The sequence below is a fragment of the Chromobacterium sp. Panama genome (assembly GCF_003052555.1).
Taxonomy (GTDB): domain Bacteria; phylum Pseudomonadota; class Gammaproteobacteria; order Burkholderiales; family Chromobacteriaceae; genus Chromobacterium.
In genome coordinates this window covers 1287422-1344255 of the sequence record NZ_QARX01000001.1, presented here as the reverse complement: position 1 = coordinate 1344255, position 56834 = coordinate 1287422, and the positions used below count along the sequence as shown (strand labels likewise).

50 protein-coding genes and 2 tRNA genes (1 of these 52 cut by a window edge) are annotated in these 56834 nt (G+C 67.8%); 30 read left to right on the top strand and 22 right to left on the bottom strand.

Annotated features, from left to right (window positions below):
- Positions 1-665, top strand: partial view of a MoaF C-terminal domain-containing protein gene (locus DB032_RS06265; protein ID WP_107798711.1) — the 3' portion only. Its footprint begins 160 nt before the window's first position; only the last 665 of its 825 coding nucleotides appear in the window; the start codon falls outside the window, past its left edge; it ends in the stop codon at positions 663-665.
- A 15-nt stretch (positions 666-680) separates the two neighbouring features.
- Here the strand turns inward: DB032_RS06265 and DB032_RS06260 are convergent, their stop codons facing one another.
- Positions 681-1475, bottom strand: coding sequence for an SDR family NAD(P)-dependent oxidoreductase (locus tag DB032_RS06260; RefSeq protein WP_107798710.1), 795 nt, complete (start codon positions 1473-1475; stop codon positions 681-683).
- Between the two features lie 206 nt (positions 1476-1681).
- On the opposite strand from DB032_RS06260, the gene hpaR reads away from it, so the two are divergent.
- Positions 1682-2122: a homoprotocatechuate degradation operon regulator HpaR gene (gene hpaR / locus DB032_RS06255; protein WP_107798709.1), complete on the top strand. Its 441-nt coding sequence runs from the start codon at positions 1682-1684 to the stop codon at positions 2120-2122.
- A 31-nt stretch (positions 2123-2153) separates the two neighbouring features.
- On the opposite strand, the gene DB032_RS06250 is transcribed toward hpaR, so the two are convergent.
- From DB032_RS06250 to DB032_RS06235, 4 genes are all read right to left on the bottom strand, one after another.
- Complete coding sequence (locus tag DB032_RS06250) at positions 2154-2741, bottom strand: DUF3156 family protein (RefSeq protein WP_107798708.1); 588 nt, start codon at positions 2739-2741, stop codon at positions 2154-2156.
- A complete protein-coding gene (locus tag DB032_RS06245; protein ID WP_107798707.1) occupies positions 2722-4224 on the bottom strand; it encodes an APC family permease in 1503 nt (500 codons plus the stop codon). The genes DB032_RS06250 and DB032_RS06245 overlap by 20 nt, the downstream gene beginning before the upstream one ends.
- A gap of 102 nt (positions 4225-4326) precedes the next feature.
- Complete coding sequence (locus DB032_RS06240; protein WP_107798706.1) at positions 4327-5658, bottom strand: aspartate aminotransferase family protein; 1332 nt, start codon at positions 5656-5658, stop codon at positions 4327-4329.
- Positions 5659-5695: 37 nt separating this feature from the next.
- Entirely contained in the window at positions 5696-7195 is a 1500-nt protein-coding gene (locus tag DB032_RS06235) for an aldehyde dehydrogenase family protein (protein WP_107798705.1), read from the bottom strand.
- Between the two features lie 236 nt (positions 7196-7431).
- Here DB032_RS06235 and DB032_RS06230 point away from each other — a divergent pair, with 236 nt between their 5' ends.
- The gene (locus DB032_RS06230; RefSeq protein ID WP_233246657.1) at positions 7432-8487 is read left to right on the top strand and encodes a helix-turn-helix domain-containing protein; all 1056 of its coding nucleotides are present in this window, start codon (positions 7432-7434) and stop codon (positions 8485-8487) included.
- Positions 8488-8495: 8 nt separating this feature from the next.
- Here the strand turns inward: DB032_RS06230 and hpaA are convergent, their stop codons facing one another.
- Complete coding sequence (hpaA, locus tag DB032_RS06225; RefSeq protein ID WP_107798703.1) at positions 8496-9398, bottom strand: 4-hydroxyphenylacetate catabolism regulatory protein HpaA; 903 nt, start codon at positions 9396-9398, stop codon at positions 8496-8498.
- Between the two features lie 254 nt (positions 9399-9652).
- Between hpaA and DB032_RS06220 the strand changes: the two genes are divergently transcribed.
- The 11 genes from DB032_RS06220 to DB032_RS06170 all read left to right on the top strand — a co-directional run bounded on the left by DB032_RS06220 (position 9653) and on the right by DB032_RS06170 (position 21231).
- Positions 9653-10324, top strand: a complete 672-nt coding sequence (locus DB032_RS06220; protein ID WP_107798702.1) for a fumarylacetoacetate hydrolase family protein — start codon at positions 9653-9655, stop codon at positions 10322-10324.
- Complete coding sequence (locus tag DB032_RS06215) at positions 10321-11103, top strand: fumarylacetoacetate hydrolase family protein (protein WP_107798701.1); 783 nt, start codon at positions 10321-10323, stop codon at positions 11101-11103. Before DB032_RS06220 ends, DB032_RS06215 begins: the two co-directional genes overlap by 4 nt.
- Complete coding sequence (gene hpaE / locus DB032_RS06210) at positions 11100-12569, top strand: 5-carboxymethyl-2-hydroxymuconate semialdehyde dehydrogenase (protein WP_107798700.1); 1470 nt, start codon at positions 11100-11102, stop codon at positions 12567-12569. Before DB032_RS06215 ends, hpaE begins: the two co-directional genes overlap by 4 nt.
- Before the next feature lie 107 nt (positions 12570-12676).
- Positions 12677-13561 carry a 3,4-dihydroxyphenylacetate 2,3-dioxygenase gene (gene hpaD, locus DB032_RS06205; RefSeq protein WP_107798699.1) on the top strand — a complete coding sequence of 295 codons (885 nt, stop codon included), beginning with the start codon at positions 12677-12679 and terminating at the stop codon, positions 13559-13561.
- Positions 13542-13931 (top strand): 5-carboxymethyl-2-hydroxymuconate Delta-isomerase, encoded by a 390-nt coding sequence (locus DB032_RS06200; RefSeq protein ID WP_107798698.1) that lies wholly within the window; start codon positions 13542-13544, stop codon positions 13929-13931. Before hpaD ends, DB032_RS06200 begins: the two co-directional genes overlap by 20 nt.
- A 48-nt stretch (positions 13932-13979) precedes the next feature.
- Positions 13980-14783, top strand: a complete 804-nt coding sequence (gene hpaH, locus DB032_RS06195) for a 2-oxo-hept-4-ene-1,7-dioate hydratase (RefSeq protein ID WP_107798697.1) — start codon at positions 13980-13982, stop codon at positions 14781-14783.
- A 19-nt stretch (positions 14784-14802) separates the two neighbouring features.
- Positions 14803-15606, top strand: coding sequence for a 4-hydroxy-2-oxoheptanedioate aldolase (hpaI, locus tag DB032_RS06190; protein ID WP_107798696.1), 804 nt, complete (start codon positions 14803-14805; stop codon positions 15604-15606).
- Between the two features lie 76 nt (positions 15607-15682).
- Positions 15683-17068 carry an MFS transporter gene (locus tag DB032_RS06185; protein WP_107798695.1) on the top strand — a complete coding sequence of 462 codons (1386 nt, stop codon included), beginning with the start codon at positions 15683-15685 and terminating at the stop codon, positions 17066-17068.
- A 144-nt stretch (positions 17069-17212) separates the two neighbouring features.
- The gene (locus DB032_RS06180; protein WP_107798694.1) at positions 17213-18382 is read left to right on the top strand and encodes a p-hydroxyphenylacetate 3-hydroxylase oxygenase component; all 1170 of its coding nucleotides are present in this window, start codon (positions 17213-17215) and stop codon (positions 18380-18382) included.
- Between the two features lie 204 nt (positions 18383-18586).
- On the top strand, positions 18587-19507 hold the full coding sequence (locus DB032_RS06175; protein WP_107798693.1) for a p-hydroxyphenylacetate 3-hydroxylase reductase component: 921 nt from the start codon (positions 18587-18589) through the stop codon (positions 19505-19507).
- Between the two features lie 140 nt (positions 19508-19647).
- A complete protein-coding gene (locus DB032_RS06170; RefSeq protein ID WP_107798692.1) occupies positions 19648-21231 on the top strand; it encodes a GMC family oxidoreductase in 1584 nt (527 codons plus the stop codon).
- A 108-nt stretch (positions 21232-21339) separates the two neighbouring features.
- Here the strand turns inward: DB032_RS06170 and DB032_RS06165 are convergent, their stop codons facing one another.
- From DB032_RS06165 to DB032_RS06145, 6 genes are all read right to left on the bottom strand, one after another.
- Positions 21340-22392 carry a DMT family transporter gene (locus DB032_RS06165; RefSeq protein ID WP_199225831.1) on the bottom strand — a complete coding sequence of 351 codons (1053 nt, stop codon included), beginning with the start codon at positions 22390-22392 and terminating at the stop codon, positions 21340-21342.
- A 140-nt stretch (positions 22393-22532) separates the two neighbouring features.
- Positions 22533-23048 carry a transporter gene (locus DB032_RS24740; RefSeq protein WP_199225830.1) on the bottom strand — a complete coding sequence of 172 codons (516 nt, stop codon included), beginning with the start codon at positions 23046-23048 and terminating at the stop codon, positions 22533-22535.
- Positions 22943-23443, bottom strand: coding sequence for a transporter (locus tag DB032_RS24735; RefSeq protein ID WP_199225829.1), 501 nt, complete (start codon positions 23441-23443; stop codon positions 22943-22945). The genes DB032_RS24740 and DB032_RS24735 overlap by 106 nt, the downstream gene beginning before the upstream one ends.
- Positions 23444-23505: 62 nt before the next feature.
- Complete coding sequence (locus DB032_RS06155) at positions 23506-24729, bottom strand: MFS transporter (protein ID WP_107798690.1); 1224 nt, start codon at positions 24727-24729, stop codon at positions 23506-23508.
- Positions 24730-24892: 163 nt separating this feature from the next.
- Entirely contained in the window at positions 24893-25870 is a 978-nt protein-coding gene (locus DB032_RS06150; RefSeq protein WP_107798689.1) for a helix-turn-helix domain-containing protein, read from the bottom strand.
- A gap of 155 nt (positions 25871-26025) precedes the next feature.
- Positions 26026-27012 (bottom strand): LacI family DNA-binding transcriptional regulator, encoded by a 987-nt coding sequence (locus DB032_RS06145; protein WP_107798688.1) that lies wholly within the window; start codon positions 27010-27012, stop codon positions 26026-26028.
- Between the two features lie 311 nt (positions 27013-27323).
- On the opposite strand from DB032_RS06145, the gene ptsP reads away from it, so the two are divergent.
- The 3 genes from ptsP (at position 27324) to DB032_RS06130 (ending at position 32537) form a co-directional block, all read left to right on the top strand.
- Entirely contained in the window at positions 27324-29840 is a 2517-nt protein-coding gene (gene ptsP, locus DB032_RS06140; RefSeq protein ID WP_107798687.1) for a phosphoenolpyruvate--protein phosphotransferase, read from the top strand.
- Positions 29837-30784, top strand: coding sequence for a 1-phosphofructokinase (pfkB, locus tag DB032_RS06135; RefSeq protein WP_107798686.1), 948 nt, complete (start codon positions 29837-29839; stop codon positions 30782-30784). The genes ptsP and pfkB overlap by 4 nt, the downstream gene beginning before the upstream one ends.
- A 73-nt stretch (positions 30785-30857) precedes the next feature.
- On the top strand, positions 30858-32537 hold the full coding sequence (locus DB032_RS06130) for a PTS fructose transporter subunit IIC (protein WP_107798685.1): 1680 nt from the start codon (positions 30858-30860) through the stop codon (positions 32535-32537).
- 255 nt (positions 32538-32792) lie between these two features.
- On the opposite strand, the gene DB032_RS06125 is transcribed toward DB032_RS06130, so the two are convergent.
- A complete protein-coding gene (locus DB032_RS06125) occupies positions 32793-34061 on the bottom strand; it encodes a hypothetical protein (RefSeq protein ID WP_107798684.1) in 1269 nt (422 codons plus the stop codon).
- 165 nt (positions 34062-34226) lie between these two features.
- On the opposite strand from DB032_RS06125, the gene DB032_RS06120 reads away from it, so the two are divergent.
- Positions 34227-34952, top strand: coding sequence for an ABC transporter substrate-binding protein (locus DB032_RS06120; RefSeq protein ID WP_107798683.1), 726 nt, complete (start codon positions 34227-34229; stop codon positions 34950-34952).
- A 73-nt stretch (positions 34953-35025) separates the two neighbouring features.
- Here DB032_RS06120 and DB032_RS06115 read toward each other — a convergent pair whose 3' ends face one another.
- From DB032_RS06115 to DB032_RS06105, 3 genes are all read right to left on the bottom strand, one after another.
- Entirely contained in the window at positions 35026-35823 is a 798-nt protein-coding gene (locus DB032_RS06115; RefSeq protein WP_146176587.1) for a hypothetical protein, read from the bottom strand.
- A gap of 34 nt (positions 35824-35857) precedes the next feature.
- Positions 35858-37000: a hypothetical protein gene (locus DB032_RS06110; protein WP_107798681.1), complete on the bottom strand. Its 1143-nt coding sequence runs from the start codon at positions 36998-37000 to the stop codon at positions 35858-35860.
- Positions 37001-37298: 298 nt separating this feature from the next.
- Positions 37299-37856, bottom strand: a complete 558-nt coding sequence (locus DB032_RS06105) for a GNAT family N-acetyltransferase (RefSeq protein ID WP_107798680.1) — start codon at positions 37854-37856, stop codon at positions 37299-37301.
- 145 nt (positions 37857-38001) lie between these two features.
- On the opposite strand from DB032_RS06105, the gene DB032_RS06100 reads away from it, so the two are divergent.
- The 7 genes from DB032_RS06100 (at position 38002) to DB032_RS06070 (ending at position 46131) form a co-directional block, all read left to right on the top strand.
- The gene (locus tag DB032_RS06100) at positions 38002-39045 is read left to right on the top strand and encodes a hypothetical protein (protein WP_107798679.1); all 1044 of its coding nucleotides are present in this window, start codon (positions 38002-38004) and stop codon (positions 39043-39045) included.
- Positions 39046-39389: 344 nt separating this feature from the next.
- Positions 39390-39806 carry a hypothetical protein gene (locus tag DB032_RS06095; RefSeq protein WP_107798678.1) on the top strand — a complete coding sequence of 139 codons (417 nt, stop codon included), beginning with the start codon at positions 39390-39392 and terminating at the stop codon, positions 39804-39806.
- Positions 39807-40063: 257 nt separating this feature from the next.
- Entirely contained in the window at positions 40064-41038 is a 975-nt protein-coding gene (locus DB032_RS06090) for an ABC transporter substrate-binding protein (RefSeq protein WP_107798677.1), read from the top strand.
- 18 nt (positions 41039-41056) lie between these two features.
- Positions 41057-41887, top strand: a complete 831-nt coding sequence (locus tag DB032_RS06085) for an ABC transporter permease (protein WP_107798676.1) — start codon at positions 41057-41059, stop codon at positions 41885-41887.
- Between the two features lie 246 nt (positions 41888-42133).
- Complete coding sequence (locus tag DB032_RS06080) at positions 42134-42925, top strand: ABC transporter ATP-binding protein (RefSeq protein WP_081545119.1); 792 nt, start codon at positions 42134-42136, stop codon at positions 42923-42925.
- A gap of 27 nt (positions 42926-42952) precedes the next feature.
- The gene (locus DB032_RS06075) at positions 42953-44791 is read left to right on the top strand and encodes an ATP-binding protein (RefSeq protein WP_107798675.1); all 1839 of its coding nucleotides are present in this window, start codon (positions 42953-42955) and stop codon (positions 44789-44791) included.
- Complete coding sequence (locus tag DB032_RS06070) at positions 44788-46131, top strand: sigma-54 dependent transcriptional regulator (RefSeq protein WP_107798674.1); 1344 nt, start codon at positions 44788-44790, stop codon at positions 46129-46131. The genes DB032_RS06075 and DB032_RS06070 overlap by 4 nt, the downstream gene beginning before the upstream one ends.
- 176 nt (positions 46132-46307) lie before the next feature.
- Here the strand turns inward: DB032_RS06070 and DB032_RS06065 are convergent, their stop codons facing one another.
- The 4 genes from DB032_RS06065 to DB032_RS06050 all read right to left on the bottom strand — a co-directional run bounded on the left by DB032_RS06065 (position 46308) and on the right by DB032_RS06050 (position 51900).
- Positions 46308-46970, bottom strand: a complete 663-nt coding sequence (locus DB032_RS06065; RefSeq protein WP_146176586.1) for a DUF6348 family protein — start codon at positions 46968-46970, stop codon at positions 46308-46310.
- Between the two features lie 53 nt (positions 46971-47023).
- On the bottom strand, positions 47024-48634 hold the full coding sequence (locus tag DB032_RS06060) for a methyl-accepting chemotaxis protein (RefSeq protein WP_107798672.1): 1611 nt from the start codon (positions 48632-48634) through the stop codon (positions 47024-47026).
- A gap of 89 nt (positions 48635-48723) precedes the next feature.
- A complete protein-coding gene (locus tag DB032_RS06055) occupies positions 48724-50493 on the bottom strand; it encodes an ABC transporter transmembrane domain-containing protein (protein WP_107798671.1) in 1770 nt (589 codons plus the stop codon).
- Between the two features lie 126 nt (positions 50494-50619).
- The gene (locus tag DB032_RS06050) at positions 50620-51900 is read right to left on the bottom strand and encodes an OmpP1/FadL family transporter (RefSeq protein WP_107798670.1); all 1281 of its coding nucleotides are present in this window, start codon (positions 51898-51900) and stop codon (positions 50620-50622) included.
- A gap of 245 nt (positions 51901-52145) precedes the next feature.
- Between DB032_RS06050 and DB032_RS06045 the strand changes: the two genes are divergently transcribed.
- The 3 genes from DB032_RS06045 (at position 52146) to DB032_RS06035 (ending at position 54053) form a co-directional block, all read left to right on the top strand.
- A complete protein-coding gene (locus DB032_RS06045; protein ID WP_107798669.1) occupies positions 52146-52703 on the top strand; it encodes a peptidylprolyl isomerase in 558 nt (185 codons plus the stop codon).
- Positions 52704-52768: 65 nt separating this feature from the next.
- Positions 52769-53260: a peptidylprolyl isomerase gene (locus tag DB032_RS06040; RefSeq protein ID WP_107798668.1), complete on the top strand. Its 492-nt coding sequence runs from the start codon at positions 52769-52771 to the stop codon at positions 53258-53260.
- Positions 53261-53336: 76 nt separating this feature from the next.
- Positions 53337-54053, top strand: a complete 717-nt coding sequence (locus DB032_RS06035) for a UDP-2,3-diacylglucosamine diphosphatase (protein ID WP_107798667.1) — start codon at positions 53337-53339, stop codon at positions 54051-54053.
- 84 nt (positions 54054-54137) lie between these two features.
- Here the strand turns inward: DB032_RS06035 and tilS are convergent, their stop codons facing one another.
- Together tilS and DB032_RS06025 are read right to left on the bottom strand one after the other, a co-directional pair.
- Positions 54138-55418: a tRNA lysidine(34) synthetase TilS gene (gene tilS / locus DB032_RS06030; protein ID WP_233246656.1), complete on the bottom strand. Its 1281-nt coding sequence runs from the start codon at positions 55416-55418 to the stop codon at positions 54138-54140.
- A 37-nt stretch (positions 55419-55455) separates the two neighbouring features.
- Positions 55456-56421 (bottom strand): acetyl-CoA carboxylase carboxyltransferase subunit alpha, encoded by a 966-nt coding sequence (locus DB032_RS06025; RefSeq protein ID WP_107798665.1) that lies wholly within the window; start codon positions 56419-56421, stop codon positions 55456-55458.
- A 218-nt stretch (positions 56422-56639) separates the two neighbouring features.
- Here DB032_RS06025 and DB032_RS06020 point away from each other — a divergent pair.
- Positions 56640-56715: transfer RNA gene (locus DB032_RS06020), tRNA-Val, on the top strand.
- A gap of 13 nt (positions 56716-56728) precedes the next feature.
- A tRNA-Asp gene (locus DB032_RS06015) sits at positions 56729-56805 on the top strand.
- The last annotated feature ends 29 nt before the right edge of the window (positions 56806-56834 follow it).

Here is a 56834-nt window from a genome sequence, read left to right as displayed (position 1 = left end):
GCGACGCCCGCGTCGTCCTTGAGCGTCCGGGGCGAGCCTCGGCGCTGGCGGAGATAGACGGCTTCCACGCCAGTTCCTTGCGCGCCGGCGTCTATTTCATCGATTTCCGTCACCAGGGCCCCGCCGCGCAGTCCCTCAGCCTGATCCTGGACCTGGCGCAGCGCCGCTTCACCCTGGTTCTGGGCCGGCTGCCCGACGCCGACGCCGCGCGGATCTGCGCCTTCGACCGGGTGGAACGCCAGATGGAGCTGACCGGCGTGGAAGTCGAATTCCTCCACGGCGCCGTCAACCAGCCCGCCGCCGCGGTCCCGCGGCACCCGCCCAGCCGCGAACTGATCGGCATGCGCAACCGCTACCGCTACAGCCCCACCGAGTGCTACGAGCACATTTACCTGAACGACGGCCTCTACGCCTGGCATTGTCTGGAAGGCGTGGAGCGCGGCCTGGCCGACGTCGACCGCTGCCACTACTACCAAGTGGCGGAGCGGCTGTATTTATTCGTCTGGCGCGAAAAAATCATCCCCACCCTGGGCGTGATCTTGATCGACCTGGAGCAAATGCGCACCGACGGCAAGATCTTCGGCTATCAGGACGAGGATTTCGGCGCCACCCGCAACTTCCGGGTGGGCGCGCAGGCCAGCGTCGTCAACCACACTCGCGGTTAAAGGTCCGCGCCGGCCTCATTCCCTTTCCAGCCGCGCGTAAGCCAGCGTCGGCACATCCACCGCCGTCGCGCCGCCGTCGGCCGTCAGGCAAGCGCCGCTGACCATCGCGGCCTCGTCGGACAATAGAAAGCGGCAGATCGCGGCAATCTCCTCCGGCGTCGCCGGCCGCCGCAAAGGCACGTCGGCGGTCACCCGCCGGTAGGCGGCCTCCAGATCTTCGCCATGGGCCGCCATCAGCGGCCGCATCTCCTCGTCCGCCATCGGCGTGCGCACCCAGCCCGGACACAGGGCGTTGACCCGCACCGCCGGCCCGTAGTCGCGCGCCAGCGACCGGGCCAGGCCCAGCAAGGCGTGCTTGGCCGTCACATAGCCGCAGGCCGCAGGCCCGGCCGCCAGACCGGCGATGGAGGCCAGCAACACCATGCTGCCGCCCTGCCGGATCAGGTCCGGCAGGCAGGCGCGGGCGCTGACGAAGGCGGTGTCCAGATTGGCGCGCATCGCGGCGCGCCAGGCCGCGTCGTCGGTGTCCAGCGCCGCGCCCATGCCCAGGCCGCCGGCGCAGGCGGCCAAGCCGTCCACCCTGCCCCAGCGCGCGCGGATGCGCGCCAGGAAATCCTCCCAGGCCGCGGCGTCGGCGGCGTCGCCGGCCAAGGCCAGACCGCCGGTTTCCTCCGCCAGCGCCAGCAAGGGGCCGGCCCGCCGTCCCACCAGGGCCAGCCGCGCGCCTTCGGCGGCGAAGCGGCGCGCGCAAGCGGCGCCGATGCCGGAGCCCGCGCCGGTGATCACTATGGTTTTATCGCGCAAAGACATCTCAGCCTCCTTGTCGTTCGCCGTCTAAACCCGACGGCATGATGCCGGAGCCCGCGCCGGTGATCACTATGGTTTTATCGCGCAAAGACATCTCAGCCTCCTTGTCGTTCGCCGTCTAAACCCGACGGCATTATGTTAATATATTCATTTAAAGTAAACAGGCCGCCCCCCCTTACCCTCCCGCGACTTTAAACCAAGGAGCCGCCATGGACCCTACGCAGCGTCCCTACCAATACCAACTGCCGCAACGCCTGCTGCGCGCGCGCGAAGCGGTGATGTCCTACTTCCGTCCGGTGCTGAGCCGTCACGGCCTGTCGGAACAGCAATGGCGCGTCCTGCGCCTGCTGGCGGAACGCGGAAACATGGAAGCCGGCGAGATCGCCCAGCGCGCCGGCATCCACCCGCCCAGCCTCAGCGGCATCCTGGCGCGCATGGAAAGGGACGATCTGGTTTACCGCCACCGCGCCCAAGCGGACAACCGTCGCTTGATCGTCACGCCGACGCAGCACGCCAAGACGCTGACCCAGCGCATCATTCCGCTGTCCAACGACTGTTACCGCCAGATCGAAGCCCATTTTTCCCAGGCCAAACTGCAAGCCTTGCTCGCCTTGCTGGATGAGCTGGAAAGCCTGCCCGCGCCGTCTTAGAACCTGTTCAAGAGCGGACCGCCCGCCAGACCTAGCCCCGCCCCGCCTCCGCCGCCAGCAAGACGCGGCGGCAGGCGGCCAGACTGGCCAGCACCGCCAGGCCCTGCACGCCGCGCAGGCCGATGTAGCGCCGCAAGGGCGGCAGCCGGCACGCCACCTCGCTGGCGCCGTAAGGCTCCAGACACAGCAACCAGCCGTCCTGGCCGCCGTGCAGCTCGCAACGCTTGAAGTCCAGCGGCGACAGCGCGGCGCGCACATCCGCGTCGGCGCGCAAGCGCTCCAGCAGCGGCGCCAGCGCCGCGGCGTCGCCGTCCAGCAAATCGACGACGATGCCGCGGCGACGCCAGAAGCCGCCGTGACGCAGGCGGATGCGCGCGCGGCCCGGCGCGCCCGGCACCGTCAGCCGGAACTCGCAAGCCACCATATAGGCCAGCCAGCCCGCCTCCACCCGCTCCCGCGCCGAAAAGCTCCACTCCCCGTGCGGAAAGCGAAAACGCCGCTCCGCCTCCTCTTCGGCCTGGCAATCCAGCTCCGGCCAGTCCAGGCTCAGCCGCGCCAGCGTCGCGCCCGGACGATAGCCGCCCGGCCTGCGCCAGGCCTCAACCAGCCGCGGCCACACGTTCCAGCTCCCGCCGCAAGACTTCGTCCTCGCCCTGGCACTGCGTGTCCAGAATCCGCTCCAGCGGCACCGGCCGGAACGGGTTGACCTTCTGCACCAGCAAGGTCCACAGCAGCGCGTACACCAGGGTCAGGCCCAGCATCCAGCCAAAGGGCAGGTAGATGTCGCGCGCCTGCATGCCGGGCGGGGTGATGAAACAGATCGCCAGCACGATGCCCAGCGCGGAGCCTATCTGCGGCAGCGGAAACCACGGCGAGCGGTAGGCGCGCGGGAAATCCGGCCGCGTCAGCCTCAGCCGCACCACGGACAGCGTCACCAGCAGATAGGCCACGCCCCAGGAACAGACCGCCGCCAGCACCAGGGGCATGATGCGGTCCAGATCGCCCTGGATCAACCAGGCGTGGACACAGGGGATGAGCACCGCCGCCGCGATGCCGCACCACGGCGTGTTGAAACGCGGATGCAGATAGGCGAAGCAGCGCGGCAAGGCGCCATCCTGGGCCATGCCGTACAGGATGCGCGGCAGCGCCGCCATCAGGGTGTTGATCGTCGCCGCGCCGGCCAGCAGCAGGCCGACGCCCAGCCAGATCTTGCCGAAGGGCCCCATCACCCGCTCGGCGAAGGCCGGCAACGCCATCGGCGTGTCCAGCAGCCGCGGGCCGTCCGCATGGGCCGGGTCCAGCGGCGTATTGGCCACCTGCCGCACCATGGCCGCGCCGTACAGCAGCATGGTGACGGCCACGCCGCTGAGCCCCATCTTCAAAGCCCGCGGAATGGCGCGCCCGGAGTCGCGCAGCTCCGGCGCCAGCGGCGTCACCAATTCCGCGCCGACGAACATGAACATCGCCATGCCCACCAGGCTGAGCAGCAGGCCCGGGTCGTCCAGACGCAGCGGCGCGCCGAACCAGCCGCCCAGATCCACCGCCGGCGCGCGCAGCAGGCCGGCCACGCCGAAGACGGTCAGCGTCGCCCACATGCCGAAGGTCAGCGCCACCTCGGCCTTGCCGAACAGGGTCACGCCCAGCGCGTTGAGCGCGCCGAAAACGATGACCAGGCCCACGCCCACCATCCAGGCGCTGCCGCTCTTTTCCAGCATGGTGTTGAGATGGTCGAAATTCACCAGCGCCATGATGCCGGACAGTATGGTCTCGGCGGTGCCGGCGAACACATGCACCAATAGATAGGCCGACAAGGTGCCGGCGATGGCCAGGCCGCGGCCCAGGCCGGCGCTGATGTAGTCGTACACCGCGCCGGAAGTCGGCAGCATCGCCGCCGCTTCGGCGAAAGTGGTGGCCTGCGCCTGCATCATCAAATAGGCGATCAGCATGGCCAGCGCGAAAGTGCCGCCGGCCATGCCGAAGCCGCTGGTGGCGGTCAGTATCACCGGGCTGGCCATCACCACGCCCACCGAGCTGGCCAGCGCCACCGGAAAGCCCACCACGCCGCGGCTCAGGCTGCGGCTCAAACGTTCGCTAACAGACATGGTTCTCCTCCCTCTTCCATCCGCCGCCGCGCCGGCCGCCGCTCTCTGTCTTCCTGGCGGCGTGCCGGCGCGGCCGGCTGTTCCCCGTTCGGGCCGGGCCGTTCAGGCCTCGGCCAGCCCGGCTTCCAAGGCCGACGCGATCACATCGGCGTGCTCGCGCTGCAAAACCAGCGGCGGCGACAGAATGATCTTGCTGCCCACCGGCCGCACCAGCGCGCCGGCCCGGCGCGCGATCTCCGCCACCTTGTCGGCGTAGCCGCTTTGCGGGTCTATCGGCTCCCGGCTGGCCTTGTCCTTGACCAGGTCCAGGGCCAGCATCAGGCCCTTGCCGCGCACCTCGCCCACCGCCGGATAACGCTCGGCCAGCGGCAGCAGCCGCTCCAGCAGGTAGGCGCCCGTTTCCGCCGCCTTAGCCGGCAAGTCTTCCTCCTGCACGATGCGCAGATTGGCGAGAGCGGCGGCGCAGGCCACCGGATGGCCGGCGTAGGTGTAGCCGTGCATGATGACGCCGCCGAAATCGCCGTTGGCGGCGAAGGCGTCCGCCACGCGCTGATTGACCACGGTGGCGCCCAGCGGCAGATAGCCGGAGGAGATGCCCTTGGCCAGGCACATCATGTCCGGCTTCACTCCCCACAGCCGGCTGCCGAACATGGAGCCGGAGCGGCCGAAGCCGGTGACCACCTCGTCGGCGATCAGCAGCACGCCGTGGCGGTCGCACACCTCGCGCACCCGCGGCCAATAACTGGCCGGTGGCACGATGACGCCGCCGGCGCCCTGTATCGGCTCGGCGATGAAAGCCGCCACCGTGTCCGGGCTCTGGAACAGGATCTCGCGCTCCAGCATCCGCGCGCAGATTTCGGCCAGCTCCTCAGGGTCGTCGGTGAAGGGGTTGCGGTAGGGCCACGGGGTCTCCACATGGAAGCAGCCGGGCAGCAGCGGTTCGTAATTGCGGCGGAACACCGTGTTGCCGTTGACCGATCCGCCGCCGAAGTGGGTGCCGTGATAACCCTGCTTCAAGGAGATGAACTTGACCCGGTCCGGCTGGCCCTTGAGCCGCCAGTATTGGCGCGCCAGCTTGAGCGCGGTTTCCACCGCGTCCGAGCCGCCGGAGCTGAACACCACCCGCGCCATGTCTTCCGGCCGCAGCATGTCGATCAGCAGCGCGGACAACTCCTCCGCCCGCGGATGGGAGATGCCGTCGAAAAGCTGGAAATACTCCAGCTCGTCCAGCTGCCGGGCGATGGCCTGCTTGATTTCGGCGCGATTGTGGCCGACGTTGACGTTCCACAGCCCGGCCACGCCGTCCACCAGCTTGACGCCCTGGTCGTCGAACACATGGCAGCCGTCGCCGCGCACGATGCGGATGGGCGGCCGCTCTTTCATTGCGTTGGGATGCAGCATCGGGTGCCAGAAACGGGCCTTGTCGTAGGACATGTCTTTCTCCTGAATCAAAGTGGAAGCGCGTCCGCGCTCAATGGGCGATGCAGACCGATTTGATCTCGGTGAAACTCTCCACCGCGCCCTTGCCGAACTCGCGGCCGAGGCCGGATTCCTTGTAGCCGCCGAAGGGCATGCCCGGGTCCAGCGGTATATGGCTGTTGACCCAGACCGTGCCGGCCTGCAAGCGCGGCACGATGTCCAGCGCCGCCGACAAATCATTGGTCCACACGCTGGCGGCCAGGCCGTAGCGCGTGTCGTTGGCCAGCGCCACCGCCTCGTCCACCTCGTCGAAGGGCATCAGCGCCAGCACCGGGCCGAAGACTTCCTCGCGCGCCACCGGATTGTCCGGCGCCAGGTCCGCCATCACCGTGGGTTGCACGAAATAGCCGGGCAAGTCGGCGGCGCCGCCGCCCGTCAGCACGCGGGCGCCGGCGGCGCGGCCGCGCTCGATCAGCCGGCACACCGCCTGCTGACGCCGCTGCGACACCAGCGGGTTGACCTGGGCGTCCAGATCCATGCCCGGCCCCAGCCGCATGCCGGCCACGGCGGCGGACAGCGCCTCGGCGAACAGATTGAACTTGCTGCGGTGCACGTACAGCCGCGAGGCGGCGGCGCAGACCTGGCCCTGATTGAGAAAGCCGCCCAGCAAAGCGCCCCGCACCGCCTGGTCGATGTCGGCATCGCCCAGCACCAGCATCGGGTTCTTGCCGCCCAGCTCCAGCGCCAGCCGGGTCATATTGTCCAGCGCGGCGTGGCCGACGGCCTTGCCCACCTCGGTGGAGCCGGTGAAGCTGACCTTGCCGATCAGCGGATGCCCGGCCAGCGCGCGGCCCGCCGCCTCGCCGCGCCCGGTCACCACATTGAACACGCCCGGCGGCACCCCGGCCTCCAGCGCCAGCTCCGCCAGGCGCAAGGCGCTCAGCGGCGTCTCGCTGGCCGGCTTCAACACCGCCGTGCAGCCGGCCGCCAAGGCCGGCACCGTTTTCCACAAGGCGATCATCAAAGGGAAGTTCCACGGCGCGATGCCGGCGGCCACGCCCACCGGCTCGCGCCGGGTGAAGGCGGTGAAGCGCGCGCCCGGCGGCGCCGGAATCGACACGTCCAGGGTTTCGCCGGTGATCTTGGTGGCCCAGCCCGCCATATAGCGCACGTATTCGATGGAGCCGCCCACCTCGATGGCCCGCGCCAGATGGATGGACTTGCCCTGGTTCAGCGTTTCCAGCTGCGCCAGCTCCTCGGCGTGCGCTTCCAGCACATCCGCCAGCCTCAGCAATACGCGTTCGCGCTCGGCCGGCCGCAGGCCGGACCAGACGCCGGATTCGAAGGCGCGCCGCGCGCTGCCCACCGCCGCGTCCACATCGGCGGCCTCGCCGTCCGCCACGCTGGCGATCACCGCGCCGCTGGCCGGATTGCGCACGTCCTTGCGCCGGCCGGACAAAGCCGCCCGCGGCTTGCCGTCTATCCACAGCCCGTGCTCCCGTTCCAGAAAGGCCCGCACCGAATCCAGCACCGGCACCAGGTTTTGATCCATCCTCGTCTCCTTTTCGATCAAGCTTGCCGCCGCGTAGGCGCGGCCGGCGATGGCCCAATATACCCAGCGCCGCCGCCGCGGCTGATCCCAAATCGGCAAAGCGCGACCCGGCCCTTCTCGTTGCGGCGCAGCATGTCTCCAGATGGAAACATGCAGTAAAAACAATGCTTAAGCGACGCAAAGAGCGCTGGACATTTCGATTTAAATAACATATTAATCATTATGAGATCCAGAGAATGGACCGAGAACAGGCGGACTCCACCCCCACCCACCGGAGAAAGCAGATGATTGCCGCAGCCCGTTGCTTTGACGACGCCCACCTGCACGCCGAGGCCCTGCCCGGCTGGGAGCAGCTATACAGCCAGATCAGCGGCGGCCGCTTCCGCAGCACCTTGAGCCGGGTGCGCACCGCGCGCCTGGATATTTTCCGCGAAAGCTTCAATCAGCGCGTGGTGCAGCAAGGCCGCGCGCCCGGCGGCATGATCCATTTCGCGCTGCCCATCCGCGCGCCGTCGCCGCTGAGCCTGCAGGGCGTCGCCGTGCCCGACGACGCCCTGATGGCGCTGCGCGGCGGCGAGGACTTCGTCCTCCATCTGCCGCCGGGCGCGGACTCCGTCCAGGTGTCGGTGCCTTACGAGGATCTGGCCGAACTGACGCCCGCGCTGTGCCGCCCGCTGCGCGAGGCCCGCGGCAAAACGCCGGTGTTCCCGGCCCGGCCGGCCGCGCTGGCGGCGCTGCGCGCGCTGCTGAACGGCGTGTTCGAACAGGCTTTATTGGACCCGGCGCTGCTGTCCTACGCCGGCAACCAGAAAGTGATCCAGCACCAGTTGCTCAGCCTGCTGCAAGACGCCTTGGCGGACGGCGCGCTGGGCGAGCGCCGCGGCAACCTGACCTTCGCCACCCATTGCGACATCGTCAGGCGCAGCCAGGCGCTGGCGCTGGCCAAGCCGGACGAGCCGGTGACGGTGCTGGAGCTGTGCAGCCGGCTGCGCGTCAGCCGCCGCACGCTGCAAAACAGCTTTCAACTGGTGGCGGACACCACGCCGGTCGATTATCTGCGTTCCATCCGCCTGAACGCGGTGCGCCGGATGCTGCTGAACCCGGCGCGGCCCGGCCACGGCGTGCGCGACGCCGCCGGCGCCTGGGGCTTTTACCACCTGGGCCATTTCGCCGCCGATTACCGCAAGCTGTTCGGCGAGGCCCCGTCGCACACCCGCGGCCGAGCCCTGGCCCATCTGGACGCGCCTCCCGGCGCGCGCGGACTGGAGCCGGTCAACGATCCAGCGGACTAGACGCGAGCTCAGGCCTGACGGCGCGCGCGGTAGTCGCTGGGCGAGCGCCCGGCCATGCGCTGGAAGAAACGGGAAAAATAGGCCGGGTCCTTGAAGCCCAAATCGTAGGCGATGGCGTGCACCGAAGCGGCGGAGTAGATCAGCAGGCGCTTGGCCTCCTGCAACAGCCTATCGTGCGCCAGCCGCTTGGACGGCAGGTCCGCCAGCCGGCGGCACACATCGTTGAGCCGCGCCTCGCTGACCCCCAGCTCGGCCGCGTAGCGGTCCAGGCTCCAGTGTTCGCGGTAATGCGCTTCTATCAAGCCGTTGAAGCGATGGTAGAGCCGCCACTCGTCACGCCGCGGCCCGCGGCGCGGTCCCGGCAGGCCGGACAGCCGCAGCACGTCCACCAGCACCAGCTGGGCCAGGGCTTGCCGCGCCAGCTCCGCGCCCGGCGCCGGCGCCTCGCTCTCCCGCTGCAACTGCGCCAGCCGCTCGGGCAGGCGCCGCGCCATATCGGCCCATTCCGCCGGCACTTCGGCCAGCTCCACGCAGAACGGCGCGCTCAAGGCGTCCGGCCCCGCCTCCTCCAGCCAGCCGCGCGCCAGTTCCTGGCGCAAGGTCAGCACATGGCCGTCGGCCTCCGGCCCGGTGATGAAGGCGTGCGGCACCGTCGGCGGGGTCAGGAACAAGAGCGGGGCGCGCGCCTGGTAATGGTCTTCCTCCAGTTGCAGACGGATGTCGCCGCTGGCGAGATAGTGCAATTGCAAAAAGCGGTCGTGCCGATGCACCGGCATATTGCGGCCGAAGAAGGCCGCCAGCCGGCCAAAGGATTCGCAATGGATGTCGACGGACTCGTAGGGGCTGTCGTAAGCCTTGCCGATGTCGATATTGGGTATGCGCGCGCCCAAACCGCGCGGGATTCTGCTCATCGCCGCCCCTCCCTTGTGACATTTTCGCCATAGTCGGCCGCCCTCGCCCTCCGCTCTCGCCAAAAGGCCGCCGCTCAGGCTTTCGCGCCGGATCGGCGGCCCGGGCCGCCGCCGCGCAAACACGGCTTTTGACGATATTACCCGCAACGCAGCATGGATAAACATTGACAGCGGGCCGCCGTCATCGTTATAAACTTTAACATGTTAATGAATATTTGAACAACGGCGATTCATTCAATAACAAGGAGTTAAGCATGAGTCTGGTCCTAGACGCCGCGACGGAGCGGCCGGCGGCCATCTACGGCGCGGCGCTCAACCACCGTCGTCTGCAGGCGGCGCTGGCGGCGGAATTCGAACAAGCGCCCTATCAGCGCCCGCCGCAAGCGCCGGTCTTGTTCGTCAAACCGCGCAACACCGTCAGCGTCGCCGGCGCGCCCATCCCCTTTCCCGCCGACGCGGACGCCGTCTACGCCGGCGGCGCGCTGGGCGTGCGCATCGGCCGCGACGCCTGCCGCGTCAGCGCGGCCGACGCGCTGTCCCATGTCGGCGGTTATGCGGTGGTCAACGAGGTCAGCCTGGCGGAAACCAGCTTCTACCGCCCGGCGATCCAGGCCAAATGCCGCGACGGCTTCTGCCCCGTCGGCCCGGAAGCCGGCCCCGACGCGATCGACCCGCAACGGGTGCAGGTGCGCACCTATGTCAACGGCGCGCTGGCCGAAACCAACGACAGCGCCGACTGGCTGCGCGGCGTCGCCCAGTTGATCGCCGACGTCAGCCAGTTCCTCACCCTCTACGCCGGCGACCTGCTGATCGTGGCCACGCCGCCGCGCGGCGCGCGGCTGCGGCCGGGCGACGCCGTGGCGGTGGAAATAGACGGCATCGGCCGCCTGGAAAACATCGTCGCGGCCGAGGAGGACATGCAATGAGACACGCCCGCATCCGTTATCAGGGCCGAACCTGGCGCGCGCAGGCCGACGCCGACGGCGCGCTCTTGCTGCCGGACGGCCGCCGCCTGGACGAAACCGAGGCGGAATGGCTGCCGCCCTGCCAGGGCACCCTGTTCGCGCTGGGCCTCAACTACGCCGACCACGCCGCCGAGCTGGATTTCAAGCCGCCCAGCGAACCGCTGGTGTTCCTGAAGACGGCCGCCGCGCTGACCGGCCATCGCCGGCAATCGATGCGGCCGGACAATGTTGAATATATGCATTACGAGTGCGAACTGGTGGCGGTGATCGGCAAGACCGCGCGCAAGGTGAAGCGCGCCCAGGCGATGGACTACGTCGCCGGCTACACCGTGTGCAACGACTACGCGGTGCGCGACTACCTGGAAAACTACTACCGGCCCAATCTGCGGGTGAAAAACCGCGACGGCCTGACCCCGATAGGCCCGTGGCTGGTGGACCGCGACGAGGTGGCGGACCCGCACAGCCTGGAGCTGGCCACCTATGTCAACGGCCGCCGCGTCCAAAGCGGCAATACCCGCGACATGGTGTTCGACATCCCCCATCTGATCGAATACCTGTCCGCCTTCATGACGCTGCAAGCGGGCGACATGATCGCCACCGGCACCCCGCAAGGGCTGTCCGACGTGCGCCCCGGCGACGAAGTCGTCGTAGAGGTCGAGGGCGTCGGACGGCTGCTCAACCAGATCATCAGCGAAGCGGACTGGCTCGCGCGCCGGAACGCGGAAAAGGAAACCCCATGATCAAACACTGGATAGACGGCCGCGAAGTGGCCAGCCAAGACAGCTTCGTCAACTACAACCCGGCCACCGGCGAAGCGCTGGGCGAAGTGGCGGCCGGCGGCGCCGAGGAAATCAATCTGGCGGTGGCCGCCGCCAAGGCGGCTTTTCCCAAGTGGGCGGCCACCCCGGCCAAGGAGCGCGCGCGGCTGATGCGCCGGCTGGGCGAATTGATCCAGCGCGATGTGCCGCGGCTGGCGGAACTGGAAACGCTGGACACCGGCCTGCCCATCCACCAGACCCGCAATGTGCTGATCCCGCGCGCCTCGCACAACTTCGACTTTTTCGCCGAAGTCTGCACCCGGATGAACGGCCACAGCTACCCGGTGGACGAGCAGATGCTCAACTACACGCTGTACCAGCCGGTGGGCGTGTGCGCGCTGGTGTCGCCGTGGAACGTGCCCTTCATGACCGCCACCTGGAAGACCGCGCCCTGCCTGGCGCTGGGCAATACCGCGGTGCTGAAGATGTCCGAGCTGTCGCCGCTGACCGCCAACGAACTGGGCCGGCTGGCGCTGGAGGCCGGCATTCCGCCCGGCGTGTTCAACGTGGTGCAGGGCTACGGCGCCAGCGCCGGCGAAGCCCTGGTCAGCCATCCGGACGTGCGCGCGGTGTCCTTCACCGGCGGCACCGCCACCGGCCGGCGCATCATGCAGAACGCCGGGCTGAAGAAGTACTCGATGGAGCTGGGCGGCAAATCGCCGGTGCTGGTGTTCGACGACGCCGACTTCGATCGCGCGCTGGACGCCGCGCTGTTCACCATCTTCTCCCTCAACGGCGAACGCTGCACCGCCGGCAGCCGCATCTTCGTGCAGAACGGCATCTACGACCGCTTCGTCGCGGAATTCGCCGCCCGCGCTCAGCGCTTGATCGTCGGCGACCCGCAGGACCCCAACACCCAGGTGGGTTCGATGATCACCCGCCAGCATTACGACAAGGTCACCGGCTATATCCGCATCGGTCTGGAAGAAGGCGCGCGGCTGGTGGCCGGCGGCCTGGAACGTCCGGCCGGCCTGCCCGAATCGCTGGCCTCCGGCCACTTCATCCGCCCCACCGTCTTCGCCGACGTCGACAACCGCATGCGCATCGCCCAGGAGGAAATCTTCGGCCCGGTGGCCTGCCTGCTGCGCTTCAGCGACGAGGCCGACGCGCTGCGTCTGGCCAATGACATCGACTACGGCCTGGCCTCCTACATCTGGACCCAGGACATCGGCAAGGCCCACCGGCTGGCGCGCGGCATCGAGGCCGGCATGGTCTTCGTCAACAGCCAGAACGTCCGCGATCTGCGCCAGCCCTTCGGCGGCGTCAAGGCCTCCGGCGTTGGCCGCGAGGGCGGCGAATACAGCTTTGAAGCCTTTGCCGAGGTGAAAAACGTCTGCGTCTCCATGGGCGGCCATTTCATCCCGCGCTGGGGCGTGGAACAAGCCTGAGGCGCCGCCGGGGCCCAGGCCGCGCAGACGGCCGGCCCCGGCGCGACACCGATCCAAGCAGCAAGACTGCGCCGGCCCCGCGGCCCAGTCGCACCGAGGAGAACGCAATGGGAACCCTAGCCCTGGCGGCCAAGATCACGCACGTGCCGTCCATGTATCTGTCGGAACTGCCCGGCCCGCATCAAGGCTGCCGCCAGGCCGCCATAGACGGCCACAAGGAAATCAGCCGCCGCTGCCGCGAACTGGACGTGGACACCATCGTGGTGTTCGACACCCACTGGCTGGTCAATTCCGGCTACCACGTCAACTGCGCGCCGGCTTTCGAAGGCGTGTACACCAGCAACGAGCTGCCGCACTTCATCAAGAACATGCCCTACGCCTATCCGGGCAACCCCGCGCTGGGCAAGCTGCTGGCCGAGGCGGCCACCGCCGCCGGCGTGCATACCCGCGCCCACGACGCCACCACGCTGCCGCTGGAGTACGGCACCCTGGTGCCGATGCGCTATATGAACGCCGACCGGCGTTTCAAAGTGGTGTCGGTGGCCGCGCTGTGCACGGTGCACGATCTGGCCGACAGCGCGCGGCTGGGCGCGGCGATGCGCGAGGCGGTGGAGCGCGATTACGACGGCCGCGTCGCCTTCTTCGCCAGCGGCTCGCTGTCCCATCGTTTCGCCCAGAACGGCACCGCGGATCAATTCCTGCACAAGGCCTGGAGCCCCTTCCTGGAAAGCATGGACCAGGAGGTCATCGCCATGTGGCTGGACGGCGATTGGAAAACCTTCTGCGACATGCTGCCGGAGTACGCCGAGAAGTGTCACGGCGAAGGCTTCATGCACGACACCGCCATGTTGCTGGGCGCGCTGGGCTGGGGCGATTACCGCGGCCGCGCGGAAATCATCACCCCCTATTTCGGCAGTTCCGGCACCGGCCAGATCAACGCGGTGCTACCGGTGGAACCGCTGGGAGAGCGCCATGCCGCACTTCATCGCTGAATGCACCGACAATCTGCGCGCGCAGGCCGATCTGCCGGAGCTGTTCCGCCAGGTGCACAACTGTCTGGCCGCCAGCGGCCTGTTTCCGCTGGCCGGCATCCGCAGCCGCGCCCACTGGCTGGACACCTGGCGCATGGCGGACGGCGAGGCCGACTACGCCTTCGTCCACTGCACTTTGCAGATCGGCAGCGGCCGCAGCGAGGCCGATCGCCGCGCCACCGCCGAACAGCTGTTCGCGCTGATCCAGCGCCACTTCGAACCGCTGCTCGCCCAACGCTATCTGGCGCTCAGTTTCGAACTGACCGAACTGTCCGCCACCCTCAACTTCAAGCGCAACAACGTGCATCAACGCTTCAGCCCGCCGGGCTGAAACGGCCGAAACCGATCACGAAGCTCAGCGACCACCATGAAAGACTCCATGCTCAGCCCCGACCTGATTCGCGGCGCCGCGCGCCGCCTGCACGACGCCGAGCGCGAACGCCGGCAGATCCGCCAGCTCTCGCTGGACCACCCCGAGATCACCATAGAGGACGCTTACGCCATCCAGCGCTGCTGGGTGGAGATGAAGCTGGCGGAGGGACGCCGCCTCAAGGGCCACAAGATAGGCCTGACCTCGCGCGCGATGCAGATGTCCTCGCAGATCAACGAGCCGGACTACGGCGCGCTGCTGGACGATATGTTCTTCAACGACGGCGCCGACATCCCGGTGTCCCGCTTCATCGTGCCGCGGGTGGAAGTGGAGCTGGCCTTCGTGCTGGGCCGGCCGCTGTCCGGCCCCGGCGCCACCTTGTTCGACGTCTACGACGCCGCCGATTACGTGATCCCGGCGCTGGAAATCATTGACGCGCGCAGTCAGTCCATAGACCCGGACAGCCAGCGTCCGCGCAAGGTGTTCGACACCATAGCGGACAACGCCGCCAACGCCGGCGTGGTGCTGGGCGGCCGGCCGGTGCGCCCGCGCGAGCTGGACCTGCGCTGGGTGGCGGCGCTGATGTACCGCAACGGCGTGATCGAGGAGTCCGGCGTCGCCGCCGCCGTGCTCAACCACCCGGCCAACGGCGTGGCCTGGCTGGCCAACAAGCTCTCGCCTTTCGACGTGGAGCTCAAGGCCGGCCAGGTGATCCTGGCCGGTTCCTTCACCCGGCCGGTGCCGGCGCGCGCCGGCGACACCTTCCACGTCGACTACGGCCCGCTGGGCGCGATCAGCTGCCGCTTCGTCTGAACCCGCTCGAGGAACCTCCATGCAACTTCCCGCCAACCCCTTCAAGGCCGCGCTGCGCGACGGCCGCCGCCAGATCGGCCTGTGGCTGGGCCTGGCCAGCCCCTACAGCGCCGAACTGCTGGCCGGCGCCGGCTTCGACTGGCTGCTGATAGACGGCGAACACGCGCCCAACGAGCTCAGGGACGTGCTGCTGCAACTGCAGGCCGTCGCGCCCTATCCCTGCCACCCGGTGGTGCGCGCCGCCAGCAACGACCCGGTGCGCATCAAGCAGTTGCTGGACATCGGCGCGCAAACGCTGATGCTGCCCATGGTGCAGAACGCCGACGAGGCGGCGCGGGCGGTGGCCGCCACCCGCTATCCCCCGCGCGGCGTCCGCGGCGTGGGCAGCGCGCTGGCGCGCGCCTCGCGCTGGAACCGCGTGCCGGATTACCTGACGCGGGCCGACGATGAAATCTGCGTGCTGGCCCAGGTGGAAACCCGCCAGGCCCTGGCCGCGCTGGAAGGCATCGCCGCCACCGACGGCGTGGACGGCGTCTTCATCGGCCCGGCCGACCTGGCCGCCGACATGGGCCATCCGGGCCGGCCCGACCACCCTGAAGTGCGCGCGGCGATGGACGACGCCATCCGCCGCATCCGCGCCCAGGGCAAAGCCGCCGGCATCCTGATGGCCGACGAGGCCGAAGCGCGCCGGCTGTTGGCGCTGGGCGCGGGCTTCGTCGCCGTCGGCGTCGACACCACCTTGCTGGCGCGCCGCGCCGAAGCGCTGGCGGCGGCCTTTCGCGACGAAGCGCCCGGCCGGCCGCCGACGCCATCCGCCTACTGACTGACCCGCGGCGACCACACAAGAACAAGGCGCCGCCCGGAGCCGATCCCGGCCCCACCCCCGAGGAGAACGCAAGATGAGCCACACCCCCGCCGCCGCAAGCGCCCACGCGCGCAAAGTCGCCTACGCCACCGTGATCGGCACCGCCATCGAGTGGTACGACTTCTTCATCTACGCCAGCGCCGCCGGCCTGGTGTTCAACAAACTGTTCTTCGCTCCGGCCGGCGACCGCTTCGCCACCCTGATCGCCTTCGCCTCGGTCGGCGTCAGCTTTCTGTTTCGGCCGCTGGGCGCCTTTCTCGCCGGCCACTACGGCGACCGCCTGGGCCGGCGCGCGATGCTGGTGCTGACCCTGGTGCTGATGGGCGCCTCCACCGCGCTGATCGGCCTGTTGCCCACTTATGAATCCGCCGGCCTGCTGGCGCCGCTGGCCCTGATCCTGCTGCGCGTGCTGCAAGGCATTTCCGCCGGCGGCGAATGGGGCGGCGCGGTGCTGATGGCGGTGGAGCACGCGCCGCGCGGCCAGCGCGGCCGCTACGGCGCCTTCCCGCAGATAGGCGTGCCGCTGGGCCTGCTGCTGGCCTCCGGCGTGTTCGCGCTGATGAGCGGCGTGGTCTCCCCCGGCGACGCCTTTCTGGAATGGGGCTGGCGCGTGCCCTTCCTGCTCAGCGTCGTGCTGCTGTTCATCGGCCAATGGGTGCGCCGCTCGGTGGAGGAAAGCCCGGTCTTCGAGGAGATCAAGGCGCGCAAGGCCGGATCGCGCACCCCGGTGCTGGACCTGTTCCGCCGTCACGCGCCGCTGGTGCTGCTGGCCGCGCTGCTCTTCGCCGGCAACAGCGCCGTCGGTTACATGACCACCGGCGGCTTCATCCAGAACTACACCACCGACCCCGCCGGCGCGCTGCGCATGGAGCGCACCCCGGTGCTGCTCGCCGTCGCCTTCGCCTCCGCCTGCTGGATGGCCTTCACCTGGCTGGCCGGCGTCTGGTCGGACCATATCGGCCGCCGCCGCGTCTACCTGATCGGCTTCGGCGTGCAGCTGGCCGGCGTGCTGACGCTGTTCCCGCTGATCAATAGCGCCAGCCTGCCGGCGGTGCTGCTGGCGCTGTGCCTGCTGTCGGTGGGCACCGGTCTGACGTACGGCGCGCAATCGGCCTTCTACGCCGAGCTCTTCCCCGCCTCGGTGCGCTTCTCCGGCGTCTCCATTTCCTACGCGCTGGGCGCCATCCTCGGCGGCGCCTTCGCGCCGATGATCGCCAAGGCCTTGATCGCCCAGACCGGCTCCACCGCCGCGGTGACCGCCTATCTGAGCGGCATGACGCTGATCGGCCTCGCCTCCGCGCTCTTGCTGCGCGACCGCCGCGACATCCCGCTGGGGCCGGAGCACGAGGCCGAGCAAGCCGCGTCGCCGATACGCTGGCGCCGGCCCGTCGTCGCCGCCGTTCATGCTGAAGCGCCATGAAAAGTACCTAAGACAGCTTGGAAGATGCATTCCAGTGCGTGGTGTCACTATCCATAATGCAAATTCGCTGAATGTATTCATTATTGAAACGCCCGCCGCCAAAGGCGGGCCGCTTCAGCGCCATCAAGCACAAAGGAGACCACCATGCGCCACCCCAACCCCTTGCTGGAAACCCTGCTCCCCATCCTGCCCGCCATCGCCGCCAACGCGGAGCGGGCGGAACGCGAACGCACCGTGCCGGCGGAAAACATCGCCCTCTTGAAAAGCGTGGGCTTTCATCGCGCCTTTCAGCCCAGGCCCTACGGCGGCCTGGAAATCAGCCTGCCCGAATTCGCCGATTGCGTGGCGGCGCTGGCCGGCGCCTGCGCCAGCACCGCCTGGGCCGCCAGCCTGCTGGCCACCCACAGCCATCAGATCGCGCTGTTCTCCGCCCGGCTGCAAGAGGAAGTCTGGGGCGGCGCGCCGGACGCCACCGCCAGCAGCAGCATCGCGCCGCTGGGCCGGGCCGAGGCCGCGGACGGCGGCGTGCTGCTCAGCGGAGAAATGGGCTGGAGCAGCGGCTGCGACCACGCCGAATGGGCGATCCTGGGCTTCCGCCGCCCCGGCCCGGACGGCGAGCCGCAATACTGCTTCGGCGTGGTGCCGCGCGCCGATTACCAAATCCGCGACGACTGGCGCGCCGCCGGCATGCAGGGCAGCGGCACCAAGACCCTGCTGGTGGACAAGGTCTTTGTGCCGGAACACCGGATCGAAGCGGCCAAGGACATGATGGAAGGCCGCTCCGCCGGCTTCGGCCTGTACCCGGACAGCAAGATCTTCTACGCGCCCTACCGGCCCTACTTCGCCAGCGGCTTCGCCGCCATCAGCCTGGGCGTGGCCGAGCGCATGCTGCAAGTGTTCAAGGAGCGCAGCCGCAACCGCATCCGCGCCTATACCGGCGCCCAGGTGGGCGCGGCGCTGCCCGCCTATATGCGGCTGGCCGAATCCACCCACCAAGTGCTGGCCGCGCGCGCCTTGCTGGAAGCCAGCTGGCGCGAGCACGCCGAGCACGGCGCGGCCAAACGCTATCCCACGGCGGAAACGCTGGCTTTCTGGCGCACCAATCAGGCTTACGCGGTGAAAATGTGCATCCAGGCGGTGGACCGCTTGTTCGAATCCATGGGCGGCAATTGCTGGCGGCTGGAAAACGAGGCGCAGCGGCTGTTCCGCGACTCGCACATGACCGGCGCCCACGCCTACACCGACTACGACGTCTGCGCCCAGATCCTGGGCCGTTCGCTGCTGGGGCTGGAGCCGGACCCCGCCATGGTCTAGACGAGCCGTTTACGATCTTCCCTGAGGCCCGACAGGGTGAACGCCGCTTCGAAACGTTCATGCGCCGTATGAGCAAAGCCGCTGTCCCAGTGGTTTTCGCCCTGCCCCGTTCCCGCCCGCGAAACTGCGAACAGGCTCTACCGACATTAGCCCCTCCCACCCGCGCCGCGCCGGCCCCGCGCCGGACGGCCCCGAGGACACGCCATGAACGCACCCGCCCCTGCCCATGACGCGCGCGCGCTGCGCCGCGCGCTCGGCAACTTCGCCACCGGCGTCACCGTCGTCACCGCGACCGCGCCGGACGGCGAACGCGCCGGCGTCACCGCCAACAGCTTCAACTCCGTCTCGCTGGACCCGCCGCTGGTGCTGTGGAGCCTGGACAAGCGCTCCGCCAGCAACGCGGTGTTCGAACAGGCCGGCCACTTCATCGTCCATGTGCTGGCCGCCGACCAGATCGAGCTGTCCAACCGCTTCGCCCGCCCCGGCGCCGACAAATTCGCCGGCCTGACGCCGGAAACCGGCCTTGGCGGCGCGCCCTTGCTGGACGGCTGCGCCGCCCGCTTCCATTGCCGCCTGCATCAAAAGCTGGACGGCGGCGACCACTGGATTCTGCTCGGCCTGGTCGAAACCTTCGACGACTGCGGCGCCGCGCCGCTGCTCTACCACCAGGGTGTGTACGCCGCCGCGCTGCCGCGCGCCCGCCCGGCCGCCGCCGCGGAACCGCTGCCCGGCTGGCTGGGCGACAATCTGCTCTATCTGCTGACCCAGGCGCTGCAGGCCTACCAGGCCAGCTACCGGCCGCGCCAGCTCGCCACCGGGCTGAGCGGCGGCGAAGCGCGGCTGCTGCTGGTGCTGGAACAGCAAGCGGAACAGGATGCCTGCGCGCTGCAACGCGAGACGGCGATGCCGCCGGAGGCGATAGAACTGGCCGAGGCCGAGCTGCGCCGCAAGGGGCTGCTGAGCCGCGACGCCGCCGGCTGCCGCCTCAGCGAGGCCGGCCGCGAGCAGGCCGCCACGCTGTGGCGCATCGCCGGCCAGCAGCAGCGGGAGATTCAGTCCGGCCTGGACGAACAGGATCTGGCCGCCTGCAAACGCGTGCTGCGCGCGCTGATCCGCCAGGGCTGAGCCCGCCTCCCGTCGCCGCGTCCGCGGCGGTCAAGGTCCGGGGCGCGCCGGGTCAAGGCCGCCGCGCGCGGCCGCCCTATGCTGGAGCGACCGCCCATCCTCAAACAGTCCAAGGGCGGCGCGACCACAAGGGAGACGCCATGCGCGACTACGACTACATCCTGATCGGAGCCGGCTCCGCCGGCTGCGTGCTGACCCACAGGCTGATCCAGGCCGGCAAGCGCGTGCTGCTGCTGGAAGACGGCCCGCCGGACGACAGCCCCTACATCCGCATGCCGGCCGCCTTCATCAAGGTGCTGGGCAGCGAACGCACCGTCACCTACCGCAGCGAACCGCAGCCGGAAGCCGCCGGCAGACGCATCTTCGTCCCGCAGGGCCGCACCCTGGGCGGCGGCAGCTCGGTCAACGCCATGGTCTATATCCGCGGCCAGGCCGCCGACTACGACGACTGGGCCGCCCTGGGCTGCGCGGGCTGGGAATGGTCGCAAGTGCTGCCCGCCTTCAAGAAGGCGGAAAGCCATATGCGCTTGTCCGAGCCCTACCACGGCGTGGACGGGCCGCTGAAAGTCAGCGACGCCCGCTACCGCCATCCGCTGAGCCTGGCCTTCGTCCAGGGCGCGCAGGAAGCCGGCCTGGCCTACAACGACGACTTCAACGGCCGCGAACAGGCCGGCGTCGGCTTCTACCACACCACCACCTTCGACGGACAGCGCGGCAGCACCGCCGCCACCTATCTGGCCGCGGTCCGCCAAGACCCCAAGCTGGACCTGCGCACCGGCTGCTATGTGCAAAAAATCGGGTTCGACGGCGGCCGCGCCTGTCAGGTGGAATGGCGCGACGCCGGCGGCGTCCAGCGCGCGCGCGCCGCGGCGGAAATCGTGCTCTGCGCCGGCGCGCTGTCCAGCCCCAAGCTGCTGATGCTGTCCGGCATCGGCCCGGCGGCGCAGCTGCGCGAACACGGCGTCGCCGTGCTGCGCGACGCGCCGCAAGTGGGCGCCAACTACCAGGACCATCTGGAAGTGTCGGTCTACGGCCGCGCCCGCGCGCCCATCAGCCTGCTGGGCCAGGACCGCGGCCTGGCTGCGCTGCGCCACGGCCTGCAATGGCAGCTGTTCCGCACCGGCTTGCTGAGCTCCAACGTGGTGGAGTCCGGCGCTTTCGTCGACACCGCCGGCGGCGGCCGGCCGGACATCCAGTTCCACGTGCTGCCCACCCTGGTGGGCGACGTCGACCGCGAGCCCTTGCCCGGCCACGGCATTTCCATCAATCCCTGCCTGCTGCGTCCCAAGTCGCGCGGCAGCGTCGCACTGGCCTCCGCCGACCCGGCCGCGCCGCTGCGCTTCGACAGCGGCGCCCTGCGCGAGGCCGAGGACCTCGCCGGCCTGCTGCGCGGCGTCAAGCTGGCGCGCCGCGTCCTGCGGGCGCCGTCCATGCGCCGGCTGATCGCCGAAGAACTGCTGCCCTCGCCGGCCGAAGACGCCGACGACGCGCTGCTGGAACAACACATCCACCAGTTCGCCAAGACCGTCTACCACCCGGCCGGCACCTGCCGCATGGGCGCCGACGCCGACGCGGTGGTGGACCCGAGGCTGCGCGTCAAGGGCGTGGCCGGCCTGCGCGTCTGCGACGCCTCGGTGATGCCCGCCATCGTCTCCGGCAACACCAACGCGCCGGTGGTGATGATCGCCGAGCGCTGCGCGGAATTCATGCTCAGCGGCCAGTAAGCGCCTCCCCCCTGCGTTTCAAGATCCTGCGACGGCGGGGATGGAAACATCCAAGCCGCGCAAGATGCGGCCCGCCATGGCTGCGGCGTCAAGATCCGTGGCGAAGGATTAATCCGCTCCGGCGCGGCTTGCCTTCAAATGAAATTCCGTGATCAGCATGCCCAGAATAATCAGCCCGGCCCCCAGTAAATTCAGAGGCGACAAGCGGTCGCCGGCCAGGAAATAAGCAAAAACACCGCCAAACAGCGGTTCCAGCACAATGATCAATGCGATTCGATTGGGCGAAGAGGCCACTTGGGCCCGAGTCTGAACATAAAAACCGACTGCCGTTCCCAATAGGGCGATGATAAGAATCGCCGTCATCGTCTCGCTTCGAAAGGGAAGCGAGAACTCATTCAAGGCCAATGACTGCAGCAAGGACAAGCCCCCCACGACCGCGACCTGGACAAAGGCGATGTTCAATACCCGCGCTGTCTTGCTGACCTTGGACAAAACAACAATGTGCAAAGCGAAGGAAGCCGCACAGAGCACAACCAGCATATCTCCCCAATGAATGGCCAGATTTTTCAAGGTCAGCAAAGCAAGCCCAATCGTCGCCGTGGCTGCGCCGAATAGCTGACGTTTTTCCGGGCGCACCTTTAACAGCCAATAAGCAAACAGCGGAGTAAAGACAACGGCCAAGCCCGTAATGAAACTGGCATTGGAAGCCGTGGTGTAAGCCAAGCCCTTGGTTTGAAAAAAGAAGGCCAGATATAGCGCGACGCCAGCGGCGACCCCTCCGAAAACATCCTGCCGCGAGAATCGACTCCCTTTGACCCGCGCCACGATCCACATCGCCAGCGCGGCGATGAGAAACCGGTAGGCGTTAAACGCCGAGTCGCTTAGATCATTCAGCGCATCGTGAATAGCGACAAAGGACCACCCCCATAAGGCGGTGACTAAAATCAGCGCGATTTCCCATCCCTGTCTGTGATGCTGTGGCTCAAGCTTACTCATGGATTTTCTTTCCAACTCAGCGACAAGCTGCGGGGGAGATGCGCAATAAGCGATCAACTTGCCCGCCATGACGAATTTGGGACCGCCAGGCCTGCGGCGGGCAGCGGTCATCGGACTGCGTCGCGGAATGGGAAGCGCACTGGATTGCACAAGAATTCCAATCATGCGGCATCTCGATGACGGCGCGGTGAAGAAAGAAGAAGCAAGAGAAGAAAATGAAAACTAGCGCGCGCGGGAGCGCGGCTCCGCCAAGAAAAAGCCGGACGCAAGCGCCCGGCCGTGTTTGCAAGCCCCATGTCCACCCGCTACAGCGGCAGCACCAGCTTGGCCCAGACTGCGCTGCCCTCGGGCCGGTTGCGCACATCGAACTCCTTCAACCACCTCAATTCCAGACCGGCCTTGTCGAACTGGTAGCGCAGCGCCGGACCGATGGCGAAAGCCTGGCCGCGAAAACCGTTGCCCGCCACCGCCCGGCCGTACTGGACATCGTCCGTGGTCTGCTTGATGAAGTAGCCGTTCAAGCCCAGCCTCCTGGCCGGGCCGGCCGCGTAGCTCAGCGAGTAATCGAAGTGGAACAGCTGGCCGGACTGGTAATCGGTATCGCGGTTCTTGCCGTTGAAGGTGTAGCTGATCTTGGACGACAGCTCCCAGCCGGACGCCGGCAGATAAGAAAAGGCGAATACCGGACGCAACGAATAATGATGGGCCCCCAGGTTCAACATCCGATTGCGGTCGTAGTCGCCGGTGGGCAGCACGATGTCGGCCGCCAGCGCCGTGTGCAGCGGCCCGGCGTCGCCCCAGGCCAGCACCGGCCCCAGCACCGCGTCGCCCAGGCCGCCGCGTCGCCCAGGCCGCCGCGGCTCTCATGCGCGCCGCCGGCGTCCAGGCTCATCCTGGGCAGCGGCGCCAGCGCGAAGCCGCCCAAGCGCCCGCCCCACAGCGTCCGGTCCGACATATACAGCAACCGCGGCACCAGCACGTCGGCGCTCAGCTTGAAGCCCGGCGCAGCGGAACGGCCGGCGTCGTCGTTGAAGCGGTCCGCCTGGTAATGGGTGTAATAGAACACGCCGTACCAGCCGGCCGGCGGCAGCGTGCCGGCGAGAAAACCCTCGGCGCCGGCGCCTATGGTGTCCGCGCCGGACTGGGTGGCCTGAGCCGTCGCGCAGGCCAGCGCCGCCGACAGCCCGGCCAGCGCCTTGATCAAGGTCTTGTGCATGATGATCTCCGTCAGGGAGTGCGGCGTCCCGGCGCAGCGGGACGCGCAATGAGAATGGCGGCTCAGGTCGGCGCCCGGTCGGCTTCCAGCGCGGCCCCGCCCGGCTTCAGCCGCAGCGGCGCGGTTTCGCGCAGGCCCAAGGACAGCAAGGCCGGCAGCAGCGCGCCGGCCATGGCGATCCACATCACGATGGACAGGCCGTAGCGGTCCGCGGCGAAGCCGGCCACCGTGGGCGCGACAAAACCGCCCGCCAGCTCGCCCACCCCCATGATCATGCCCAGCGCGGTGGCGATGCGCCGCGGCGACACCGTCTCCGCCGGAATCGTGGCCATGAACAGGGTGAAGCAGCCCAGGCCGGTGTAAGTGAGGAAGACCAGCGGCAACAGCCAGACCATGCGGTCCACGTTCAGCAACACCAGCGGGCAGCAAGCGGCGATCAGGGAAAACGCCACCATGGCCGGCTTGCGGCCGATGCGGTCCGAAATCGCCGGCACCAGCCCGCCCCACGCCACCCAGGCGAAGCCCAGGCTGCTCATCACCGCCCCCATCGCCTGCGGGCTCATGCCCTTGACCTGGATCAGAAAGGTGGGCGTGAAGGAAATCAGGATGATGAACCAGGTGATGTAGCTGCAGGCGATCAACACGCACAGCAGGATGTTGCGCTCGGCCAGCAACGAAGCGAAACCGCCGCCGCGGCCGGCCGGCGCCGGCGCGGGCGCCGGCTCGCGCACATGCCGCCACACCAGCCAGGCGATCAGCAGGCCGGGCAGGCAGGACAGATAGAAGGCCGCGCGCCAACCGTAGGCCTCGGCCAGCGCCACCAGCAACGGCGGCCCCAGCACCGCGCCCAGCAAGCCCGGCGCGGAGCCGTTGACGATGCCCATATTGAAACCGCGCCGCGCCGGCGTGGACCCCGCCGCCAGCAAGGATTGGGAAATGGGCAGCACCGGTCCTTCCGCCACGCCCATCAGCGCGCGGAACAGCAGCAAGGACAGAAAGCCGGCCACCAGGCCGGAAGCGGCGGAAAACAGCGAAAACGCCAGCACCGCCGCCACCAGCATCGGCTTCTTCGCGCCGCGCCGGTCCGACCATGCGCCCAGGCCCAGGCCGGACAGCGACCAGGTCAGCGCCAGCGCCGACGCCAGCATGCCCAGATGCGCGGGGCTCAAACGCAGTTCCGCCGCCATGAAGGGAAACAGGAAGGACAGCGCCAGCCGGTCGAAAAACACGAAACCGAAGCTCAGCGCCAGGATGGCCAACAATTTGTTTTCATAGGAGAGGCGCATGGCGGGCCTCTCTTTCGCCAGCGGCGCGCGCGCGGCCGCCCGGCGGCGAACCGCCCATTCGTGTGTGCATGATGGTGTCTCCTCTTTATTAGTTGGGCGTCCGCCGCGCCAGAAAGCGCTGCGGACCCGTCCACTCTAACGATGGGGAGAACGCGAAATTTGCCTAATGAGGACAGTCTTGTTGTCTGGGAAGGACGCGCGCGGCCAGGGCCTCGGCTCGGGTATGACTCGGCGTTTCGCCGTAACGGCGTTTATAGCTGCGACAGAAATGGGCGATATGGTTGAAGCCCCAGCGGAAAGCCAGCTCGCTCACCGATAAATGGCGCAAGGCCGGATCGGCCAGATCCACGCGGCAGCGTTCCAGCCGGCGGCCCCACAGGTGACGCGTCACCGACTCGCCCTCCTGCTCGAAGATGCGGGCCAGCTGACGCGCGGACACGCCCACCGCGCGGCTGATGCGCTCGCAATCCAGATCGTCCTCGGCCAGATGCCGCTCGATATAAGCCTTGGCCCGCCACAGGCTGCACAAGGTGGAACGGGAGGCCGGCAGGCCCAGGCGCGCGCTCCACAAGGAATGCAGCCATTCCAGCAACTGGCTGGCCAGATGCCGCCGCGCGGCCTCGCCGCCGCTGAGCAGGCGATGGGCGGCCAAGGCGTCCATGCCGGCGGCGCGCTCGATGCGCACCAGGCCGCGCTCGTTCCACACCCCCACCTGCTCCTGGAACAAGGACCGCGGAATGTCCAGCACCGCCATCGCCATATCGGCCGGAAAGCCGTGGCCGTAAGGGCGGGCGGTATCGTACAGCACCACATCGCCCGGGCCGTGGCGGGCGCACTCCACGCCCTGATGGCTGAAGCCCTGCCCCTGCAGCATCAAACAGGCGAAGATGGAGTCCCGGCCGTCCCGGCTCAGGCTATGTCCGCTGCGCGTCACCGCGTGCTGGTTGGCCCGTATCGTGGCCATGCGCAGCAGGCCGAAATCCTGCCAGTCCAGCGAAGCCTCCAGCCGCTCTTCCGGACGGCGGTCGCACTCCACCCGGACCAAGAGGCGGTCGACCTCGCTCAGCCAGAAATCCAGCTTGTCGCCGTCCGCCGCCTGGCGTGTGGAAAGATGAATGTCCCCGGCGTAACGCGTGTCCATGGCGGGCCTCCTCCTGACGGCCGCCCGGCTGGGCGGCGATGGCTGAAACGGCATCGGCAAATCATGGCACAATATTTAATACATTAAAAATCAAAACCGCGGCCGCCTTCCGCGCCGGACCAGGGGCTGTCTCGCCGCCGCCACAAGCGCGGCGGCTAGCCCTCGGCCAGGCTGGAGCCCCGCACCACCAAACGGCCGGTCAGCACCACCTTGCGAGTGGGCCGCAGCGGCTGTTCCAGCCGTTCCAGCAGCATCGCCATCGCCGCGCGGCCGATCTCGTCCACCGGCTGCTCGATCACCGTCAGCCCCGGACCGGCCAGCTCGGTCCAGCTGTCGTTGTCGAAACCGGCCAGCGCCAGCTGGCGCGGCAAGGCCAGGCCCAGCGCGCGCACCGCGCGCATCGCCCCCAGCAGCAGCAGGCCGTTGCTGATCACCAGCGCCCGCGGCGCCTCCGCCTCCGTCAGCCAGGCGGACACCGCCTGCTGCGCCGCCTCGGCCGTGGGCGCGACGAAACGCGCCGGCGCGGCCAGCCCGGCCGCCGCCAGCGCCGCGGCGAAGCCGGCGTGCCGCTCCGCGCCGGTGCTGCTGGTATTGCCGAACAGCCCGCCGATGCGGTCATGACCCTGCTCGCGCAGATGGCCGACCAACAGGCCGGCGGCGGCAGCGTTGTCCAAGACCACCGCGTCGGCCGCGCCGCCGGGCGCGGCCCGGTCGATCAAGACCACCGGAAACCCCAGCGCCTCCGCGTCCAGCATCTCCGCCGTGGCGCGGGTGGCGGCGAAGATCACCCCGGTGACGCGCTCCTCCTGCATCAGCCTGAGGTACATCGCCTCCTTGTCCGGGTTCTCGTCGGTATTGCACAGAATCACCCGCATGCCGGCCTGGTAGGCCACATCCTCCACCGCGCGGCTGACCGCGGTGAAGAAGGGGTTACGGATGTCGGACACGATCAGGCCTATGGTGTCGCTGTGCCGCGAGCGCAAACGCCGCGCGGACAAATTGGGCCGATAACCGGTGGCGGCGATGGCCGCCTCCACCTTGGCCTTCAGCGCCGCGCTCACCGGGCCCTTGGCCAGGGCCCGCGATACGGTGGCCACCGACACGCCGGCCGCCAGCGCCACATCCTTGATGCTGACCGTCATATGAAATCGTTTTCTCTTACCAAGATAGAAACTGGGTTTACGCAAGCATACCCTTAAAGCGTAATTTTACAACACTGCCGCTTGAGACGGCGCAAAGATGTAGCGGCGAAACTACGACTGTATTGACAGAAAAAATGTAATCGTTTTCAATCCACTCAGCGCGTGAACGGCGCCACCCCTCCGCAATGACAGCTGGCGGGCGCGGGCCGATCCGCTATACCGAGCCTGTCCCAAGCCGCGCCGCTTGCGCGTCGGGCCGTGAACGGGTTCCCGGAACCGCGCAGCCAATTGAACCGACAGAAGAGACCGCCATGCACGACACCGGATCGCCCTCCTCCCTGATCCAGCCCGAACTGATCCGGCTGGGCTGTCAGCCCGCCGACAAAGAGGCGGCCATCCGCCTGGCCGGACAATTGCTGGCCGACGCCGGCTGCATAGACCCGGCCTACATCGACAGCCTGCTGCGGCGCGAAGCGGTGGCCAACACCTTCCTGGGCAACGGCCTGGCCATTCCGCACGGCATGGTGGAAGACCGTCAGCTGATCCGCCGCACCGGCATCGCCATCGTGCAGATCCCGGACGGCCTGGAATGGAACCCCGGCCAGCGCACCCGGCTGCTGTTCGCCATCGCCGCCCAATCCGACGAACACATCACCCTGCTGCGCCGGCTGACCCGGCTGCTGCAGGACGAGGCCAGGCTCGAGCAATTGTTCACCGCCGCAGAGCCGGCCCGGGTGCTGGCCCTGCTGGAAGAAGACGCGCCGCCCGCCGCCGTCGACGCCGCGGCCGACCTAGCCGAGCGCGCGCAATGGATAGTCGACTACCCCAACGGCCTGCACGCGCGCCCGGCCGCGCAATGGGTGGAAGCCGCGCGCCGCCACGCCGCCCAGCTGCAAGTGCGCCACGGCCAGGACGCCGCCGACGCCAAGAACCTGATCAGCCTGCTGCAACTGGGCCTGCGCCACGGCGACACCGTCACCGTGTCCGCCCAGGGGCCGGACGCCGCCGCCGCTTTGTCCGGCCTGCTGGCCGCGATGCGCGACGCCTCGGCCCAGGAACAAACCGACGCCGCGCTCGCCGCGCAAAAAGCGCAGCTGCTGGCCGCGCAACAGGGCTGGACCCCGCCCGGCCACCCGCTGTCCATCGCCGGCATCGCCGCCAGCCCCGGCCTCGCCATCGGCGTGGTGCGCGTGCTGCACGCCGGCCAGCTCAAAGTGCCGGACCGCCCGGTGGCGCTGGGCGAAGGCGGCGACCGCCTGCACGCGGCGCTGAGCGCCACCCGCGCCGAACTGAACGAACTGGCCGCGGCCACCGCCAGCCGGCTGGGCAAGGCCGAGGCCGGCATTTTCCACGCCCAGGCGGAACTGCTGTCCGACACCGATCTGATCACCCTGGCCTGCCAGCTGATGGTGGGCGGCCACGGCGTGGAATGGGCCTGGCACCAGGCGGTGGAGCGCATGGCGGAACGGCTGGCCGCGCTGGGCAACCCGCTGCTGGCGGCGCGCGCCGCCGACCTGCGCGACGTGGGCCGCCGCGTGCTGCGCCAGCTGGACCCGGCGCTGAACAGCGCCACGCTGGCCGACATCGACGGCGACGACTGCATCCTGCTGGCCGCCGACCTCACCCCGTCCGACACCGCCACCCTGGACACCGGCCGCATCCGCGCGCTGGCCACCGCCCAGGGCGGCCCCACCTCGCACACCGCCATCCTGGCGCGCACCCTGGGCCTGCCGGCGCTGGTGGCCGGCGGCCCGGCGCTGCTGGACATCGCCGACGGCACCCCGGCCATTCTGGACGGCCTGGGCGGCCGGCTCTATCTGAACCCCGGCGAGCAAGACCTGGCCTCCGCCCGCGACTGGCTGCAGGCCCAGCAACGCACCCAGCAGCAGCAGGCGGAGCAGCGGCAGCGCCCGGCGGTGACGCCGGACGGCCACCGCGTGGAAATCGCCGCCAACATCAACCGTCCGGACCAGGTGGCCGCCGCGCTGGACGCCGGCGCCGAGGGCGTGGGCCTGATGCGCACCGAATTCCTGTTCCTGGAACGCGAGCAGGCGCCGAGCGAGGACGAACAGTTCCACACCTACAGCGCCATGCTGGACGCGCTGGACGGCCGGCCGCTGATCGTGCGCGCGCTGGACATAGGCGGCGACAAACAGGTGGACTATCTGAAGCTGCCGGCCGAAGAAAACCCCTTCCTCGGCATGCGCGGCTCACGCCTGCTGCTGCGCCGCCGCGATCTGCTGGAGCCCCAGCTGCGCGCGCTCTACCGCGCCGCCCGCGGCGGCCAGCCGCTGTCCATCATGTTCCCGATGATCACCTCGCTGAAGGAAATCACCCGGCTCAAGGGATGGTGCGAAGGCATACGCCGCGAGCTGGACGCCCCGGCGGTGCCGCTGGGCATCATGGTGGAAGTGCCGGCCGCGGCCATGCTGGCCGATCAACTGGCCGAATACGTGGACTTCTTCTCCATCGGCACCAACGACCTCACCCAATACACGCTGGCGATGGACCGGCAGCACCCGGAACTGGCAGCCGAAGCCGACAGCCTGCACCCCGCGGTGCTGCGGCTGATCCAGCACACTGTGGCCGGCGCCTCCCGCCATCAGCGCTGGGTGGGCGTGTGCGGCGGCATCGCCGGCGATCCCTTCGGCGCCGCGCTGCTGACCGGCCTGGGCGTAGCCGAGCTGTCGATGAGCCCGCGCGACGTGGCCGCGGTCAAGGCCAAGCTGTGCGCCAACGGCCACGACCGGCTGCGCGAGCTGGCGCAGCAAGCGCTGGCCTGCGACAGCGCCGACGAAGTGCGCATGCTGGCGCGGGAGCTGACATGAGCGCGCGCGTCCACACCCTCACCCTCAATCCGGCGCTGGACCAGACCATCGCCCTGGCCCGGCTGACGCCCGGCGAGGTCAACCTGGCGCAAAGCGCCAGCAGCAACGCCGGCGGCAAGGGCGTCAACGTGGCCAGCTGCCTGGCGGACTGGGGCGCGCCGGTAAGCGTCTGCGGCCTGCTGGGCCGCAACAACAGCGAAGCCTTCGAACAGTTGTTCCTGGACAAGCGCATCGCCGACCACATGCTGCGCCTGCCCGGCGACACCCGGGTCAACATCAAGCTGGCCGACCTCTCCAGCGGCGACACCACCGACATCAATCTGCCCGGCATCGCCGCCGGCGAAGCGCAGCTGGAACAAGTGGGCGCCGAACTGGCCGCCCGGCTACGCCCCGGCGACATCGTGGCCTTGTGCGGCAGCCTGCCGCCCGGCCTGCCCGCCAACAGCTATCTGCGGCTGTGCCGGCTGCTGCGGCCGCTGGGCGCGCGGCTGCTGCTGGACAGCAGCGGCGAGGCGCTGAGCCAGGCGCTGGACGGCGACGCGCCGCCGCATTGCGTCAAGCCCAACCGCCACGAACTGGAGCACTGGGCCGGCCGCGCCCTGCCCGACACCGCCGCGGTGCTGGACGGCGCGCGCGGGCTGCTGCAACGCGGCGTGGAACAAGTGGTGGTGTCGCTGGGCGCGGACGGCGCGCTGTTCGCCGGCCGCGACCACGCGCTGCTGGCCGCCTTGCCCGCGCAACAACCGCTCAGCACCGTGGGCGCCGGCGACGCGCTGGTGGCCGGCCTCGCCGCCGCGCGGCTGGACGGACTGGACCGCGAGGCCGAAGCCCGGCTGGCGGTGGCCTTTGCCGCCGCCAAGCTGGCTCGCGTCGGCCCGCACCTGCCGCCGCCGGAACAAGTGCGCGCGCTGGCGGCGCAAGTCCGGCTGCGAAACCTGGGCTAAGCGCCCGTTAGCGACGCGGCATCAGGGGGCTTCGCCTGCGGCTCCAAACTAAAAACACAAGGGAAACAACGCCATGAACCTACTTGCCATCATCGCCTCCGGCGAACGCAGCACCCAGGGCCGGCTGGCCGCGGAAGCGCTGCGCCAGGCCGCCCAAGGGCTCGGGCATTCTCTCAGCCTGGAACTGGACGGCGCGCCGCCGCTGGACGCGACCGAAATCGCCGCCGCCCAGGCCGCGCTCCTGATCGGCCCCGCCGCCGATCTGCGCCTGGACGGCCTGCCCTCGCTCCGCCTGAGCCTGGACCAGGCCCTGGCCGATCCGGCCGACGCCGTCCGCCGGGCCGCGGCCCTGAGCGCCCCGCAAACCGAAGCGCTGCGCATCGTCGCCGTCACCTCCTGCCCCACCGGCATCGCCCACACCTTCATGGCGGCGGAAGGCCTGAGCCAGGCCGCCCAGGCGCTGGGCCACGCCATCCGCGTGGAAACCCAGGGCTCGGTGGGCGCGCAGAGCGCGCTCAGCGCCGGCGAGATCGCCGAGGCCGATCTGGTGCTGATCGCCGCCGACACCCAGGTGGAGCTGAGCCGCTTCCACGGCAAGCGTCTGTTCCAAAGCGGCACCAAGGCCGCCATCAACGACGGCCGGGCGCTGCTACGCCGCGCCATCGCCGAGGCCGCGCCCCACCGGCCGGACGCCGCCGGCGCCGCGCCGGAAAAACCGGCCAGCGAGCGCAGCGGCCCGTACAAGCACCTGATGACCGGCGTTTCCTTCATGCTGCCCTTCGTCACCGCCGGCGGCATCATGATCGCGCTGGCTTTCGCGCTGGGCGGCATCTACGCCTTCGACGACGCCAACAAGGGCACCCTGGCCTGGGCGCTGTTCCAGATCGGCGCCAAATCCGCCTTCGCGCTGATGGTGCCCATCCTCGCCGGCTATATCGCCTACTCCATCGCCAACCGTCCCGGCATCGCGCCCGGCATGGTGGGCGGCATGCTGGCCGCCAGCCTGGGCTCCGGCTTTCTCGGCGGCATCATCGCCGGCTTCATCGCCGGCTACGGCACCGATTGGCTGAACCGCAAGATCCAGCTGGGCCGCAATCTGGACGGTCTCAAGCCCGTGCTCATCCTGCCGGTGCTGGGCTCGCTGCTGGTGGGCCTCTTGATGATCTACGTGATCGGCGGCCCGGTGGCCGCCCTGCTGGGCATGCTGACCGAGGCGCTGAAGAGCTTGCAAGGCAGCAGCGCGCTGGTCCTGGGCGCCATCATCGGCGCGATGATGGCCTTCGACATGGGCGGCCCGGTCAACAAGGCCGCCTACGCCTTCTCCACCGGCCTGATCGCCAGCCAGGTCTATACGCCGATGGCCGCGGCCATGGCCGCCGGCATGACGCCGCCGCTGGGCATCGCGCTGGCCACCAAGCTGTTCGCCGACCGCTTCAGCGCCGACGAGCGCGAGGCCGGCAAGGCCGCCGGCGTGTTGGGCCTGGCCTTCATCAGCGAAGGCGCCATCCCCTTCGCCGCGCGCGATCCGCTGCGGGTGATCCCCGCGCTGATGCTGGGTTCCGCCGTGGCCGGCGCCATCTCCATGCTGGCCGGCGTGGAGCTGAAAGTGCCGCACGGCGGCGTCTTCGTGCTGCCCATCCCCAACGCCGTCAGCCACCTGGGCCTCTATCTGCTGGCCTTGCTGGCCGGCACCGCCGTCACCGCGGTCGCGCTGCGCGCGCTGAAAAAGCCCGCCCAGCCCGCCGCGGCCTGAGCCCGCCGGCGCCCAAGCAAGCGAAAGCCCCTCCCGGCCATGGCCGGGAGGGGCTTTTTTATGCGGGTTTCAGCGCCGTGGCGCCGACGCGCGGCGAACCGTGAAAATCCTCAGCGCCTGTTCCACGTCTCGCGAGCATGCGCGAGACAAGGCCTTGCGGCTGAAGAAGCGGCATGGCCATACGGCACATGAGCATTCTGAAGTCGTACTCTCCGGGCGACTTTTCACGAAGCGCAGCAGAGTTTGAACAGGTTCTCAGAGGCGCAAACCCACCCCCAACTGCGGACGCGCCAGCCCGGCCAAGACCATCTGCACCGAGGCCGAGGCGCGCTCAAACGCCTGATCGATGCGCCGCTCGTCCTCCGGCCCCGCCATCTGCAAATCCGCCTTCAACATCTTGCCGATGCCGGACAAAGTCTCCGTCACCTCCGCGCCGCGGGCGTTGAAACGCTCCAGCAGCTTATGCAAGGGGTAATGTTTCTTGGCCACCGCCGAATCCTTGCCGGCCAGATAGTTGCGGCCCACCGTCTCCGCCAGCGAGCAGCCTTCGCGGTTGAACAGGTAATCGATGTCGTTGAAGCGCTCCGCCTCGAACGACTCGCCGAACTTGGCGCGGCCAAAGTCGATCGCCTTCAGAAACACCGCGCCGTCCTCCTTGCGTTCGTGCACCAGCAGGTTCTGCATGTGCAGATCGCGGTGGGACAGCTGATGGCAGTAGAAGGTCCTGGTCATGTCCACCAATTGCGCCGCCACGCTGCGGGCCTGATCCAGCGACAGCAGAGGCAGGCCGACATCCAGTTCGCGGCTGACGATGACCGCCGGGTCGTACTGCTCGACCCGGGCGTAGGCAAACTTGTCGCTGACGCCCGGCGGCGCGGCGATCTGCTGCTGGGTGGAGAGATAAGCCCGCAGCGCCGGACGCGACTCGGCGTACGCCTCCAGCTGGCCTTCGCGGACGAAATCCGCCCGGCCCACCCCGTCCCGCGCCTGCAAGACCCCGGTATCGGCGTGAAAGCGCTTGTGCACCCCGCCGGAAGCAAAATCGCCGTCCAGCAGATACATCAGCCCCGGCGAGACGTCCATCCGGTAATCCGCCAGCGACGCCGCCTGCGCCTGAGCCTGCTCGGCGCCCAGCGGCGCACCCAGCCGCGCCAGCACCACTTCACGCCCCTCCTGCGACAGTCGCTCCGTTTTCAGCGGCTGGCCGTTGATGCAGTAACTGATCTTGCCGCCGCCCTGTTCCGGCGCCACCGCGACCGTGAACAAGCTCCGGTTGCTGGGCGTGGCCAGTTGCGCCAAGCGATTGAAAATATCGAAGGAGCGCGCCGGCGACGGGCTGTCCACCAGCTTGAACAGGGTGTTCAGCGCATCCTGTTTTTTCTCGGCGCGGAACACATCCTTGAACTTGTCCCACAAGCTCATATGCGTGGCCGTCTGCCGATCGCCGCTCATCATGCGGGCCACCCGCTCGTTGCTCAGGGAAAACGCCGGACCGCCGGCGCTGAAACTAATGGAAGAAGACATCGCGGCTTACCCCGTCAATGATAGTGCGAACCAACCGCGCCCCGCCCAGGGGGCGCCCCTGACGGCCATTCTCGGCAAGGCCGCCGCGGGACGCTTGCAAAAACCGCCCAGCTTGCCGCCCCGCTCCGGCCATACCAACGGAAGGCGGCGACGACGGGGGCAACCATGAGGCGTGTGTTGAGCATGCTGTTGTTTTGCGGGGCGGCCTGGGTGGCCCAGCCGGAGACCTGGCGCATCGCCGGCGACATCCAGTTCGCGCCCTATAGCTACCAGAACGACGCCGGCGCCAAACCCCAGGGCCTGGACGTGGACATTGTCCAGGCGGTGATGGCGGAAGCCAGAATCCCCTATCAGTTGCACCTCTATCCCTGGGAACGCGTCAAGCAGATGCTGGGCAACGGCGATGTGGACATGGCTTTTCAGTTCGCCGGCACCGCCGAGCGGCGCGGCCAGTACGAACTGGCCGGCCCGATACGCACCGGCCGCACCGTGTTCATGGTCTTGAAGCAGCACGGCCTGCAAAACTGGAGCACCCTGGCCGACCTGGCCCCGCTGACCATAGGCCAGGTTCACGGCTACGCCTATGAGTCCGCCTTCGACAGGGCCCAGCTCAAACGCGACGCCAGCGCCACCAATCCCGAACAGCTGCTGCTGATGCTGCTGGCCGGCCGCATCGACCTGATCGTCGGCGACCGCGGCCAGCTGCTCTACTACGCCCGCCAGCTGCGCGCCTTGCCCAATGTGCGCATCCAGCCCAAACCGCTGGTGGAAATGCCGCGCTTCGTCGCCTTCGCCAAGGGCGACAGCCGCGCCGTCCAATTCAACGCCGCGCTGGCCCGGCTGCAGCAAAACGGAAAACTGCAAACGATTTACAACCACTGGCAGCAATGAGCGCCCACCCTTGGACGCAAAAAAGCCCGGCCGCCTTCTGAGGAAGGCGCGCCGGGCCGGTCCCCGCCCGCGGCTACAAGCAGCCGGCGGTGCCGCCGCCCACGTTCAGCCTGGCCGCCGCGTTGCCGCGCAGCGACATCACGTTCTCCTTCAAGGACTGCAGCCGACGTCCGTTGAATTCATGCGCCAACTCGCGCGCCCCGCTGTTTTCCGCCTCCTCCGCCGCCTTGGGCAGATAAGAGATCTTGATGTCGGACACGTAGTCGGTCTGATTGGCCAACTGTTGGCGGATCACATTGTCGCAAGACGCGCACGGCGCTTGCGAGATATAGCCGACCATGCGTCCGCCACGCGGCACCGCGCCGTCCAGGATGTCCTTCTCAAAGGTTTTCAAGGCCTTCAGCTCCGCGTCCGTCGCCTGCTTGTCTATGATAGCGGACAGCTTGCCATTGGGCACGTTCACATTGGTGGCGGCCTTTTCCACGCTGCTCTGGCGCAGATAGCCGGAGTAGGCCTTATGGCCCGGGGAATTGGCCTCGTACAGCAAATCCGCGGTGTCCTGACCGGACATCGCGTTGTACACGCGGGTGCCGCCCGGATAGTTGTACTCGAAACGGGCCACCGTGGCTCCGCGCCACTTGGTCTCCAGCTTCTTCAGCTTGGACGAGGACGGCGGATTGGCCTTGGCCGCGCCGCTGACGCCGTTGACGTGAAACTCCATCGCGTTGACCAGTTCGCCGGGCACCAGGCTGTTCTTGTCGGTCACCTTGCTGATGTCCACCGTCGCGCCCGCCAGCGCCGCGGCGGACAAGGCCAGCATCAGAACGGCCGCCGCCGCCCTGCGCGCTTGCTTGAATGTACGCATAGTCATCTTCAATCCTGTTCGCATTGCTTGATCGCCAAGCTCAAATCCGGCAGAAGCGGCTGAGATAGCCGGACTCTGTGGCCGCCACTTCCTCTTCGGTCAAGGCCGCTTCGGCCCCCAATTCGGACGCCTCCAAAGTGGAGAAGAACTCCATCGCCGCCATGCCCTCCATCAGCAGCGCGATCGGCAGCAAGAGCTTGGCCAGCCGTTGGAAGCCGCTGCTTTCCTGTTCGGACGGCGGATGCGGCTTCATTTGCTGCTGATAGAGCTTGCGATACCAGTCGCTCAGCTTCTGGTCGGTCATATTGGCGTAGCACAGCTTGCCGCTGCTCTCCGGGTAGAGGTTCTTGCCGTCCTTGGCGCAGGGGAAGTCGAACAGATAGCCCTTGCGGTCCTGATAGGCCGCGGCCAGGCGCGCCACGCGGAACTGCGCGGCCGGCTGGAACTGGCCACTCTTGAAGCCGGACGAATTGAAACGGGTGCGCCGCACCTCGTTGTGCAGCAGGTTCATCAGATAGTGCTTGTCGTATTCGGACAGGCTGTTCACGCCGGTGGTGGCGCTGCTCAGATAGCGGTCCAGCACCTCCTTGCGGATGCCGTTCTGCAACTGCTTGGCCGCCGGCACTTTCTGCGTCGCGTCGCGCAGCAATTGCGCCGCCACCGCAAACTTGGCGGCGATGGTGCTGTAACCGTAGCCGAACACGTCCAGGCTCTTGTAGAAGATGTCGCCGTCCACCCCGGCCTTGAAGGCATTGGCCAACACCAGCTTGTCCTCATCCTGGCGATAGCCGGCGCGGCGGCGGTTCAGATCCACGTCCGCGCCCGGCAAGGCCTTGTTCAGACCCGCCTCGCTGGCGAACAATTTGACCGAATCGTCCATGCTCAGATTGACGCGGTGGTAGCGGTTGAAATCGCTGAGCGCGTTATTCCACTCAATGGAATTGATGATGGGCGGCTGGAGATTGAGATCGGAGTAGGCCGAGCCCGGCGTTTTCAGGAAGTCCTTGGCGATCTTGTCGCCGCCGAGATCGCCCTGGCTGCGGTTCTTGGTCTTGTAATACAGCACCGACTTCAACAGGGTGTCGGGCACAAAGGTTTCGGCCATCGCCGGCGGCGTCAGCAGCAGGCCGGCGGCTGCCAGGCCGCTTAGCCAGCGCGAACGCCGAGTAAAGCTTTGGGTCATCACGGACTCCAATGGAGATTAGAAACAGGAGGGAGGCATGGGTCGCTTTCAGGTCTGTTCAAAATCCGCCGCGGCGAGCGCCGCTTTGGAACAGGCTCATGGACGATGAGGCGCGGATCGGGCTGCCACCCGTTCACGCCAATAAATAAGCGTAATATAAAATTCTAATAGACTAGAGCCTAAACTCAGGGTTCCGCCTGAAATTGCAAAAATCGCTCATCGCGCATAAAAGCAGCCTATCCGCCATGCCGCGGGCAATAAAAAAGCCGCCTGACGGCGGCGGTTCTCCCTCCCGGCTTCAAGCCTCGGGCGGTGCCGCGGCCCACTCCGCCGCCGACAACAGATACAGGCAATGCCGCCGCAGCGGATGCCCGGGCTCCAGGGCCGGATGATCGAAATCCCGTCCGGCGTTGCGCATGCCCAGCCGCTGCATCAGCCGCTGCGACGGCAGATTGGGCAAGGCGGTGAAAGACACGATTTCGTCCAGGCCCAAGGTCTCGAAACCGAAGGCCAGCGCCCGACGCGCGGCCTCGGAGGCGTAGCCCCGGCCCCAGGATGCGCGCCGCAGCCGCCAGCCCGCCTCCACGCAGGGCATGCACGGCAATTCCGCGCGCGGCACCGCCAGGCCGACGAAGCCGAGGAAGTCCCCGGACGCTTTCTCCTCCAGCGCCCATAGCCCCCAACCGCGCGTCGCGATCAAGCCGCGCTGGCGTTCCATGCCTTCCGCGCTGTCCTCGGCGCTCAGCAGCGCCGGAAAATAACGCATCACCTCCGGATCCCGCCCCATGGCGACGAAGGGCGCCAGATCTTCGTCCCGCCATTGGCGCAGCCATAAACGCTCCGTCTCCACCTCCATTGTTCCCCCTTCCCGTTCACCGCGGATTCATCCCGAATCCGTCATTATCACGGAACCGTAACCGCCGGCTGAGTAAAATCTGCAAGGCAAGCCGTCCGCGTCCCTTTAGCATGCGGCGATCAACCTTCTCACGCGTCTGCCCATCATGCTCATTCAAGCTTCCCGCGCCGCCGCGCCCCAAACCACGGCAGCGGACGAACCCGCCCGCTCCCACGCCGCCGCCAGCCCGATAAAGACGCGGCTCAGCCAGACGGCCAACCGCGCGGACGCCCCCGCCCCGACACGGACCGCGCCGCGCGCCAATCCGCTGGACGGTCTCTGCGCGCCGCAGCCGCTGGAGCGGCTCAATCCCGAGCCGGCCCGGCAAAGACTCAAGGACAGCGCCCTGCTCGCCAACTTCCCCTATAGCCGGGATCTGGACAGCCTGCGCGCCACCCAATGGAGCCCGGACGCGGAACTGGCGCGGCTGCTGGCCAAGGGCAGCACACTGGAGTTTCAGCCCCAGCAGGCGCGCCTGATGGACCCGGAAAGCGGCCTGGTGGCCTATGTGTTCCGCAACAAGGCCGAGGGGGACATCCGCCTGGTCTTCGGCGGCACCACCAGCGGCCGCGGCGTGGGCGGCCTCGCTCAGCGCAATCTGAAAAACCTGGCCAGCGTGGCGCGGCAGTGGCGCGCCAACATCGGCAACGCCGCCTTTGGCGGCCGTCCCGCCTGCTACGCCCAGGCCGCCCAGCTCACCCGCAAGCTGCAAAGCCTGGCCGCCGGCCTGCCGCTGATGCGCAGCGGCGAGCCCGGCTACACCGTCAGCACCGGCGGCCACTCGCTGGGCGGCGGCATGGCCGCCTACGCGGCGATGCAGCTGTCCACCCCGCAGCGCCCCGTTCACGCCGAGTGCTTCAGCAGCGCCCAGTTCGGCCGCGGCCTGCAAAACGAACTGCTGGCGCGGCACGGCAACGATCTGGATCAGGCGCGCGCGGCCGCGGCCCATATCCGTCATTACTGCGTCCAGGGCGATCTGGTGCCGGCGCTGGACGGGCTGTTGCCGGTGCGCCACGTCGGCCAGCTCTATCTGCTGCCGGCCAACCGCCAGGCCGACGACAGCCGCCTGGGCCGCCATGACAAATTCCTGGATCATGTGCAAGACTTCGTCGCCAGCGCCTGGCAGGGGCAATCCCGGTTTTACGCCTAGAAGACCCGGCCGCCGCCCGGTCCCGGGCCGGGCGGCTCAATCAGCGGTCCAGGCGCCGATGCCGCCTTGACCCCCTCATCTCCGCTAGGCACAATCGCAAACGCGCCGCCCCAACCGGCAGCGCCCAGATTGGAGTCTGGTCCCGCCGCCTCGGCCCAAGCGCCGCAACCGCTTGGTCCGTGCCCTTGCACCCTTCAGCCATACCTAAAACGGGCAGGCCGTGGTGGGAGGGTGCTCGCACCCGCCGGACCGTGGCGCCGGAACTCCAATCCTGCCATGCGCCTGCCATGAGCCTGCGGCTGCCCGTCGCCCCATCGGCAGCCTGAATCAACAGGAGTGCGCGCATGTCCGTCAAATACCCGATTCGCCGCCATTACCGCCCCAATCTCAAACCCGTTTCCTATCAGGAACTGCCCTTCGCCGCGCGCTTGCCGGACCATCCTCAAGTCCATTGCTGGCAAGTGCCGCCGGCCGACGATTATCGCCAGGCCTATTTGCTGGGACGCGAATATGCCGGCCATTTCATCCAGTACCTGCAGGACAATCCCGACGTCCCGAAACGCGCCTTGCTGGCGCGCATCGCCGCCGACGTCGATTTCTCGGTGCAAGGCCCCGAGCAAGGCTATTGGGCCGGCTTCTTCGCCTTGGTCGAACAGGTGCTGATCTTCCCCATCGACATCTTCGGCTACATCGACCGCATCAAGCTCCGGGAGGACGCCTTGCGCCAGCAGACGGCAAAACGCTTGGCCGATACTGAATAAGTGCAGCTATTGCGCCGCCGACGACTGAGCCGCTTTTGGCACAGCCGCCGGCGGCGCTGGCTGAATCCGGCCACGCGCTCCCGGCGCAAGCCATGAAAATCAACAGTTTAACGATGAAGTGAGCTGGCACGCGCTTTGCCTAATAAGAACCACCTCGCGGCCTCGCTCCGCGTCGCCGCGTCGTTTAAATGCAAACGTCGTATAAATAGAAGGTTGCCGCGCTCCGCCCGGCCCCATACCCGCAAAGGAGAAACACCATGCAACGCATCCGCACCTGGCTCTGTCTCGCCGCCCTGGGCGGCGGCCTCTCGCTGCCCGCCCTCGCCGCCGACGTGGTCCGCCTGGGCAATCTCAAGTTCGCCCACTACGGCGCCATCAGCTATATGAAGGAGATTGCGCCCAAATACGATCTGAAGATCGAGGAGCGCATGTTCGCCAAAGGCATAGACATCATGCCGGCCATCGTCGCCGGCGAAGTGGATATCGCCGCCAGCGCGGCGGACGCGGCGGTGGCCGGCCGCGCCGGCGGCGCGCCCATCTTCGCGGTGGCCGGCTTCGCCAAGGGCGGCGCGCGCATCGTGGCCGCCAAGGACAGCGGCATCAAGAGCGTCAAGGATTTGAAGGGCAAGAAAGTGGGCGTGGCGCGCGGCGGCGCGCAGGAGCTGCTGCTGGCGGCGGAGCTGGCCAAATACAAGCTCAGTTGGTCCGACAAACCGGGCAAGGACGTGCAGGTGATCTACATGCCCTTCGCCGATCTGAACCAGGCCTTGATGGGCAAGCAGATAGACGCGATGAGCCAGTCCGAGCCGCAGTCGTCCCAGGCCATCAACAAGGGCTTCGGCGTGGAAGTGCTGAAGCCTTACGACACCCCGCTGGGCGAGCCCATCCGCACCCTGGTGATGACGGAGAAAATGTACAAGGAACGCCGCGGCGTGGCGGAACGCTTGATCAAATGCTTTGTGGAGGCCACCAACACCTTCATCAAGAACCCCAAGCTGGCGGAAAAATACGTGCGCGAGAATATGTTCAAGAACCAGATCAGCGCCGACGATTTCCAGGACGCGATCTCCAACTCCCCGTACAGCTACGATCTGAGCGTGGCCCATATCCAGACCACCACCGACATGATGCAGCAGTACGGCATCGGCAAGATGGCCAAGCCGCCCAAGGCGGCGGACTGGGTGAAGCTGGACTTGCTGAGCAAGGCCAAGCAGGACCTCAAGGTTAATTGACGGCGGCGGGAGCAAATCATGCAGCAGACTGTGTTTTCCCGGCTGGGCCAGGCCTGGTCCAGCCTGGCGGTGCCCATCGCCATCGTGCTGATCTGGCAGGCCAGTTCCAGCCTGGGCTGGATCAATCCGCAAATCCTGCCCTCGCCGCTGGCGGTATTGCAAAAGTGGCTGGCTTACTGGCAGCCGCTGGAAGCCTACGATCCGGCCTCCGGCGGCTATCTCGCCTGGCTGCTGTCCGGCGAGCTGGTCCACGACGTGGCGGCCAGCCTGTGGCGGGTGGTGCTGGGCTTTGCGCTGGGCGGCGGCCTGGGCTTGCTGCTGGGGCTGTTCATGGGCGTCAGCGACCCGGTGTACCGGGCCTTCAACCCCTTGATCCAGTTCCTGCGGCCGATCCCGCCCATCGCCTGGACCCCGCTGTCCATCCTGTGGTTCGGCCTGGGCAATCCGCCGGCGGTGTTCCTCATCACCATAGGCGCTTTCTTCCCCATCCTGATGAACACCATTTCCGGCGTGCGCAATGTGGACGGCATCTATATCCGCGCCGCGCGCAATCTGGGCGCCAGCCACGCCACCCTGTTCCGCCGGGTAATCCTGCCGGCGGCCACGCCCTTCATCTTCACCGGCGCGCGGGTGGGCATGGGCACCGCCTTCATCGTGGTGATCGTGGCGGAGATGATCGCGGTGAACAGCGGCGTCGGCTACCGCATCATGGAGGCGCGCGAGTATTTCTGGACCGACAAGGTCATCGCCGGCATGGTCACCATCGGCATTCTCGGCCTGTTGATCGACATGCTGATGCAGGGGCTGAACAACCGCCTGCTGAAATGGCATCGCGGCATCGACCAGTAAAAACCCGCTCAATGTCCGCTGCGCGTTGTGGGTCGTCTCAAGGTGAGCGCCGCTTAGAAATGCCCATGTACCACGCGTACATTCCGCTTTCTCGGCAGTTGTCGCCTTGTCTCGCCCTAGCGCGCGGAACATTGAACAGGCTCTGATCACAATGCACCGCCGGACCCGCTTCGACGCGGGTGCGGCGCAAAGAACGAATTCGCGCAACAGCGGCCCCCACTGCTGCGCGACATGGAAGGATGAGGCATGAGCGCCCAGATCGAAGTGCAACAGGTGCAAAAAGTATTCAAGACGCCGGGCGGCGACGTAATCGCCCTGCGCGACATCCAGCTGGACATCCAGCCCGGCGAGTTCGTCTGCCTGCTGGGCCCGTCCGGCTGCGGCAAATCCACGCTGCTCAACGCCATCGCCGGCTTCGCGCCGCCCAGCGGCGGCGAGATCCTGGTGGCCGGACAACGCGTCGCCGCGCCCGGACCGGACCGCGGCATGGTGTTTCAGGAGTACGCGCTGTTTCCGTGGATGACGGTGGAACAGAACATAGGCTTCGGCCTGGAAATCCAGAAACGCTCCCCGGCCGAGATCCGCGCCGCGGTGGAGCCGCTGCTGGACAAGCTGCACCTGCGCGACTTCCGCCACCGCTTCCCCAAGGACCTGTCCGGCGGCATGCGCCAGCGGGTGGCGATTGCGCGGGTGCTGGCGCTGGATTCGCCGGTGATGCTGATGGACGAGCCCTTCGGCGCGCTGGACGCGCTGACCCGGCGCTCCTTGCAGGACGAGCTGCTGCGCATCTGGCAGGAGAGCGGCAAGACCATCATCTTCGTCACCCACAGCATCGAGGAATCCATCTACCTGGCGGACCGGGTGGTGGTGATGACCTACCGCCCCGGCACCATCAAGCGCGACGTGCGGGTGGAGCTGCCGCGCCCGCGCGACCCCAGCGCGCCGGGCTTCAACGATCTGAAACGGGAGCTGACCCGGCTGGTGATGGAGGAACATTCACGCCACGAAGCCGCGGAACTGCAAGCTGCGGTAGACTGAGGCATCGCCGATTTCCGATCCGCCGCCATGCTCGCACGCGCGTTGCGTTTCCTGCTGAAAAGCCTGCCCTCCCTCTTCTTGCTGGCCTTGGCGCTGGGCGGCGGCTGGGTGTTGGCCAGCCGCATGCTGCTGACCGAAGCGGAGCGCGAGGGCCGGCATCGGGCGGAGATGCACGCCGCCAACCTCGGCGCCACGCTGGAGCAATACCGCTACCTGCCCTATGTGCTGGCGCTGAACCAGGACATCCTCAACCTGCTGGCGGACCCGCGCAATCCGCGGCGGGTGGAGGCGTTGAACCGCTATCTGGAACAGGTGAACCGGCAGTCGCGCACCTCGGCGCTCTTCATCGTCAACGTGGACGGCATCGCGCTGGCGTCCAGCAACTGGATGTCGCCGTACAGCTTCGTCGGCAACAGCTACGCCTTCCGTCCCTATTTTCAGCAGGCGCTGGCCGGCCGGTCCGGCAGCTTTTACGGCATAGGCAGCACCAGCCGCGAGCCGGGCTATTTCCTGTCCTGGCCGGTCTTGTCCGGCCGCCGCGTCGTGGGCGTGGCAGTGGTCAAGGTCAGCCTGGCGCCGCTGGAGGAAGCCTGGCGCAAGGGCGCGGAGCCGGTCTTGGTCAGCGACCGCCACGGCGTGGCCTTCCTCAGCGCCAACCCGGACTGGAAGTTCGCCACCTGGCAGCCGCTGCCGCCGGCGGTGCGCCGCCAGATCGATGCCACCCGCCAATACCTGGGCGCCAAACTGCATCCCTTCGCGCTGCTGCAACCGCACGCGGGTTGGCGCGAACAGGCCTGGCTGGCGCCGGACAGCGAGCGCAAGCTGCTGGCCGGCCGCTATCTGCAAATCCGCCAAACCTTGCCGCAAACCGGCTGGACGCTGACCTTGCTGGTGGACATGCACGGCCGCAACCTCACCCTGCTCGCCATCATGAGCACGCTGCTGGCCAGCGGCCTGGGCCTGCTGACGCTGTGGCATTACCGGCGGCTGCGGCTGAGCCGGCTGCGGGAGCAACTGGCGGCGCAACAGGCTTTGCAGCAGGCCCACGACCAGCTGGAACGCAAAGTGGCGGAACGCACCCGCGATCTGGCGCTGAGCAACACCCAGCTGTCGGCGGAAATCCGCGAGCGCATCCAGACGGAAAACAGCCTGCGCATCACCCGCGGCCAATTGGCCGAGGCCAGCAAGCTGGCGGCGCTGGGCCAAATGGCGGCCGGGGTCGCCCATGAAATCAACCAGCCGCTGGCGGCGCTGCGCGCCTTCGCCGACAACGCGGTGACCCTGTTGCAACGCGGCCGCCCGGACGACGCCAGCGACAATCTGGGCCAGATTTCCCAGTTGGTGGAGCGCATCGCCCACATCACCCGGGATCTGAAAACCTTCGCCCGCCGCCACCGCGGCCCGCTGGGCCAGACCAATCCGCTCGCCGCGCTGCGCGACACGCTGACCCTGCTGCAGCCGGCGCTGCGCGAGGCCCGGGTGGAGTTGGAGCTGGACCTGCCGCCACGCTGTCCCGACATCGCCTGCGACGCCATCGGCCTGGAGCAGGTGTTCACCAATCTGCTGGGCAACGCCATAGACGCGATGCGCCAGCAAGGGCGAGGCCGGCTGGAAATCAGCCTGCTGCACAAGGCGGGCATGCTGGAATTCCGCCTGCGCGACCACGGCCCCGGCATCGCCGACGCCGATCTGCCGCATCTGTTCGAGCCCTTTTACAGCACCAAGCCGCGCGGCCAGGGCCTGGGCCTGGGGCTGGCCATCGTGCAGGAAATCGTCGAACAGTCCGGCGGCCGCATCGAAGCCTGCAACCACCCGGACGGCGGCGCCCGCTTCATCATCAACTGGCCTTGCGAGTCCGCCTCATGAAACCCTCCCCCAACGTCCGCGCGGGCGTGATCTACGTTGAAGACGACCCGGCCGTGCGCATGGCCACGCTGCAATCGCTGGAATTGGCCGGCCTGCCGGTGCAGGCCTACGCCGACGCCGAAAGCGCGCTGACCGCGCTGAGGCGCGACGAGCGCGCCGTCCTGCTCAGCGATGTGCGCCTGCCCGGCCTCAGCGGCCTGGAGCTGATGGAACAGGCGCTGAACCAGGACCGGGAACTGCCGGTGATCCTGGTCACCGGCCACGGCGACATCGCGATGGCGGTGGCGGCCACCCGCGCCGGCGCCTACGACTTCATCGAAAGGCCCTATGCGCCGGGCCGGCTGATCGAAACGGTGCAACGCGCGCTGGACAAGCGCCGGCTGACGCTGGAAAACCGCGAACTGCGCGCCAGCCTGGCGCGCAGCAACGGACCGGTGCTGATCGGCCATAGCCCGGCCATGCAGGCGCTGCGCGAGACGCTGGCCAATGTCGCCGACACCGACGCCGACGTGCTGATCCACGGCGAAACCGGCACCGGCAAGGAAATGGTGGCGCAGGCGCTGCACGCCTGGAGCCGTCGCCGCGAGCGTCATTTCGTGCCGCTGAACTGCGCCGGCCTGCCGGAATCCATTTTCGAGAGCGAAATTTTCGGCCACGAGGCCGGCGCCTTCACCGGCGCGCTCAAGCGCCGCATCGGCAAGATAGAGTACGCCAGCGGCGGCACCCTCTTCCTCGACGAAATCGAAGGCATGCCGCTGGCCTTGCAGGCCAAGCTCTTGCGGGTGTTGCAACAGCGGGTGGTGGAAAGGCTGGGCTCCAACAGCCTGATCCCGGTGGACTGCCGGGTGGTGGCCGCCACCAAGGACGATCTGGCCCTGGCCAGCCAGGAGCGGCGCTTCCGCGAAGACTTGTACTACCGGCTCAATGTGGTGTCGCTGCGGCTGCCGCCGCTGCGCGAACGGCGCGAGGACATCCCGGACTTGTTCCAATGGTTCGTGGAGCAAGCGGCGGCGCGCTTCGACCGCCCGGCGCCGGACACGCCGCCGGCGCTATTGGGCCGCCTGCAGGCGCAGACCTGGCCGGGCAATGTGCGCGAGCTGCGCAACGCGGCGGAGCGCTATGTGCTGGGCGTGGCGCCGGACGACGGCGAAGCCGCGGCCTACGCGCCCAGCGCGCTGGACGCGAGGGTGGACGCCTACGAGAAGCAATTGATCGAGCAGGCGCTGCTGCGCACCCAGGGCCAGGTGATGCAGGCGGCGGAGCTGCTGGGCATTCCGCGCAAGACCCTGTACAACAAGTTCGCCAAGCACGGCATAGACCCGGACGGCTACCGCGCCTGAGAACCTGCTCAAGGTCTGCTGCGCGTCGTGAAGCGTTGCACGGTGAGTACCCGCTCAAAATGCTCATGTACCACGAGTACATTCCGCTTTTTCGCTCGTTTTCGCCTTGTCTCGCCCTTGCTCGCAAGACTTTGAGCAGTCTGATAGCTGTTCACGATTTACGCTCCGCAGCCGCCTCACACCGCGCGCAGCAGCATGAAATGGCGCAGACTGTAATAACCCTGCGCCGCCGGCCACGGCAAGGCGCCCAACAGGCTCAGACCCGCTTCCCAGCGTTGATTGTCCAGCAGCGCCTCGGAGACGAACTCGCCGTTCAGATTGCAAAAGAACAGCCGGGTCCAATGCGCGTCGCCGGACAGCGTTTCCGCGCGCAGCGCGGCGGTGGCTTGGCGGAACAGCGCCTCGAACAAGGCTTGCTCCAGCCGCTCGGCGGCACCGCGCAGGCCGAAATTGCCGATATAGGCCATATAGTCGCGGCCGGCGATTTCCCAGCGCCGTTCGGTGACTTGCGCTTCGTCGCGGACGCCCCACAGGCCGGCCAGCAACACGTGCAGCACATTGGCGCTGAAATTTTCCAGCGCGTCGTTCAGCCCTTCCCGGCCCGCGCCCAGGCCGGCGAAGCTTTCCATCAAGCGGATGTCGTTTTCCAACAGCACGTGGATGTCCAGCCGGCCGTTGTTCTCGCCCGGCGTCCAGTGAGCGCCTATGGCCGGCAGTTGGCCCTGCGGCAGCAGCCAGCCCTTGGCCTCCTGGCAGGGCAGGCCGTGGGCGGCCAATAATTGCGCCAGCAGCGGCGTGGGGTCGAGCGCGGCTTGGGCTTCCGGAGCGTGGGCAGACAAGATGGCCATCCTTTTGATTTGATCGCGAGGCCGGCAGTGTACCACCGCCCGCCTCACAGCCTGAAGCTGGCCGCCGCCTGCCGCAGCCCGGCGGCCAGCGTCTCCAGCGCTTCCACCTCGGCCTCGGCCGCCAGGGCGGTGGCGCGGGTCTGTCCGGCCAGGCCGGCCACCTGCTCCATATTGCCGGCCACCTCGCGGTTGGCCTCGGCCTGCGCCGCGGCGGCGCCGGCCACCGCGCGGATATTGTCGCGCGCGGACTGCGCGCCGCCGCGGATGCGCTGCAAGGCGTCCGCGGCCTGCCGGGCCATGGCCACGCCACTGTCCACCCGCGGCCCCACCTCGCCCATGCTGGCCACCACGGAATCGGTGTCCGCCTGAATCGCCTGGATGGTGGCGGCGATCTGGCGCGTGGCCTCGCCGCTGCGGTCGGCCAGCTTGCGCACCTCGTCCGCCACCACCGCGAAGCCGCGGCCCAGCTCGCCGGCGCGCGCGGCTTCAATCGCCGCGTTCAGCGCCAAGAGATTGGTCTGGTCGGCGATGTCCTTGATCACCGCGGCGGTGACGTCGATCGCGCGGCAGCGCTCGGCCAGTTCGCCTATGCAGCCGGAGGCCGCCGCCACCTGGCCGGACACCGCCTGGATCTCCTCGGCCGCGCGGCGCACCAGGCCTTCGCCCTCGTCCGCCAGCGCGCAGGCGTTGGCGGAGTCCGACTCGCTCTCCGCGCTGCGGCGCGACACCTCCGCCACGCCGTCCAGCATGCCGGCGGTGGTTTCCGCGGCGCCGGCGCTGGCCGCCGCCGATTGCTCCACCTGGCCGTGAATCTGCTGCATGCGTCCGGACAAACCGCCCACCGAACGCTCCAGCTGCGCGGAACCGTCCTGCAGACGTTCGATCAGCTGGCGCAAGCTGCGCTGCATGCCGGCGAAGGCGTCCATCAGGCTGCCCTCGCTCGGCGCGCGCTCCAATGTCTGGCTCAGATCGCCGGCCGCCATCGCCCGCGCCGTCGCCGCGGCCGCCTCCGCCTCGCCCCCGATCAAGCGGAAAATGGACGCGGCCACGCGCCAGGCCAGCAGCGTCACCACCGCCAACACCGCCAGGCCGATGCCGGAGAGCTTGAGCGCCAGGCCGTTGAACTGGCTTTCCACATCGTCCATGAACACGCCTGTGCCTATGGTCCAGTTCCAGTCCGGTATCCGCATCACCGCATTGAGTTTGGGCAGCACCTCGTTGCCGTTGGGCCGCTTGGTGCGCACCAGCGCAAAGCCGAAATCGCCGTTCGACAGCGCGTCGCGGTAGGCCTGCACCAGGGTGCGGCCGTCCGGCAGCTTGCCGCCGGTGTCCCGCTTGCCCAGCTTGCGCCGGTCCGGGTGCACCAGCACCAGGTCCGACGCGTCGCGCGCGAACACGTAGTTGCCCTTGTCGCGCAGTCCGGACATCGCTTCGACCGCGCGCCGCTGCGCCTCCTCGCGCTTGAGCTTGCCGCTTTGCTCCTGCTTCTGGTACATCGCCACCTGCTGGCCCGCCAGGTGCACCAGGCTGCCGATCTGCGCCTTGCGGTCCTCCAGCAGGGTGGAACGCAAGGTGTGCAAGGCGAATCCGGCCACCACGCACAGGCCCAGCCCGGCGCACAACACCACGCCCCCCAAACGGACAGCCAGTTTCATGTCTTCGCTCCATCACGGGTCTCGGCGCCGCGCGGCGGCCGTTCATCCATGGAGCATAGACTATTCATTATGCTTAAGCGGACGCTGCCTCACCCCTCCCCGCCGGCGGCGAACTGCAAGGCCGCCAGCCGCGCGTACAAGGGCGAGTCGGCCAACAGGCTCTGGTGACTGCCTTCGGCCACGATGCGGCCCTGGTCCAGCACCACGATGCGGTCCGCCTGCTTGACCGTGGCCAGCCGGTGGGCGATCACCAGGGTGGTGCGGTTTTGCGCGGCGCGCTCCAGCGCCTGCTGCACCAGTTGTTCCGACTCCGCGTCCAGCGCGCTGGTGGCTTCGTCCAGCAGCAGCAAAGGCGGGTTCTTCAAGATGGCGCGGGCGATGGCGATGCGTTGGCGCTGGCCGCCGGACAGGCGCACGCCGCGTTCGCCCAGATAGGTGTCGTAGCCCTGCGGCAACTTCTCGATGAAGCCGTCGGCGGCGGCGGCGCGGGCCGCGGCCCGCACCTCCTCGTCGCTGGCCTCGGGTTTGCCGTAGCGGATGTTCTCCAGCGCGCTGGCGCCGAAGATCACCGAATCCTGCAAGACCACGCCCACATGGCCGCGCAAATCGGCGAAGGACAGCTCGCGCACGTCCACGCCGCCCAATAGCAATTGCCCTTGCTGCGGATCGTAAAAACGCAGCAAGAGCTGGAACAAGGTGGACTTGCCGGCGCCGGACGGCCCCACCAGCGCCACGTGCTCGCCGGGGCGCACGCTGAGCCGGATGCCGCTGAGCGAGGGCTGGCCGGGGCGGGACGGATAGGCGAAATCGACGTCGCGCAACGCCAGGCCGGCGGGCCCGGCCGGCAAGGCGCGCGGCGCGGCCGGCTCCGTCACCGGCGAACGCAGGGACAGCAGCTCCATCAGACGCTCGGTGGCGCCGGCCGCGCGCTGCACATCGCCCCACACCTCCGCCAGCGCGCCGATGGCGCCGGCGGTCACCACCGCGTACAGGATGAACTGGCCCAGCTGGCCGGCGCTCATCGCGCCTTCCAGCACCGCGTGCGCGCCCAGCCACAAGACGAAGACAATGGCGCCGAAGATCAGCAGGATCACCGCCACCGTCAACCAGGAGCGCGCGCGGATGCGCGCCAGCGCGGCGTCGAAACCCGTCTCCACCGAAGCGCCGAAGCGCCGGCTCTCCCGCGCCTGCTGATTGAAGGCCTGCACCGTGGGAATGGCGTTCAGGGTTTCGCCGGCGATGGCGCTGGAGTCCGCGATGCGGTCCTGGCTGGAACGGGACAAGGTCCGCACCCGGCGGCCAAAAACCACGATGGGCAAGACCACCAGCAACAGCGTCACCAGGATGTAGGCGGTCAGACTGGGGCTGGTGGCCATCAGCATGGCCAGGCCGCCCAGCATCAGTAGCGCGTTGCGCAGCCCCATGGACAGGCTGGTGCCGATCACGGTCTGCACCAGAGTGGTGTCGGTGGTCAGCCGGGACAGCACCTCGCCGGTCTGGGTGACTTCAAAGTATTCCGGGCTGACCCGGATCACATGCTGATACACCGCGCGGCGGATGTCGGCGGTGACGCGTTCGCCCAGCCAGGACACGCAATAAAAACGCAGCGCGGTGGCCAGGGCCAGCACCGCCGCCACGCCGAACAGGCCGAGGAAATAGCGGTTGATGTCCGCCGCCGCGCGCTGGCTGAAACCATGGTCGATCAGAAAGCGAAACGCCACCGGCAGCAACAGGGTGGCGGCGGCGGCCACGATCAGGGCCAGCAAGGCCAGCCAGGCGCGCAGCCGGTACGGGCGCAGATAGGGCAACAGGCCAGCCAGCGGGCTCAGCCGCAGCCATGGGGAGGGGGCAACGGACATGGGAATGGACGCTCAGTGAAACACAGCGCCCTACTCTAGCCTGCCGCCGGACAAACCGCACCCCCGGACATGAAAAAACCGCCGCGGGCGAAGCCGGCGGCGGCGGGACGGTCAGGCTTGCCTGAATCAGAACTTGTACTGCATCTGCACGCCCAGCAAGTGGCCGCGGATGGAGCTGTAAGAACCTTGCAGCGTGTCGATGTTGTTCCGAGGACTCTTAGCGGTATGGTTGACGTCGCGGTCGCCCACGCCCATCAGATAGGTGTAGCCGGCGTCCACGGTCAGCTGCTTGCTGGCCTTGTAGCTGGCGCCCAGGCTCAGCCAGACGCGGTCGGTGTCCGGAATCAGCGGATTGCGGTAGCTGGCGTTGCGCACCGGGCTGGTTTCGTAGCCCACGCCGCTGCGCAGCGTCAGTTGCTCGTTGAAGTTGTAGTCGGCGCCCACCGAGAACAGCCAGCTGGCCTTCCAGTGATTGTCGATCACGGTTTCAGCCATCGGATTGCCCTTGATCACCAGCTGATCGAAGCGGCTCCAGTTGGTCCAGCGCGCGGTGGCGCTCAGCGCCCACTTGCTGTTCAGACGGCTGAAACCGGACAACAGCAGCGATTCCGGCGTGGTGACGTCGGCGGCGCCGGCATACACGCCATCCAGATTGGTCATGCCCGGAATGCCGAGACGGTTGAAACCGCTGGCGGTATAGTCGCCGCGCGCCTTATGGTGCAGCTTGGAGCGATAGGACAGGCCAACCCGGTTGTCCTGGTTGAACGCGTACATCAGGCCCAGATTGTAGCCGTAGGCCCAGCTGTCGGCGTCGATCTCGCCGGTGGCGCCCGGGAAGAAGGCGCCCTGCTTCAGATCGGCCTTGGCGTACTGCGCCGACACGCCGGCGCCGAAGCTCCACTTGTCGTCCAGCTTGTAGGCGAAGGACGGGTTGAAGTCCACGGTCATGATGGAACTGGAAATGCCGTGGTTGCGGCCCACCCAGTTGTCGTCATAGCTGGCACCGAGGCCGAAGGGCACGGTGATGCCCAGGCCCAGGCGGGCGCGTTCGCTCAACTGATGCACCAGATAGGCGTTGGGGATGAATTCGGCCTTGGCGCGGCCGTTGTCGCTGCCCTGGCGCGCGGCCGGGAAGCCGCCCTTGCCTTCGAACGGCGCGTCGATTTCGGCGTAGGTGAAGCCGCCCTGCACCTGGGTGCCTTCAATCAAGGTCATGCCGGCCGGGTTGTAGAAGACGGCGGACAGGTCGTCGCCCACCAAGCCGGCGCCGGCGTGGGCGCGGCCCAGGCCGGCCACGCTTTGCTCGGACAATTGGAAGCCGGCGGCCTGAGCCAGCGGCGCGGCGGCCAACAGGCCGGCCACCAGCGCGGGAATGAGGCGAACAGCGGAAGGTGCGAATGCTTTCATTTTTTTATATCTACCCCGGCGGCGGCTGCCGCCTTTGTTATTGGAAACCGAGCTTGCGTGCGAAAATATGCCATCCAAATAGATAGCGATCACACAATTTTTAGGGGGTGGAGTCTAAATACTATTTTTTAAAAAAACAAGAAGTCCGCCTTAGGCTAAAAGCATAAGACAGCCGCGCCATGCGCTGAATCAAAAGGCTGTGCTAATATTGGCGGCTCCTCATAACCCTGTTGAATAAAGCAACCATGAAACGAATGCTGAGCATGCTGGCGTTGAGCGCGCTGCCCGCCGTGGCCCTGGCCTCGCCGACAGTGGAAATGACCACGAACAAGGGCAATATCGAGATTACGCTGGACTCGGCCAAAGCCCCCAAGACCGTGGAAAACTTCGTCGCCTACGCCAAGGCCGGCCACTACAACGGCACCGTGTTCCACCGCGTGATCGACGGCTTCATGATCCAGGGCGGCGGCTTCGACACCAAGCTGAACCAGAAGCCCACCCGCGCCGCCATCGCCAACGAGGCGAGCAACGGCCTGAAGAACGGCATAGGCACCATCGCCATGGCCCGCACCGCGGACCCGAATTCCGCCACCGCCCAGTTCTTCATCAATGTGGCCAACAACGACTTCCTCGACTATAAATCCCCGACGCCCCAGGGCGCCGGCTATGCGGTGTTCGGCAAAGTGACCCGCGGCATGGACGTGGTCAACCGCATCGCCAAGACCCGCACCGGCAGCATGAACGGCATGGGCGACGTGCCGTTCGAGCCCATCGTGATCCAGAAAGTCACCATCAAGCCTTAAGCTTTTCTACAACCTCTTTCATACCGGCAGGCCCCACGCGGCCTGCCCGTCATCAAGGAAACACCATGATCAAACTGACCACCAACTTCGGCGCCATCGTGCTGGAACTGTTCGCCGACAAGGCCCCGAAAACCGCCGCCAACTTTGAAGAGTACGTAAAAAGCGGCCATTACGACGGCACCATCTTCCACCGCGTGATCAACGGCTTCATGATCCAGGGCGGCGGCTTCACCGCCGACATGTCGCAAAAGCCGACCAACGCGCCGATCGAGAACGAGGCCAATAACGGCCTGGCCAACAAGGCCTACACCGTGGCCATGGCCCGCACCATGGACCCGCACTCGGCCTCCGCCCAGTTCTTCATCAATGTGTCCGACAACGACTTCCTGGATTTCAAATCGGAAAGCGCCCAAGGCTGGGGCTACGCCGTGTTTGGCCAGGTTGTGGAAGGCCAGGACGTAGTGGACAGCATCAAGGCGGTGCGCACCGGTCGCAGCGGCCCGCATCAGGACGTGCCGGCGGAAGCCGTGGTGATCGAGAAAGCCGAAATCATTTGATTCGCCGACGCCGCGCGACGCGCGGCGCGCTTCCAGCCCGGCCGTCCGGCCGGGCTTCAACTCATCCGCACGCGACATGGCCATTCACTTCATTTCCGATCTGCACCTGGCGGACGACACTCCGGCGCTGAACCGCTTGTTTCTGGACACGCTGCAAGCCTGGCAAGGCCGGATCGACGCGCTCTACATCCTGGGCGATCTGTTCGAATACTGGGTGGGCGACGACGACGATTCGCCGTTCCTGGAAACGCCGCTGGCCGCGATGCGCGCCTTCGCCGCCGCCACGCCGCTGTACGTGATGCACGGCAACCGCGATTTCCTGCTGGGTGAGGGCTTCTGTCTGCGCAGCGGCGCGCGGCTGCTGGACGATCCAAGCTTGATCGAGGCCCATGGCCGCCGCTGCCTGCTCAGCCACGGCGACGCGCTGTGTACCGGCGACGCCGCCTATCAGCAGTTTCGAGCCGTCAGCCGCAACCCGCAGTGGCAGCAGGCGATGCTGGCGCGGCCGCTGGCGGAGCGCCACGCGATCGCGCGTCAGGCGCGCCAGCAAAGCGAGATGAGCAAACAACAGAACGGCCTGAGCGAGATTTCGGACGTCGCCGCCGACGCGGTCGAGGCGCTGCTGGCCGCCCACGACTGGCCGACTCTGATCCACGGCCATACCCACCGCCCCGCGGTCCACCGACACGGCGAATCCGAGCGTTGGGTGATCCAGGACTGGCACGGAAACCAGGGCGGCTATCTGCGCCTGGACGATGCCGGCATCGTCAGCCTGCCGCTGAACGCCGCCTGAGAATTTGCGCAAAGTCCGCTGCGCATCGCGAGACATCAGATTGCAAATGCAAAACGCCTGCCGGATCGGCAGGCGTTTTTCACGTCAACGCGGCTCCGCCGACAGCGGCCGCCACAGCGGCCACCAGCCCGGCCCGCAGGCCAGTTCGGCGTCCACCGCCACGCCGGGCAGCGCCAGCACGCGCCCGTCGGCGTCGCACAACAGCGGCCAGCGCTCGCGCAAGGGTGGCGCGATGCCGGCCTCCTGCAGGAAGTTCTTCACCGGCTTGCGCCCCATCCCGGCCGCCAGCCGCTCGCCGCCCTCGCGCGGCCGCAGGCTCAAACCCCGCGCCAAGGCCTCCGCCGGCAGGCCGCTTTGCCGCCACTCCCAGCTCAGCGTCCCGCCCCACTCTTGCACCAGGCGTTCCGCCTCAGGCTCCACCGCCCCCAGCGACACGGCCGCCGGCGCCGGCAGCGCCGGCAAGGCAAACAGGCCGTCGCGATAACGGTATAACAGGCCCCGCGCCAGACTCAGCCGCGGACAGCTGGCGGCGCCGGCCTCCAGCGCCTGGCGCTGGAACTCCGCCAGCGCGTCCGGCTCCGGCGCCGGCCAGGCCAAACCGCGCAGCCAGGCCAGCAGGCATTGGCGTTGCCTGGCCGCGGACAAGCCGCGCCAGCGGATCAGGTCCAGGCCGCCTTCGCGCCGGCAAGCGGCCAGATCCTGCGCCGCCACCTCGTCCAGCACCGCGGCGGCGTCCGCCAGCAAGCCGGCCGAGCGCGTCAGATGCCGGCGATAATCCGGCAGCGCCGCCTCCAGCTGCGGCAGCAGCCGCTGACGCAGCAGATTGCGCCGCCAGCGCTCGTCCTGATTGCTCTCGTCCTCAACCCAGCTCAGGCCCTGCGCCTGAACAAACGCCTCCAGCTGCCGCCGGCGCAAGCCCAGCAAGGGCCGCCACAGCCAGGGCCCGTCCGCGTCCAGCTTGCGCAAGGCCGGCATCGCCGCCAAAGCGCGCGCGCCGCCGCCGCGCAGCAATTGCAGCAGCACGGTTTCCGCCTGGTCGTCCAGATGATGCGCCAAGACCACCACGCCGGCGGCGGAACGCCGATACGCCTGGTAGCGCGCCTCGCGGGCCACCGCTTCCAGACTGTCGCCGCCGCTCAGGACCAGCTTTACCCGCTCCACCCGCAAAGACGCGCCCAGCGACGCGCACAAGGCGCGACAGTGCTCGGCCCAGGCGTCGGCGTTCGGGCTCAGCCCGTGGTGCACATGCACCGCGCGGATCTCCAGCTCCGGACGGCGCTCGCGCGCGCGGCACAGCAGCGCCAGCAGCGCCACCGAATCCAGGCCGCCGCTCAAGCCCACCTCAAAAGCACATTGGCCGGACAATTCGTCCGGCCAATGGCTTAACAGAGATTCGAGCGGGTCAGGCTGCGGCTTCCTTGAAGCGGCCATAACTCATCAATCTGTCGAAACGGGTTTTCAGCAACTCGTCGATCGGCTTGCCGGTCAAGTCTTTCAACTCTTCCTGCAGCACGCGCTTCAGCGTCGCCATCATCTGAGCGTGATCGCGATGCGCGCCGCCCACCGGCTCGTTGACCACGCGGTCGATCAAGCCCAGCGTCTTCAGGCGCGGCGCGGTGATGCCCAGGGCTTCCGCGGCGTCGGACGCGCGCTCGGCGGTCTTCCACAAGATGGAGGCGCAGCCTTCCGGCGAAATCACCGAGTAGGTGGCGTATTGCAGCATATTGACGCAATCGCCCACCGCGATGGCCAGCGCGCCGCCGGAACCGCCCTCGCCTATCACCGTCACGATGACGGGCACGCGCAAACGGGTCATTTCATAGAGATTGCGGCCGATGGCCTCGGATTGGCCGCGCTCTTCCGCGCCGATGCCGGGCCAAGCGCCGGTAGTGTCCACCAAGGTGACCACCGGGATGCCGAACTTCTCGGCCAGCTTCATCAGGCGCAGGGCCTTGCGATAGCCTTCCGGATGCGGCATGCCGAAATTGCGGCGGATCTTTTCCTTGGTGTCCCGGCCCTTCTGCTGGCCGATGACCATCACCGACTGGCCGTTGAAACGGGCCAGACCGCCCACGATGGCGGCGTCGTCGGCAAACGCGCGGTCGCCGTGCAGCTCTTCGAAGTCGGTGAAAATACTCTCTATATAGTCGAGCGCGTAGGGGCGCTGCGGATGGCGCGCCACCAAGGCGATTTGAGACGGCGTCAGCTTGGCGTAGAGGGACTTGGTCAAGTCCTGGCTCTTCTTCTGCAGGCGCGCGATCTCCTCGGAGATGTCCAGCACGGAATCGTCCTGAACATAGCGAAGTTCTTCTATTTTGTTCTCGAGCTCGGCAATAGGCTGCTCAAAATCGAGAAAGGTCGGCTTCATTCGTAACGTCATCCGATAAATAGCTAATGGCGGCATGATACCTTAGCGGCAAAGTCGGCGTCACCTTTCTGTCTGACAAAAACATTAAATTTTGGAGCATTTATTCGAAATTGCCGCCGGTTGCAAAAATTTGCGGGTAGACCACTTGCGCAAGCTTAAACCCTGTGTTTTAATTCGCCTCCTCGCTGAAACGCAAACGCAGCAGCGAAAAGGATTCAGGGCGTTTAGCTCAGTTGGTAGAGCGTCTGCCTTACAAGCAGAATGTCGGCGGTTCGACTCCGTCAACGCCCACCAAAGTTTTGCGGTTGGAGTGGTAGTTCAGTTGGTTAGAATACCGGCCTGTCACGCCGGGGGTCGCGGGTTCGAGTCCCGTCCACTCCGCCAACAGTATTAAAGCAGTACCCGGATTCGGG

Excerpts from the sequence above, each read along its gene's own strand:
- DB032_RS06260 (WP_107798710.1), bottom strand. The coding sequence starts at position 1,475 with ATGTCTTTGCGCGATAAAACCATAGTGATCACCGGCGCGGGCTCCGGC.
- hpaR (WP_107798709.1), top strand. The coding sequence starts at position 1,682 with ATGGACCCTACGCAGCGTCCCTACCAATACCAACTGCCGCAACGCCTG.
- DB032_RS06245 (WP_107798707.1), bottom strand. The coding sequence starts at position 4,224 with ATGTCTGTTAGCGAACGTTTGAGCCGCAGCCTGAGCCGCGGCGTGGTG.
- DB032_RS06240 (WP_107798706.1), bottom strand. The coding sequence starts at position 5,658 with ATGTCCTACGACAAGGCCCGTTTCTGGCACCCGATGCTGCATCCCAAC.
- DB032_RS06235 (WP_107798705.1), bottom strand. The coding sequence starts at position 7,195 with ATGGATCAAAACCTGGTGCCGGTGCTGGATTCGGTGCGGGCCTTTCTG.
- DB032_RS06230 (WP_233246657.1), top strand. The coding sequence starts at position 7,432 with ATGGACCGAGAACAGGCGGACTCCACCCCCACCCACCGGAGAAAGCAG.
- hpaA (WP_107798703.1), bottom strand. The coding sequence starts at position 9,398 with ATGAGCAGAATCCCGCGCGGTTTGGGCGCGCGCATACCCAATATCGAC.
- DB032_RS06220 (WP_107798702.1), top strand. The coding sequence starts at position 9,653 with ATGAGTCTGGTCCTAGACGCCGCGACGGAGCGGCCGGCGGCCATCTAC.
- DB032_RS06215 (WP_107798701.1), top strand. The coding sequence starts at position 10,321 with ATGAGACACGCCCGCATCCGTTATCAGGGCCGAACCTGGCGCGCGCAG.
- hpaE (WP_107798700.1), top strand. The coding sequence starts at position 11,100 with ATGATCAAACACTGGATAGACGGCCGCGAAGTGGCCAGCCAAGACAGC.
- hpaD (WP_107798699.1), top strand. The coding sequence starts at position 12,677 with ATGGGAACCCTAGCCCTGGCGGCCAAGATCACGCACGTGCCGTCCATG.
- DB032_RS06200 (WP_107798698.1), top strand. The coding sequence starts at position 13,542 with ATGCCGCACTTCATCGCTGAATGCACCGACAATCTGCGCGCGCAGGCC.
- hpaH (WP_107798697.1), top strand. The coding sequence starts at position 13,980 with ATGCTCAGCCCCGACCTGATTCGCGGCGCCGCGCGCCGCCTGCACGAC.
- hpaI (WP_107798696.1), top strand. The coding sequence starts at position 14,803 with ATGCAACTTCCCGCCAACCCCTTCAAGGCCGCGCTGCGCGACGGCCGC.
- DB032_RS06185 (WP_107798695.1), top strand. The coding sequence starts at position 15,683 with ATGAGCCACACCCCCGCCGCCGCAAGCGCCCACGCGCGCAAAGTCGCC.
- DB032_RS06180 (WP_107798694.1), top strand. The coding sequence starts at position 17,213 with ATGCGCCACCCCAACCCCTTGCTGGAAACCCTGCTCCCCATCCTGCCC.
- DB032_RS06175 (WP_107798693.1), top strand. The coding sequence starts at position 18,587 with ATGAACGCACCCGCCCCTGCCCATGACGCGCGCGCGCTGCGCCGCGCG.
- DB032_RS06170 (WP_107798692.1), top strand. The coding sequence starts at position 19,648 with ATGCGCGACTACGACTACATCCTGATCGGAGCCGGCTCCGCCGGCTGC.
- DB032_RS06165 (WP_199225831.1), bottom strand. The coding sequence starts at position 22,392 with ATGATTGGAATTCTTGTGCAATCCAGTGCGCTTCCCATTCCGCGACGC.
- DB032_RS24735 (WP_199225829.1), bottom strand. The coding sequence starts at position 23,443 with ATGCACAAGACCTTGATCAAGGCGCTGGCCGGGCTGTCGGCGGCGCTG.
- DB032_RS06155 (WP_107798690.1), bottom strand. The coding sequence starts at position 24,729 with ATGCGCCTCTCCTATGAAAACAAATTGTTGGCCATCCTGGCGCTGAGC.
- DB032_RS06150 (WP_107798689.1), bottom strand. The coding sequence starts at position 25,870 with ATGGACACGCGTTACGCCGGGGACATTCATCTTTCCACACGCCAGGCG.
- DB032_RS06145 (WP_107798688.1), bottom strand. The coding sequence starts at position 27,012 with ATGACGGTCAGCATCAAGGATGTGGCGCTGGCGGCCGGCGTGTCGGTG.
- ptsP (WP_107798687.1), top strand. The coding sequence starts at position 27,324 with ATGCACGACACCGGATCGCCCTCCTCCCTGATCCAGCCCGAACTGATC.
- pfkB (WP_107798686.1), top strand. The coding sequence starts at position 29,837 with ATGAGCGCGCGCGTCCACACCCTCACCCTCAATCCGGCGCTGGACCAG.
- DB032_RS06130 (WP_107798685.1), top strand. The coding sequence starts at position 30,858 with ATGAACCTACTTGCCATCATCGCCTCCGGCGAACGCAGCACCCAGGGC.
- DB032_RS06125 (WP_107798684.1), bottom strand. The coding sequence starts at position 34,061 with ATGTCTTCTTCCATTAGTTTCAGCGCCGGCGGTCCGGCGTTTTCCCTG.
- DB032_RS06120 (WP_107798683.1), top strand. The coding sequence starts at position 34,227 with ATGAGGCGTGTGTTGAGCATGCTGTTGTTTTGCGGGGCGGCCTGGGTG.
- DB032_RS06115 (WP_146176587.1), bottom strand. The coding sequence starts at position 35,823 with ATGACTATGCGTACATTCAAGCAAGCGCGCAGGGCGGCGGCGGCCGTT.
- DB032_RS06110 (WP_107798681.1), bottom strand. The coding sequence starts at position 37,000 with ATGACCCAAAGCTTTACTCGGCGTTCGCGCTGGCTAAGCGGCCTGGCA.
- DB032_RS06105 (WP_107798680.1), bottom strand. The coding sequence starts at position 37,856 with ATGGAGGTGGAGACGGAGCGTTTATGGCTGCGCCAATGGCGGGACGAA.
- DB032_RS06100 (WP_107798679.1), top strand. The coding sequence starts at position 38,002 with ATGCTCATTCAAGCTTCCCGCGCCGCCGCGCCCCAAACCACGGCAGCG.
- DB032_RS06095 (WP_107798678.1), top strand. The coding sequence starts at position 39,390 with ATGTCCGTCAAATACCCGATTCGCCGCCATTACCGCCCCAATCTCAAA.
- DB032_RS06090 (WP_107798677.1), top strand. The coding sequence starts at position 40,064 with ATGCAACGCATCCGCACCTGGCTCTGTCTCGCCGCCCTGGGCGGCGGC.
- DB032_RS06085 (WP_107798676.1), top strand. The coding sequence starts at position 41,057 with ATGCAGCAGACTGTGTTTTCCCGGCTGGGCCAGGCCTGGTCCAGCCTG.
- DB032_RS06080 (WP_081545119.1), top strand. The coding sequence starts at position 42,134 with ATGAGCGCCCAGATCGAAGTGCAACAGGTGCAAAAAGTATTCAAGACG.
- DB032_RS06075 (WP_107798675.1), top strand. The coding sequence starts at position 42,953 with ATGCTCGCACGCGCGTTGCGTTTCCTGCTGAAAAGCCTGCCCTCCCTC.
- DB032_RS06070 (WP_107798674.1), top strand. The coding sequence starts at position 44,788 with ATGAAACCCTCCCCCAACGTCCGCGCGGGCGTGATCTACGTTGAAGAC.
- DB032_RS06060 (WP_107798672.1), bottom strand. The coding sequence starts at position 48,634 with ATGAAACTGGCTGTCCGTTTGGGGGGCGTGGTGTTGTGCGCCGGGCTG.
- DB032_RS06055 (WP_107798671.1), bottom strand. The coding sequence starts at position 50,493 with ATGTCCGTTGCCCCCTCCCCATGGCTGCGGCTGAGCCCGCTGGCTGGC.
- DB032_RS06050 (WP_107798670.1), bottom strand. The coding sequence starts at position 51,900 with ATGAAAGCATTCGCACCTTCCGCTGTTCGCCTCATTCCCGCGCTGGTG.
- DB032_RS06045 (WP_107798669.1), top strand. The coding sequence starts at position 52,146 with ATGAAACGAATGCTGAGCATGCTGGCGTTGAGCGCGCTGCCCGCCGTG.
- DB032_RS06040 (WP_107798668.1), top strand. The coding sequence starts at position 52,769 with ATGATCAAACTGACCACCAACTTCGGCGCCATCGTGCTGGAACTGTTC.
- DB032_RS06035 (WP_107798667.1), top strand. The coding sequence starts at position 53,337 with ATGGCCATTCACTTCATTTCCGATCTGCACCTGGCGGACGACACTCCG.
- DB032_RS06025 (WP_107798665.1), bottom strand. The coding sequence starts at position 56,421 with ATGAAGCCGACCTTTCTCGATTTTGAGCAGCCTATTGCCGAGCTCGAG.